64 protein-coding genes (1 of these 64 running past the window's edge) are annotated in these 55,943 nt (G+C 65.3%); 55 read left to right on the top strand and 9 right to left on the bottom strand.

What is annotated here, in order from left to right; translation table 11 throughout:
• The 9 genes from QMC81_02555 to QMC81_02595 all read left to right on the top strand — a co-directional run.
• Positions 1-549, top strand: a 549-nt coding sequence (locus QMC81_02555) for a hypothetical protein (protein ID MDI6906357.1), incomplete at its 5' end; no start/stop codon positions are given.
• Positions 550-654: 105 nt separating this feature from the next.
• Positions 655-2,595, top strand: coding sequence for a proton-conducting transporter membrane subunit (locus QMC81_02560; protein ID MDI6906358.1), 1,941 nt, complete (start codon positions 655-657; stop codon positions 2,593-2,595).
• A complete protein-coding gene (locus tag QMC81_02565; protein ID MDI6906359.1) occupies positions 2,592-3,449 on the top strand; it encodes an NADH-quinone oxidoreductase subunit H in 858 nt (285 codons plus the stop codon). Before QMC81_02560 ends, QMC81_02565 begins: the two co-directional genes overlap by 4 nt.
• 37 nt (positions 3,450-3,486) lie before the next feature.
• Entirely contained in the window at positions 3,487-3,924 is a 438-nt protein-coding gene (locus tag QMC81_02570; GenBank protein MDI6906360.1) for an NADH-quinone oxidoreductase subunit B family protein, read from the top strand.
• 3 nt (positions 3,925-3,927) lie between these two features.
• Complete coding sequence (locus QMC81_02575) at positions 3,928-4,281, top strand: NADH-quinone oxidoreductase subunit C (GenBank protein MDI6906361.1); 354 nt, start codon at positions 3,928-3,930, stop codon at positions 4,279-4,281.
• Between the two features lie 12 nt (positions 4,282-4,293).
• A complete protein-coding gene (locus QMC81_02580) occupies positions 4,294-5,370 on the top strand; it encodes a nickel-dependent hydrogenase large subunit (GenBank protein MDI6906362.1) in 1,077 nt (358 codons plus the stop codon).
• 26 nt (positions 5,371-5,396) lie between these two features.
• The gene (locus tag QMC81_02585; GenBank protein MDI6906363.1) at positions 5,397-5,744 is read left to right on the top strand and encodes a 4Fe-4S dicluster domain-containing protein; all 348 of its coding nucleotides are present in this window, start codon (positions 5,397-5,399) and stop codon (positions 5,742-5,744) included.
• A gap of 254 nt (positions 5,745-5,998) precedes the next feature.
• Positions 5,999-6,679: a Crp/Fnr family transcriptional regulator gene (locus QMC81_02590; protein MDI6906364.1), complete on the top strand. Its 681-nt coding sequence runs from the start codon at positions 5,999-6,001 to the stop codon at positions 6,677-6,679.
• A gap of 136 nt (positions 6,680-6,815) precedes the next feature.
• Positions 6,816-7,469: a Crp/Fnr family transcriptional regulator gene (locus QMC81_02595; protein ID MDI6906365.1), complete on the top strand. Its 654-nt coding sequence runs from the start codon at positions 6,816-6,818 to the stop codon at positions 7,467-7,469.
• Positions 7,470-7,524: 55 nt separating this feature from the next.
• On the opposite strand, the gene QMC81_02600 is transcribed toward QMC81_02595, so the two are convergent.
• The gene (locus QMC81_02600) at positions 7,525-9,993 is read right to left on the bottom strand and encodes a hydrogenase iron-sulfur subunit (protein ID MDI6906366.1); all 2,469 of its coding nucleotides are present in this window, start codon (positions 9,991-9,993) and stop codon (positions 7,525-7,527) included.
• Between the two features lie 214 nt (positions 9,994-10,207).
• Between QMC81_02600 and QMC81_02605 the strand changes: the two genes are divergently transcribed.
• Positions 10,208-10,864, top strand: coding sequence for a Crp/Fnr family transcriptional regulator (locus QMC81_02605; GenBank protein MDI6906367.1), 657 nt, complete (start codon positions 10,208-10,210; stop codon positions 10,862-10,864).
• Here QMC81_02605 and QMC81_02610 read toward each other — a convergent pair.
• Entirely contained in the window at positions 10,861-11,181 is a 321-nt protein-coding gene (locus QMC81_02610) for a hypothetical protein (protein ID MDI6906368.1), read from the bottom strand. The two genes, QMC81_02605 and QMC81_02610, sit on opposite strands and share 4 nt — an antisense overlap.
• Positions 11,182-11,310: 129 nt before the next feature.
• Here QMC81_02610 and QMC81_02615 point away from each other — a divergent pair, with 129 nt between their 5' ends.
• The 7 genes from QMC81_02615 (at position 11,311) to QMC81_02645 (ending at position 16,567) form a co-directional block, all read left to right on the top strand.
• Positions 11,311-11,559, top strand: coding sequence for a ribbon-helix-helix protein, CopG family (locus QMC81_02615; protein ID MDI6906369.1), 249 nt, complete (start codon positions 11,311-11,313; stop codon positions 11,557-11,559).
• On the top strand, positions 11,556-11,957 hold the full coding sequence (locus QMC81_02620) for a PIN domain-containing protein (protein MDI6906370.1): 402 nt from the start codon (positions 11,556-11,558) through the stop codon (positions 11,955-11,957). The genes QMC81_02615 and QMC81_02620 overlap by 4 nt, the downstream gene beginning before the upstream one ends.
• 152 nt (positions 11,958-12,109) lie before the next feature.
• Positions 12,110-12,316, top strand: coding sequence for a 50S ribosomal protein L31 (gene rpmE / locus QMC81_02625; GenBank protein ID MDI6906371.1), 207 nt, complete (start codon positions 12,110-12,112; stop codon positions 12,314-12,316).
• A gap of 53 nt (positions 12,317-12,369) precedes the next feature.
• The gene (locus tag QMC81_02630) at positions 12,370-13,251 is read left to right on the top strand and encodes a DUF1385 domain-containing protein (GenBank protein ID MDI6906372.1); all 882 of its coding nucleotides are present in this window, start codon (positions 12,370-12,372) and stop codon (positions 13,249-13,251) included.
• Entirely contained in the window at positions 13,251-14,324 is a 1,074-nt protein-coding gene (prfA, locus tag QMC81_02635; GenBank protein MDI6906373.1) for a peptide chain release factor 1, read from the top strand. The genes QMC81_02630 and prfA overlap by 1 nt, the downstream gene beginning before the upstream one ends.
• 108 nt (positions 14,325-14,432) lie before the next feature.
• A complete protein-coding gene (gene prmC / locus QMC81_02640; protein ID MDI6906374.1) occupies positions 14,433-15,281 on the top strand; it encodes a peptide chain release factor N(5)-glutamine methyltransferase in 849 nt (282 codons plus the stop codon).
• 2 nt (positions 15,282-15,283) lie between these two features.
• A complete protein-coding gene (locus QMC81_02645) occupies positions 15,284-16,567 on the top strand; it encodes an ArsB/NhaD family transporter (protein MDI6906375.1) in 1,284 nt (427 codons plus the stop codon).
• Positions 16,568-16,643: 76 nt separating this feature from the next.
• On the opposite strand, the gene QMC81_02650 is transcribed toward QMC81_02645, so the two are convergent.
• Positions 16,644-17,093 (bottom strand): hypothetical protein, encoded by a 450-nt coding sequence (locus QMC81_02650; GenBank protein MDI6906376.1) that lies wholly within the window; start codon positions 17,091-17,093, stop codon positions 16,644-16,646.
• A 148-nt stretch (positions 17,094-17,241) separates the two neighbouring features.
• Here QMC81_02650 and QMC81_02655 point away from each other — a divergent pair, with 148 nt between their 5' ends.
• The 28 genes from QMC81_02655 (at position 17,242) to QMC81_02790 (ending at position 44,493) form a co-directional block, all read left to right on the top strand.
• Positions 17,242-18,354 carry an L-threonylcarbamoyladenylate synthase gene (locus tag QMC81_02655; protein ID MDI6906377.1) on the top strand — a complete coding sequence of 371 codons (1,113 nt, stop codon included), beginning with the start codon at positions 17,242-17,244 and terminating at the stop codon, positions 18,352-18,354.
• Between the two features lie 59 nt (positions 18,355-18,413).
• A complete protein-coding gene (locus QMC81_02660) occupies positions 18,414-18,950 on the top strand; it encodes a manganese efflux pump MntP family protein (protein MDI6906378.1) in 537 nt (178 codons plus the stop codon).
• Between the two features lie 33 nt (positions 18,951-18,983).
• Positions 18,984-19,475 (top strand): low molecular weight protein arginine phosphatase, encoded by a 492-nt coding sequence (locus tag QMC81_02665; protein MDI6906379.1) that lies wholly within the window; start codon positions 18,984-18,986, stop codon positions 19,473-19,475.
• 55 nt (positions 19,476-19,530) lie between these two features.
• Positions 19,531-19,986 (top strand): ribose 5-phosphate isomerase B, encoded by a 456-nt coding sequence (gene rpiB, locus QMC81_02670; protein MDI6906380.1) that lies wholly within the window; start codon positions 19,531-19,533, stop codon positions 19,984-19,986.
• A gap of 9 nt (positions 19,987-19,995) precedes the next feature.
• The gene (gene glyA, locus QMC81_02675; GenBank protein MDI6906381.1) at positions 19,996-21,237 is read left to right on the top strand and encodes a serine hydroxymethyltransferase; all 1,242 of its coding nucleotides are present in this window, start codon (positions 19,996-19,998) and stop codon (positions 21,235-21,237) included.
• Positions 21,238-21,303: 66 nt separating this feature from the next.
• Positions 21,304-22,470, top strand: a complete 1,167-nt coding sequence (locus QMC81_02680; protein MDI6906382.1) for an AAA family ATPase — start codon at positions 21,304-21,306, stop codon at positions 22,468-22,470.
• The gene (locus QMC81_02685; GenBank protein MDI6906383.1) at positions 22,470-23,075 is read left to right on the top strand and encodes a DUF4276 family protein; all 606 of its coding nucleotides are present in this window, start codon (positions 22,470-22,472) and stop codon (positions 23,073-23,075) included. The genes QMC81_02680 and QMC81_02685 overlap by 1 nt, the downstream gene beginning before the upstream one ends.
• A gap of 66 nt (positions 23,076-23,141) precedes the next feature.
• The gene (gene wecB, locus QMC81_02690; protein MDI6906384.1) at positions 23,142-24,269 is read left to right on the top strand and encodes a UDP-N-acetylglucosamine 2-epimerase (non-hydrolyzing); all 1,128 of its coding nucleotides are present in this window, start codon (positions 23,142-23,144) and stop codon (positions 24,267-24,269) included.
• A 212-nt stretch (positions 24,270-24,481) separates the two neighbouring features.
• The gene (locus QMC81_02695) at positions 24,482-24,706 is read left to right on the top strand and encodes an AtpZ/AtpI family protein (protein MDI6906385.1); all 225 of its coding nucleotides are present in this window, start codon (positions 24,482-24,484) and stop codon (positions 24,704-24,706) included.
• 51 nt (positions 24,707-24,757) lie between these two features.
• Positions 24,758-25,171 (top strand): ATP synthase subunit I, encoded by a 414-nt coding sequence (locus QMC81_02700; protein MDI6906386.1) that lies wholly within the window; start codon positions 24,758-24,760, stop codon positions 25,169-25,171.
• 8 nt (positions 25,172-25,179) lie between these two features.
• A complete protein-coding gene (gene atpB, locus QMC81_02705; GenBank protein MDI6906387.1) occupies positions 25,180-25,926 on the top strand; it encodes a F0F1 ATP synthase subunit A in 747 nt (248 codons plus the stop codon).
• A 49-nt stretch (positions 25,927-25,975) separates the two neighbouring features.
• Entirely contained in the window at positions 25,976-26,212 is a 237-nt protein-coding gene (gene atpE / locus QMC81_02710) for a F0F1 ATP synthase subunit C (protein ID MDI6906388.1), read from the top strand.
• Between the two features lie 106 nt (positions 26,213-26,318).
• Positions 26,319-26,807, top strand: coding sequence for a F0F1 ATP synthase subunit B (gene atpF / locus QMC81_02715; protein MDI6906389.1), 489 nt, complete (start codon positions 26,319-26,321; stop codon positions 26,805-26,807).
• Positions 26,801-27,349, top strand: a complete 549-nt coding sequence (locus QMC81_02720; GenBank protein MDI6906390.1) for a F0F1 ATP synthase subunit delta — start codon at positions 26,801-26,803, stop codon at positions 27,347-27,349. Before atpF ends, QMC81_02720 begins: the two co-directional genes overlap by 7 nt.
• A 15-nt stretch (positions 27,350-27,364) precedes the next feature.
• Entirely contained in the window at positions 27,365-28,897 is a 1,533-nt protein-coding gene (atpA, locus tag QMC81_02725; GenBank protein ID MDI6906391.1) for a F0F1 ATP synthase subunit alpha, read from the top strand.
• 38 nt (positions 28,898-28,935) lie between these two features.
• A complete protein-coding gene (gene atpG / locus QMC81_02730) occupies positions 28,936-29,802 on the top strand; it encodes an ATP synthase F1 subunit gamma (GenBank protein MDI6906392.1) in 867 nt (288 codons plus the stop codon).
• A gap of 26 nt (positions 29,803-29,828) precedes the next feature.
• The gene (gene atpD, locus QMC81_02735) at positions 29,829-31,244 is read left to right on the top strand and encodes a F0F1 ATP synthase subunit beta (GenBank protein ID MDI6906393.1); all 1,416 of its coding nucleotides are present in this window, start codon (positions 29,829-29,831) and stop codon (positions 31,242-31,244) included.
• A gap of 93 nt (positions 31,245-31,337) precedes the next feature.
• Complete coding sequence (locus QMC81_02740) at positions 31,338-31,754, top strand: F0F1 ATP synthase subunit epsilon (GenBank protein ID MDI6906394.1); 417 nt, start codon at positions 31,338-31,340, stop codon at positions 31,752-31,754.
• A 227-nt stretch (positions 31,755-31,981) separates the two neighbouring features.
• Positions 31,982-32,680: a GntR family transcriptional regulator gene (locus QMC81_02745; protein ID MDI6906395.1), complete on the top strand. Its 699-nt coding sequence runs from the start codon at positions 31,982-31,984 to the stop codon at positions 32,678-32,680.
• Between the two features lie 64 nt (positions 32,681-32,744).
• Positions 32,745-33,515, top strand: coding sequence for a sulfite exporter TauE/SafE family protein (locus QMC81_02750; GenBank protein ID MDI6906396.1), 771 nt, complete (start codon positions 32,745-32,747; stop codon positions 33,513-33,515).
• 122 nt (positions 33,516-33,637) lie between these two features.
• On the top strand, positions 33,638-34,237 hold the full coding sequence (locus tag QMC81_02755; protein MDI6906397.1) for a copper amine oxidase N-terminal domain-containing protein: 600 nt from the start codon (positions 33,638-33,640) through the stop codon (positions 34,235-34,237).
• A gap of 213 nt (positions 34,238-34,450) precedes the next feature.
• Positions 34,451-35,425 carry a stage II sporulation protein D gene (gene spoIID, locus QMC81_02760; protein ID MDI6906398.1) on the top strand — a complete coding sequence of 325 codons (975 nt, stop codon included), beginning with the start codon at positions 34,451-34,453 and terminating at the stop codon, positions 35,423-35,425.
• Between the two features lie 164 nt (positions 35,426-35,589).
• On the top strand, positions 35,590-35,841 hold the full coding sequence (gene spoIIID / locus QMC81_02765) for a sporulation transcriptional regulator SpoIIID (GenBank protein ID MDI6906399.1): 252 nt from the start codon (positions 35,590-35,592) through the stop codon (positions 35,839-35,841).
• Positions 35,842-36,003: 162 nt separating this feature from the next.
• Positions 36,004-37,038, top strand: coding sequence for a rod shape-determining protein (locus QMC81_02770; GenBank protein ID MDI6906400.1), 1,035 nt, complete (start codon positions 36,004-36,006; stop codon positions 37,036-37,038).
• A gap of 449 nt (positions 37,039-37,487) precedes the next feature.
• Positions 37,488-38,048, top strand: coding sequence for a pyruvate kinase alpha/beta domain-containing protein (locus tag QMC81_02775; protein ID MDI6906401.1), 561 nt, complete (start codon positions 37,488-37,490; stop codon positions 38,046-38,048).
• A 238-nt stretch (positions 38,049-38,286) separates the two neighbouring features.
• Complete coding sequence (locus QMC81_02780; GenBank protein MDI6906402.1) at positions 38,287-42,528, top strand: S-layer homology domain-containing protein; 4,242 nt, start codon at positions 38,287-38,289, stop codon at positions 42,526-42,528.
• A 349-nt stretch (positions 42,529-42,877) separates the two neighbouring features.
• Positions 42,878-43,453, top strand: a complete 576-nt coding sequence (locus QMC81_02785; GenBank protein ID MDI6906403.1) for a sigma-70 family RNA polymerase sigma factor — start codon at positions 42,878-42,880, stop codon at positions 43,451-43,453.
• A 59-nt stretch (positions 43,454-43,512) separates the two neighbouring features.
• On the top strand, positions 43,513-44,493 hold the full coding sequence (locus tag QMC81_02790; GenBank protein ID MDI6906404.1) for a zf-HC2 domain-containing protein: 981 nt from the start codon (positions 43,513-43,515) through the stop codon (positions 44,491-44,493).
• Here the strand turns inward: QMC81_02790 and QMC81_02795 are convergent.
• From QMC81_02795 to QMC81_02820, 6 genes are all read right to left on the bottom strand, one after another.
• Entirely contained in the window at positions 44,471-44,884 is a 414-nt protein-coding gene (locus tag QMC81_02795) for a PIN domain-containing protein (protein MDI6906405.1), read from the bottom strand. The genes QMC81_02790 and QMC81_02795 overlap by 23 nt on opposite strands.
• The gene (locus tag QMC81_02800; GenBank protein MDI6906406.1) at positions 44,872-45,144 is read right to left on the bottom strand and encodes an AbrB/MazE/SpoVT family DNA-binding domain-containing protein; all 273 of its coding nucleotides are present in this window, start codon (positions 45,142-45,144) and stop codon (positions 44,872-44,874) included. Before QMC81_02800 ends, QMC81_02795 begins: the two co-directional genes overlap by 13 nt.
• 94 nt (positions 45,145-45,238) lie before the next feature.
• The gene (locus QMC81_02805; GenBank protein ID MDI6906407.1) at positions 45,239-45,691 is read right to left on the bottom strand and encodes a PIN domain-containing protein; all 453 of its coding nucleotides are present in this window, start codon (positions 45,689-45,691) and stop codon (positions 45,239-45,241) included.
• Positions 45,682-45,921, bottom strand: a complete 240-nt coding sequence (locus tag QMC81_02810) for an AbrB/MazE/SpoVT family DNA-binding domain-containing protein (protein ID MDI6906408.1) — start codon at positions 45,919-45,921, stop codon at positions 45,682-45,684. The genes QMC81_02805 and QMC81_02810 overlap by 10 nt, the downstream gene beginning before the upstream one ends.
• Positions 45,922-46,036: 115 nt before the next feature.
• Complete coding sequence (locus QMC81_02815; protein ID MDI6906409.1) at positions 46,037-46,627, bottom strand: peptidoglycan recognition family protein; 591 nt, start codon at positions 46,625-46,627, stop codon at positions 46,037-46,039.
• Between the two features lies 1 nt (position 46,628).
• Positions 46,629-47,069 carry a YvrJ family protein gene (locus tag QMC81_02820; GenBank protein MDI6906410.1) on the bottom strand — a complete coding sequence of 147 codons (441 nt, stop codon included), beginning with the start codon at positions 47,067-47,069 and terminating at the stop codon, positions 46,629-46,631.
• A gap of 116 nt (positions 47,070-47,185) precedes the next feature.
• Here QMC81_02820 and QMC81_02825 point away from each other — a divergent pair, with 116 nt between their 5' ends.
• From QMC81_02825 to QMC81_02870, 10 genes are all read left to right on the top strand, one after another.
• Positions 47,186-47,410, top strand: coding sequence for a hypothetical protein (locus tag QMC81_02825; GenBank protein MDI6906411.1), 225 nt, complete (start codon positions 47,186-47,188; stop codon positions 47,408-47,410).
• 479 nt (positions 47,411-47,889) lie between these two features.
• Positions 47,890-49,062, top strand: coding sequence for a DUF4338 domain-containing protein (locus tag QMC81_02830; protein ID MDI6906412.1), 1,173 nt, complete (start codon positions 47,890-47,892; stop codon positions 49,060-49,062).
• Between the two features lie 377 nt (positions 49,063-49,439).
• Positions 49,440-49,673 (top strand): hypothetical protein, encoded by a 234-nt coding sequence (locus QMC81_02835; protein ID MDI6906413.1) that lies wholly within the window; start codon positions 49,440-49,442, stop codon positions 49,671-49,673.
• 3 nt (positions 49,674-49,676) lie between these two features.
• Entirely contained in the window at positions 49,677-50,537 is an 861-nt protein-coding gene (locus QMC81_02840) for a tyrosine-type recombinase/integrase (GenBank protein ID MDI6906414.1), read from the top strand.
• A 431-nt stretch (positions 50,538-50,968) separates the two neighbouring features.
• On the top strand, positions 50,969-52,930 hold the full coding sequence (locus QMC81_02845) for a ParB/RepB/Spo0J family partition protein (GenBank protein MDI6906415.1): 1,962 nt from the start codon (positions 50,969-50,971) through the stop codon (positions 52,928-52,930).
• A gap of 13 nt (positions 52,931-52,943) precedes the next feature.
• Entirely contained in the window at positions 52,944-54,287 is a 1,344-nt protein-coding gene (locus QMC81_02850) for a hypothetical protein (protein MDI6906416.1), read from the top strand.
• Between the two features lie 48 nt (positions 54,288-54,335).
• Positions 54,336-54,851, top strand: a complete 516-nt coding sequence (locus QMC81_02855) for a hypothetical protein (GenBank protein ID MDI6906417.1) — start codon at positions 54,336-54,338, stop codon at positions 54,849-54,851.
• Between the two features lie 149 nt (positions 54,852-55,000).
• Positions 55,001-55,426, top strand: coding sequence for an exoribonuclease R (locus tag QMC81_02860; protein MDI6906418.1), 426 nt, complete (start codon positions 55,001-55,003; stop codon positions 55,424-55,426).
• Between the two features lie 3 nt (positions 55,427-55,429).
• On the top strand, positions 55,430-55,651 hold the full coding sequence (locus tag QMC81_02865; protein ID MDI6906419.1) for a type II toxin-antitoxin system HicA family toxin: 222 nt from the start codon (positions 55,430-55,432) through the stop codon (positions 55,649-55,651).
• Between the two features lie 41 nt (positions 55,652-55,692).
• Positions 55,693-55,943, top strand: partial view of a copper amine oxidase N-terminal domain-containing protein gene (locus QMC81_02870; protein ID MDI6906420.1) — the beginning only. It continues 700 nt past the right edge of the window; the window shows 251 of its 951 coding nt (coding positions 1-251); its start codon is at positions 55,693-55,695; its stop codon lies beyond the right edge, outside the window.

Here is a 55,943-nt window from a genome sequence, read left to right on the forward strand (position 1 = left end):
CTCTGGCAAACCCTCGACCCGGTGCTGGTCGTCCTCTACAGGGTTACGGGCCACCCGGTGGCCGACTTCTTCCTGGGCACCATGCTCGTCGCCTTCCTGACGGTTGTCGTGGGCGAGTTTACGGCTTCCATCGTCTACCGGTTGAACGACAGGCACCTCAAGACCCTGAACGCCCGGATGGTGCAGATGCACAACCGCTCGCTGCAGGCCCTGCGGGAAGGGGAAAAGGAGCGGTACAAGAGCGCCAACCGGGAGGCGAACGACGCCTTTGGGCGAGTGTTCTTTAACGCCGTGGCCCTTTCCGCCGCCTACCTGTGGCCCTGTTTCTTCATCCTGGGATGGATGCAGCTGCGGTTTATGGGCATCAACATTCCCGTGCCCTACACCGGCCTGGCGGCCAACTACGTGGTCGTCTTCCTGGTGTGCTACGTCCTGGGACGGATGCTTTTCAATGTCCTGCGTCCCCGGCTGCCCTACTTCAGCGGGGTGCAAAAGTTGCTGGACGAACAGAACAGGGCGGCGCAGGGACTCGATAGTTTCGTTCATTAACTCAACCCCCCTTAAGTTCCCATAGCCTTTCCCGGGCCCGCGGGCGGGACTCGATTCCGGGTCCTGCCCGGGCCGGGAGGGGAATCAAGCGCAGGAGGTGCAAAGATGGCGAGCGCCGAGACTCTGGTTTGGGCCCTGGTCCTGCTGCCCGTTGCGGCCGGGCTGATCGCCCTTCTCCCCCTGGGCGGCGCGGGGCGGAAGGCGCTGTTCGTCCCGGTGGCGCTGGTGATGGCCGGCGCTTCGGTCTACCTCACCGCCGGGGTGGCCGCGGGCGGGCCGATAGCGATAGGCTTGCCCCACTCCTGGGATACGGTCCTGACGGTCCTCGACTTTGCGCTGCTGGCCTACTTCATCTATGCCGGCCTTGCCGCCCGCCACAGCCTGGTGACCGGCCTGGCGGCGGCCGGCGCCCTCGGCCTGGCGTATTTGAAGTTCGCCCGGCTGAGCGGATATACCCCGGCCGAACCCGTTTTCTACATTGACATGCTCTCGGCCGTGATGTGCCTGGTGATCTCCATCGTGGGCTCCCTGATCGTGCTCTACGCGCTCGACTACATGCCGCGGCACGAGGAGCACCTGGGGTTGGAGAAGAGCAGGCAGCCGCAGTTCTTCCTCTTCCTGGCGGGCTTCCTGGGCGTGATGAACGGGCTCGCCTTCGCCGACAACCTGCTCTGGCTTTACTTCTTCTGGGAACTGACCACGCTCTGCTGCTTCCAGCTCATCCGGCACGACCTGACCGGCGAGGCCAAGGACAACGCCCTGCGGGCGCTGTGGATGAACCTGCTGGGCGCCGTGGCCCTTCTGGCCGGCACCGGCCTCGCCTTCCAGCAGACCGGCTCGGTGTCGGTGCAGAAGCTGATCGACATCGGGGGGGCTGGTTCGGGCATTCTTCTGGCTCTTGCCCTGCTATGCTTCACCGGATTCACCAAGGCCGCCCAGGTGCCCTTCCAGAGCTGGCTGCTGGGGGCGATGGTCGCGCCCACGCCGGTTTCCGCGCTGCTCCACTCGAGCACCATGGTCAAAGCCGGCGTGTACCTCGTTCTGCGACTGGCTCCGGCCTACTGCGGCACCACCCTCTCCGATATGATCGGCCTGTTCGGCGGCTTCGTGTTTATGGTGACCTCCATCCTGGCCGTCAGCCAGCCGGTGTCCAAGCGGGTGCTGGCTTACTCCACCATCGCCAACCTGGGGCTGATCGTCTGCTGCGCCGGGATCAACACCGACCTGGCCATCGCGGCGGGCATCGCGCTCATCGTCTTCCACGCCGTGTCCAAGGGCGCCCTGTTCATGGCCGTCGGGATGGTCGAACAGCACATCGGCAGCCGGAACATCGAGGATATGGAAGGGCTGCGCTTCCGGACGCCGGTCGTGGGAGCGGCCATGGTCGTGGGCATGCTCTCCATGCTCTTCCTGCCCTTCGGCGTGGCCTTCTCCAAGTGGGCGGCCATTGAAGCCGCGGGCCTGGAGGAAGGGTGCTTCCTGGTCATCACCGCCTTCCTGGCGGTCGGCAGCGCGGCCACCCTGCTCTTCTGGGCGAAGTGGACCGGGCGGCTGCTGACCGCCGGGGCCGGGCCGCGGGAACGCCGGGAGGACGCGCCGGGCCTGGCCTACCTGGCCGTCACCGGCCTGGTCGCGGGCGCTGTCGTGCTGAGCGTTTTTATCGCGCCCCTGATGAAGCGGCTGGTCATCCCCGCCCAGGTGGGGATGGGCTACGCCAATCCCTTTGACCTGACGGCCTGGAACCTGGTCACCGCGAACGGCTCCTTCACCCCGTGGGCCCTCTTCATCGCCTGCGCGGTCGCGGTCCTGCTCCCGGCGCTCTGGGTCAAGGACCCGGAGGCCGACGGGACGGCTCCCGGTTACCTCTGCGGCGTTAACGTCGACGGCGGCGACGAGAAGTTCTGGTCCGCCGGCGGTGCCGCGGTCCCGGTGGCCACCGGGGGCAGCTACTGGGCCTCGGCCTTCGGCGAGGAGAAGCTGACGCCGGTCTTCAACTGGGCGGCGCTGGCCGGCCTGGCGGCCGTCTTTCTGGGGGTGATCCTATGACCCTGACGACGGTACTGACCGCGCTCGGCGCCCTGGTCCTCGCGCCCCTGGCCGGCGGGCTGCTGTACGGCATCGACCGCAAGGTAACGGCGCGCCTGCAGGGCCGGATGGGGCCGCCCGTCGTCCAGCCGTTCTATGACTTCTTCAAGCTGGCGGCCAAGAAACGTATGATGACCTCCCGCGGCAGCGGCGTCTGGGCCTGGGCCTATCTCCTGCTCACCATGACGGCCTTCGCCCTCTTCTTCCTCGGGCAGGACCTGCTGGTCGTGGTGCTGGTGCTGGCCTTCGCCGGCGGCGCCCTGGCTTACGGCGCCTTCGCCGTGCGCTCGCCCTACGCGCACCTCGGCGCGCACCGCGAGCTTTTACAGATGGCGGCCTACGAGCCCATCCTGCTGCTGACCGTGGTGATGTTCGCGATGGAGACGGGGAGCTTCACGGTTTGCGGGGTCCTGGCCGCCGCGGGCCCCCTGCTCCCGGCCCTGCCCCTGACCTTCCTCGCGGTGCTCATCGCCCTGGGGATCAAAATGCGGAAGTCGCCGTTCGACATCGCCGCCTGCGAGCACGCCCACCAGGAAATCGTGCGCGGCGTCTATACCGAGTACTCCGGGAGGTACCTGGCCCTCATCGAACTGGCGCACTGGTACGAACTGGTGCTGGTGCTGGCCGTCGTCGCCCTCTTCTGGGCGCAGCCGCTGTGGGTCGGGGCCCTGATCGCCGCCGGCGTCTTCCTGCTGGAGCTGTTCGTCGACAACCTCGCCGCCCGCTTGCGCTGGTCGTGGATGGTCACCGCCGGCTGGGGGCTGGGGATCGGTTTCATCATGATCAACATGGTCCTTCTGCGCTGGCTGGCTTAGCGCTGCAGGGGGGAGAGAGAGAGGAGGTGTGTCGCCGGTGGGTTTGGTCGCCACGTCTCGGGTTAAGTCCCCGTGGATCCTCCATTACTGCACGGGCGGCTGCAACGGGTGCGATATCGAAATCCTGGCCTGCCTGACGCCCCTGTACGACGTGGAGCGTTTCGGCATCCTCAATATCGGCAACCCCAAGCACGCCGACCTGCTGGTCGTCACCGGACCCGTCAACTGGAAGAATGCCGACGTGTTGAAGAACCTGTACGAGCAGATGCCGGCCCCCAAAATGGTCATGGCCGTCGGGGCGTGCGCCTGCGGCGGCGGGGTCTTCCACAACTGCTACAACACCCTGGGCGGCGTGGACAAGGTCATCCCGGTGGATGTCTACGTCCGGGGCTGCGCCGCGCGGCCGGAGGCCGTCATCGACGGCGTCGTGGCCGCGCTGGATAAGCTGGCCGGGCTCGGCCGGGGGGAGGGGTAAGGTTTGGAAGAGGTCATTGCCTCCAAGGACCGGATACAGGACGAAGCCAGGAAACTGCTGGACCGGGGCGCCCGGCTGGCGAACCTGGTGTGCATCGACGACGGGGAGACGTTTGAGCTGATTTACGTTTTCCAGGAGGGGCTGGACCTGGTCGACGTCCGGGTACGCGTGGCCAAGGATGAGGAAGTGCCCAGCCTCTCGGGGCTGCAGCTCAGCGCCGCCCTGATCGAGAACGAGGTCAAGGAGTTCTTCGGCCTCAACATCACCGGGCTCGCCATCGACTTCCAGTGCCGCATGCTCCTCGGCGCCAAAAGCCCCCGGACGCCGATGCTGAAGCAGTTGCCGGTCGTACAGTGAGGAGGGCGCCTTATGGGACGAGTTACTTTTCCCTTCGGTCCGCAGCACCCGGTCCTGCCCGAGGCCATCCAGCTGCAGCTTACCTGCGAGGACGAGCGGGTCATCGAGGTGATGCCGGTCATCGGGTACATGCACCGGGGCATCGAAAAGGCGGCCGAGAAGAACCCTTTCGTCAACAACGTTTTCCTGTGTGAGCGGATCTGCGGCATCTGCAGCTTCATTCACGCCCACTGCTACTGCGAACTCATTGAGAATGTAATGCGCATCAAGGCGCCCCCGCGCGCCGCCTACCTGCGGGTCTTCTGGGGCGAGCTTTCCCGCATCCACAGCCATCTCCTGTGGATGGGGCTTCTGGCCGACTCCTTCGGCTTTGAGAGCCTGTTCATGCAGTGCTGGCGGGCGCGGGAGATCGTCCTCGACATCCTGGAGATGACCACCGGGCAGCGCGTCATCCAGTCCTCGTCGGTCATCGGCGGGGTGCGCCGGGACATCAACGGCGAGACGGCCTGCCGGATAAGGAAGATGCTGGAGCGGTTCGGGAAGGAGTACGACGCCTGCTTCGGCGTCTTCAAGAACGACTACACGGTCAAGCAGCGCACCGTCGGGAAAGGTGTGCTGTCCAGGGAACAGGCCTGGGCGCTGGGGGCGGTCGGTCCCACGCTGCGCGGCAGCGGTGTCGCCTATGACGCGCGGATGCTGCGCTACGGCGCCTACGGGGAACTGGGGTTCGAGCCCGTGGTGGAGACCGCCGGCGACAGCTACGCCCGCATGATGGTCCGGGCGCGGGAGATCCACCAGTCGCTGGAGTTGGCCTTCCAGGCCCTCGACAGCCTGCCCGAGTCCGAGCTGGCCGTAAAGGTGGCCGGGTTCCCGGAGGGGGAGGGCATGATCCGCGTCGAGCAGCCGCGCGGCGAGCTGTTCGAGTACGTCAGGGGCAACGGCACCGCCCGCCTCGAACGGCTGAAGGTCCGCACCCCGACCTTCGCCAACATCCCGACCCTGCTGGCGATGCTCCCGGGCTGCGAGCTGGCCGATGTGCCGGTCATCGTGATGTCCATCGACCCGTGCATCGCCTGCACGGAACGCTGACCGCTTAAAAAGGAGGGGTTGCCGGCATGCCTGTGATGAGCCCGCAGTTGATCAAGAACTTCTTTTCCGGTCCCGCTACGCGGGCCTACCCGGCCGTCAAGCGCGCGCCTTTCCCCGAGGGGCGGGGTCATATCGTTTACGACGCCGAACGCTGTGCCTACTGCGGGATCTGTGCCGGTATCTGCCCGGCCGACGCCGTCCGTATGCAGGAGGATCGGGAGAACCTGGTCATCAGGCGGACCTTTGACTCCTTCAAGTGCATCTACTGCAACAGATGCGTCGAACTCTGCCCCAACGGCGCCCTGAAAATGGAGGCGCAGCATCCGGAATCGGCCACGGCCAGGTCGGTGAGGGTGACGGCGGCCGGCAGGTAGGCCGCTCCCGGGAGCGGCGGCGGCCGGCAATCGGAGTCGCCCACTCCGTTTGGCCCAAAATTCTTACAAACAGCACAGATCGATTACAAGTGAAGGCCACCGGCAGCGGCATCAACCGCGCCCCGCGGTGGCCTGAAGCCGTTGAAGCACAATTATTTGACACATGTCAGAAAACTTGGTCCCCATTAGAAGGGGAAAGATCATGCGGGGACGAATACAATATTGATGCGGAGGCGAGGGAGGTGATCCAGGCTATGTCGGGGGACGTTTTGTCGCACGAGGAGGACGCTCTGGTCGTCAACGAACGTGAACACGAGATGCTCTGTAAAACCGGGATTAAAGTGCACTACCCCAAGGGCCAGATCATTTTCTCGGCGGATGAATACGCCGACCGGGTGTACCTGGTCGAGGAAGGGTACGTCAAGATCTACCGCCTTAACCCGGACGGGCGCGAGGTGACGGTGGGCAGCATCAGAAACCCGGGCGAGATGATGGGGCTGGCCGAGACCCTCTATCACGGCACGCGCACCTGTTTCGCCGGAGCCATCACCGATGTTACGCTTGTCATCCTCACCAAGGCGCAGTTCCTGGACGTTCTGACCACCGAACACCGCCTCGCCCTGAAGGTCGCGTCCCTGCTGGGGGCGCGGATGAGGGCCGCCGAAGCGATGGTCTACGACCTGATGTGCTGGCAGGCCCCCGGGCGTCTGGCTCTCATGCTGCTGAAGATCGGTGAGCGTTGCGGGGTGAAGACCAACGAAGGCATCCGCATCAAGCTCAAACTAACGCACAACGAGATCGCCTCCATGATCGGTTCGACGAGGCAGACCGTCACTTCTTTAATGAACACCTTCCGGGACGAGAACTGCATCGCCGTCGACGGGCGGGAAATCGTCATCAAGGACTCCAAGAAGCTGGCCGAGTGGGTGGTTTAGGCCCGGACTTATCTCAGGGTATTCTGCTTTTTATTTCGGGCCGGCCGTTGTTAGCGCCGGCCTTCAATATTTTCAGGGGCGTCGGCTTCTTGACAGTTGCCCCGGCCGATGTAAGACTGAAAAAGGGGCGGTGCTGATGACCGATCTCACCCTGAATGACTATGAGCGCCGGGTGCTCCGCGAGGCCGGGGTCAGGGTGCACTATCCCAGGGGCCAGATCATCTGGTCGGCGGAAGAGGTTGCCGACCGCGTTTACCTGGTCGAGGAGGGATATGTCAAGGTCTACCGCATTGATCCGCAGGGGCGCGAGTTGGCGGTAGAGACCATGCGCAACCCGGGCGAGCTCATGGGGGTCGCGGAGACCCTTTACGGCGGCAAACGCACCTGCTTCGCCCGTGCCGTCACGAATGTGACCCTTGTCGTCCTGACCGGGCGGGAGTTCCTCGCCGTCCTGAACACCGAGCACCGGTTCGCCTTAAAAGTCGCGTCCCTGCTCGGCTCCCGGATGCGGGAAGCGGAGGAGCAGGCCTATAGGCTGGTCTGCTGGCAGGTACCGGGCCGGCTGGCTTTGATGCTCCTTAAACTCGCCCGGGATTACGGGATAGAGACCGGGCGGGGCACCAGGATCGGCATTCAGCTGACTTACAGCGAGATAGCGTCCATGATCGGTTCCACCCGCCAGACCGTGACCTCGCTGATGAACACCTTCCGGGACGAGGGGTGCATCACCGTGGAGGGCAGGGCGATCATCATCAAGGACGCCGAGAAGCTGGCCGAGTGGGTCGTATAAGGACCCCCGGATTACCGGGGGTCCTCGTCTGCCTGCCGGCCTTTGAAGGGAATCCCTAGGATATCTGCGCCTCAGGCCGGTCCTTTTCGGCGCCGGCCTTCAGCTTCTTCAGGTGGTCGTGCATCTCCCGGACGGTGTTGATCCACTCCTTGTAACCGGCGGAGCCGATAATCCGGGAGGCGAACCGCGCCTTATCGATCTCCACCGTGGGCAGCATCTTCTCCCACATCGCCATCCTCCTGGCCGTCAGCTCGTTCCCGTGGTGATGGTGGCAGTTATGATCCGGGCAGCGGCCCACGACCACTCCGTCGGCGCCCATCGACAGGGCCATCAGGACATGGACCGGGCTGACGCTGCCTCCGCACCTGACCCGGATGATGCGCGTCCCCACCGGGTACTCCAGGCGGTTGATGCCCGCAAAGTCGGCGCCCGAGTAAGAGCACCAGTAGCAGAGGTAGCCCAGGATCTTCGGCTCCCCCGGCGGCACGTGGCGGAAGGCGACCTTGAGCTGTTCCTCCAGGTGCTTCTCGGTGTAGTTCGTAAGCTGGACGGCGCCGCTCGGGCAGGCGGCGAGACAGAGGCCGCAGGCCTGGCAGAAGGCCGGGTCGGTGCTGTAGTAGCCGTCCTCGTCCTTCTGGATCGCCCCGTGCGGGCAGACGTTCTGGCAGAAGCCGCAGCCGTTGCAGCGGTCCTTGTCGACCAGCGCGTAGTAGTCGAGCAGCTCGGTGTACCCCCTGTGGTGGTAAGGCAGGGCCCGCGCCACCGCTGAACCGGCCGCCGCCGCGCTCTCATGCACCGATGCCGGCCCGGCCGCGCCGCCCACGACGTAGACCCGGTGGACCGTCGATTCGGTGGGCCGCAGAATGCGGCAGCCCGGCGAGTCGCCGAAGGGGCCCTGGTTGACGGCCGCGAAGCCGTACTTGTCGGGCTGCATCCCGAAGAGCATCCGCAGGTGCGAAGAGTCGCGGTGCGGGTTGAAGGCGGTGGCCAGGACCACCAGGTCGGTCTCCAGCATTTCCGCCGGCCCGGGGAGGGCGGCGTTTCCCGCCGGCAGCGGCTGGCAGCGCAGGGTGACACTCTCGGCGCCGGCCTTCTTCTCGACGGCCGCCAGCCGCCCGCGGATGAAGTTGACCCCTTTCCGCTGCGCCTCGCGGTAGTATTCCTCGGGCGCCCGGTCCACGGTGCGGATGTCGGTGTAGACGACATTGATCTCGACTTCGGGCAGGGCCTTCTTGACCAGCAGGACCTGCTTCAGCGTGTACTCGCAGCAGATCTTGGAACAGTACGGCCTGGGCCCGTCGAGCGGCCGGTCCTTCCGGCCGCCGTCGGCCTCCCGCGAGCCGGCGCACAGGACAAAGGTGATCGACCGCGGTTTCTTTTGCATCCGGTCCAAGTACTGGCCGTACTGCTCGAACTCCAGGCTGCTGAGCACCTGCTCGAGCCGGCCGGCGGACTCCGGCATAGCCTTCTGCACGTCCAGCTCCTCGAAGCCGGTGGCCACCACCACGCTGCCGGCGCGGACCGTCTTTTCGCGCGGCCGGGCGTCGAGGGCGATGGCGCCCGCCGGGCAGGCCGGGACGCACCGGCCGCACCCCGTGCAGGCCCCGGCGTCGATGACGAAGGCGTCCGGGTGGGTGAAGCGGTACGGCTTGTAGATGGCCTTCCGGGTCGAGAGCCCGAAGGCGAACTCGCTGGGGAGCGTTACCGGGCAGACCGCGGCGCACCGGCCGCACTCCACGCACTTGCGGCTGTCGACGTACCGGGGCTTCTGGCGGATGGTGACCTCGAAGTTCCCGTCCACCTTCCGGATGCCGGTCACTTCGGCGGAGGTCAGGAGTTCGATGGCCGGGCCGTGCAGCGCGATGAGCTTGGTGATGTTCGGGAGGATGCAGGAGGTGGAGCAGGTGGAGGGCCAGTTGGGCGTCTGGTAGAGCCTCTCGACCCGCGCCGTCTGTCCGCCGAGGTGGGTGCTCTTTTCCACCAGGGTCACCTTCACCCCGTTGCGGGCATAGTCGAGCGCGGCCTGCATCCCGGCCGGGCCGCCGCCGATGACCAGGGCGCGGTTCTCCAACCGCAGCCGGGCGGGGCGGCGCTCCCTGTTTAGCAGCACCCGCGCGTGGGCCATGGTCAGGATGTCCATCGCCTTGCCGGTCGCCGCCTCCCTGGCGCCCGGGTGCACCCAGGCGCACTGCTCCCGGATGTTGGCGATCTCCACCGCCGCCGTGTCCAGGCCGGTCTCGGCCGCCGCCCGCTTGAAGCGCTGCTCGGGCGCCGCCAGGCTCGTCCGCGGAGAGCACCCGGCGACGATGACCCGGTTGAGGCCGTGCTCCGCGATGTCCTTCCGGAAGGCGGCCAGCCCTTCCTCGCAGAAGTGGCCGTGCCGGCGCACGAAGGCGACGTACGGGAGCGATCCCGCGTACCTGGCGAGGCGGGCAATATCGAGGGCCTCGTCGAGGGTTGATTCGCAGTCGCAGACGAAAACGCCGATGCGCAAGCCGGATTCACACACGGTTGATTCTGGCATGATTCGACAACCCTTCTTTCATATGTTCCTTTCGCCACGAACCCTTTTGCCCACCATTTTAAGGGAGCCTCGCCGCCTGCGCCGTCGCGCCTGTGAACGCCGGGGCGTCGTCTACGCGACAGTACAAGCGTGAGGAGGAAGACGGGCAACAGCGTCCGGGGGGGGGTAGAATAGGAGTTATCCGAGGCAATTGCCGGATCGGGGGGATGGTCTGATGGTTGTCCTAAGTGAGCGCGAGCGCGAGGTCCTGCGCCGGGCCGGCGTCGGGGTGCGCTACCCGAAGGGCCAGATCATTTTCAGCGCCGGGGAATACGCCGACCGTGTCTACCTCATCGAAGACGGGGCCGTCAAGATCTATCGCCTGGACCCCCGGGGGCGGGAGATAACGGTCGGCGGCATCAGGAACCCGGGCGAGATAATGGGGCTTGCGGAAACCCTTTACCGGGCGACGCGGACGTGCTCGGCCCGGGCGATCGCCCCCGTGAAGCTCGTGGTCCTCACCAAGGCCGAGTTCCTCGGTATCCTGGCCGCCGAGCATCATCTGGCCCTCAAGGTCGCATCGGTGCTCGGGGCGCGCCTGCGGGCGACCGAAGGCCTGGTCTACGCCCTGATGTGCCGGCAGGTTTCCGCCCGGCTGGCGCAGTTGCTCCTCAAGATCGGCGAGCGTTACGGGGTCCGGACCGCCCGGGGCGTCAAGATCAAGCTCCCCCTCACCTACGGCGAGATCGCGTCCATGATCGGCTCCAGCCGGCAGACCGTGACCACGCTGATGAGCGCCTTCCGGGAGGACGGCTCGATCGCGATGGAGGGAAAGGGCATCATCATCAGGGACGCCGAGAAGCTGGCGGGGTGGGTGATGAAAGAGGCCTAGTCCGGGAAGCGGCCGTTACAATGCCGGATGACATGATAGGTGGCGATCGCCCCGAGGGTGACCGGGAAGGCGTTGACGGCTGACATTCCGAGAACCGCGACCCACTGTCCCGGCCCGCCCGCGAAGCGGCCGTCGGCGTAGGCGACGAAGGTCAGCAGCGCGAAGGCCCAGAACCAGGCGTAAGGCCGCACCGCCAGGTCGCCGAAGACCGCCTTCACCCAGCCCTTCGAGAACTGCACGATCAGGTTCACCGCGGCCACCATCCCGGCGAAGGTCCGCAGGTAGTCAAGTGTCAGAAAGTCATGGAACTCCGTCACGCCCTCCACCCCTCGTTTTTGCTGTCACTGTATGCCCGCCCGGCGGCGGAGGTGACGCAGGAGCTTACAGGGGGAGTGATAAAAAGCTAAAATAATGGTTAGCATGTAAGCATAGGGAGCGTGAGGGGCATGCTGCGCACCCAGGTCCAGCTCACCGAGCAACAGTTCGCGGCCCTGAAAGCGATGGCGGCGGCCGAAGGGGTTTCCATGGCCGAGTTGATTCGCCGGGGCGTCGATCTCGTCCTGCGCTCCCCCGGTCCGGTTGACCGGGAGGTACGGGTGCGCCGGGCCGTTGCCGCCGCCGGAAGGTTCCGGTCCGGTCTCGGGGACCTGGCGGCCCGGCACGACGACTATCTCATCGAGGCCTTTGAGAAGTGAAGGTCTGGGTCGATACCTCCGCCCTTCTGGCCGTCCTGGACGGCGACGACAGGCACCATGACCGGGCGCGCACGGTGTGGGTTGAACTCCTGCAATCCGGGGCGGTACTGGTTCTGTCCAGCTACATGCTCGTAGAGACCTGCGCGCTGGTGCAGCGCCGCCTCGGCCTTGACGCCTTGCGGGTGTTGCACGAGGACATCCTGCCCTTGGTCCGGGTGATTTGGGTCGATGAAGAAGCGCACCGCCTGGGCGCGACGGCCCTGCTGACCGCGAACCGCCGGCGGCTTTCCCTGGTGGATTGCGTCAGCTTCGCCCTCATGCGCCGGGCGGGGATCAATGAGGCCTTTGCTTTCGACGTACACTTCCGTGAACAGGGCTTCCGCTACCTGGCGGACTAGCATCCATCCGCCGGGCCGGCCTCCGGCCGGTTACCGGGGGTTGAGGCGGCGGCAGCCGGCCGGGAAACATTTCTTGCCGCGGGTGGCGCGGCGTGCTATAATATTTGCGGTTTGATTCCCGGCTGCGGATAGAGAGAGCGAGGTGCTTAGGGTTGAAGAAGGATATCCATCCGAAGTACGAAAAGAAGGCGAAAATCACCTGCGTGTGCGGGGCGACTTTCGAGACCGGCTCGACCAGGAAGGAGATGAAGGTCGACATCTGCTCCCGGTGTCATCCCTTCTACACAGGTACGCAGCGCACGATCGAGACCGGCGGGCGCGCCGAAAAGTTCCGCAAGAAGTACGGCCTGAACAAGTAACGGGGGTGGATGGCAGAGCGGCAGACGGGCTCTGCCATTAATTTATAATACTTATGAAACAGAGAGAGATTACTTACGGCGGGCAGGCGGTCATCGAGGGGGTCATGATGCGCGGGCCGGCCAGTTGGGCGGTGGCCGTGCGGCTGCCGGACCGGTCGGTCGCCGTTGAGCGCCGCCCCGTGGAAACGGTCACGCGGCGCTTCCCGTTTCTAAAGTGGCCCTTCCTGCGCGGCACCGTGGTCCTCATCGAGTCCATGGTCATCGGCCTGCAGGCCTTAAGCTACTCCGCGGCGCAGGCCACGGGGGAGGAGGAGCGCCCCCTGACGCCCTGGGAGATCGGGGGGACGATGGTCGTCGCCCTGGCCCTGGCCGTCGCCCTCTTCGTACTCCTGCCGGTGGGGGTGGCCCACCTGGCCCTGCCCTACGTCCGGGGGACGGTGGGGACCAACATCCTCGAGGGCGTCGTGCGCGTCCTGGTGTTCCTGGCCTACGTCTACCTGATCGGCCTGATGCCGGACATCCGGCGCGTTTTCGCCTACCACGGGGCGGAGCACAAGACGATCAACGCCCTGGAAGCCGGGGCGCCCCTGGAAGTGCGCCACGTGCAGCGGTTCTCGACCCGCCACCCGCGCTGCGGGACCAGCTTCCTGTTGATCGTCCTGGTGGTCAGCATCGCGGTCTTTTCCTTCCTGGCCACCGAGCCGCTCTGGTGGAGGTTTGTCTCACGGCTTCTAATGCTGCCGGTCGTGGCCGGCATTTCCTACGAATTCGTCAAAGCCGGCGCCTGCCGGCTGCAGAGCCCCCTGTGGCGGTTGTTGGTGGCGCCGGGGCTCTGGCTGCAGGCGCTGACCACCAGGGAGCCGGACGACGGGATGGTCGAGGTCGCTATTGCCTCCCTGGACGCGGTCATGGAGCGTGAAGAAGGTGAACGGTAGTGTTTGCGAAGCTGGATAGCCTCGAAGCCAAGTACGAAGAACTGACGGCACAGATCGCCGACCCCGCGGTCATCCAGGACCAGGACCGCTGGCGTCAGTACGTCAAGGCCCACGCCGACCTGGAGGAGGTCGTCGGGGTTTACCGCGCCTACAAGAAACTCGTCGCCGAGACCGCCGACACCGAGGCGCTCCTGGAGGAGGAGAAGGACCCCGAGATGCGCGCCCTGGCCGAGAGCGAGCTGGAGGCGCTGCGCGCCCGCCGGGAGGAGACCGAGCAGCGCCTGCGGGTGCTGCTCCTGCCCAAGGACCCCAACGACGAGAAGAACGTCATCATGGAGATCCGGGCCGGCACCGGCGGGGAGGAGGCCGCCCTCTTCGCGGGGGACCTCCTGCGCATGTACCTGCGCTACGCCGAGCGGCAGGGCTGGAAGGCCGAGATGCTGGACGCCAACATGACCGACCTGGGCGGCGTGAAGGAAGCGGTCGTCAACATCACCGGGCGGGGGGCCTACAGCCGCCTCAAGTTCGAGAGCGGCGTGCACCGTGTGCAGCGCGTGCCGGCGACCGAGTCCGGCGGCCGCATCCACACCTCGGCGGCCACCGTCGCCGTACTGCCGGAGGCCGGGGAGGTCGACATCGAGATCAAGCCGGAGGAGATCCGGGTCGACGTCTTCTGCTCCAGCGGCCCGGGCGGCCAGTCGGTGAACACCACCCAGTCCGCGGTGCGCATCACCCACCTGCCCACGGGCATCGTCGTCTCCTGCCAGGACGAGAAGTCCCAGCATAAGAACCGGGACAAGGCGATGAAGGTCCTGCGCGCCCGCCTCCTCGACCGGGCCGTCCGGGAGCGCGAGGCCCAGATCGCCTCCACCAGGCGCAGCATGGTGGGGAGCGGCGACCGCAGCGAGCGCATCCGGACCTACAACTTTCCGCAGAACCGGGTCACCGACCACCGTCTGAACCTGACCCTCTACCGTCTTGAGACCGTGCTCGAGGGCGACCTGGACGAGCTGGTCGAGGCGCTCATCACCGCCGACCAGGCCGAGCGCCTCAAATCCATCAGCCAGTTTTAAGTAAGGGGTCAGGCCCCTTACTTAAAACGCCTGGACGTCACTGTGCATTGTAATATGGGTAACCAGTCTAAAGCCTGCCAACTTACACTTACCGCGCCCGACCCTCCGGTGGCCGAGGCCCTCGCCTGGGCGCGCGGGCTCCTGCGGGGGGCCGGGGTCGAAACGGCGGCCCTCGACGCCGAGGTCCTGCTGGCGGCGGCACTCAACGGCGACCGCGTTACGCTGTACCGCGCTCCCGAGCGCCGGCTGACCCCGGCCGAGCGGGAGCGTTTCGTTTTTCTGGTGGGGGAGCGCGCCCGGCGCCGGCCGGTGGCCTACCTGACCGGCCGCAAGGAGTTCATGGGCCTGGAGTTCCGCGTCACCCCGGACGTGCTCATCCCCCGGCCCGAGACCGAAATCCTGGTCGGGCTGGCCCTGGAGCACCTCCGCGGCCGCCCGGACCCCGTGGCCCTCGACGTCGGTACCGGCAGCGGGGCCGTCGCCGTCAGCCTGGCCGTCCTCGAGCCGCGGGCGCGGGTCTGGGCGACCGACGTTTCGCCGGCCGCCCTCGCCGTGGCGCGCGGGAACGCGGCGCGGCACGGCGTGTCCGACCGTGTGACCTTCCTGGAGGGCGACCTCCTGGACCCCGTCCCGGAGGACACCGTCCGGCGCGCCGACCTGCTGGCGGCCAACCTGCCGTACGTCCCGGCGGCGGAGATCCGCGGGCTCGCGCCGGAGGTCCGCGCCGAGCCGCGCCTGGCCCTCGACGGCGGCCCGGACGGCCTCGACCTCTACCGCCGGCTCGTGCCGCGGGCGGCGCGCCTTTTGCCCGCCGGGGCGCTGGCCCTGCTGGAGATCGCGCCTTACCAGGCGCCCGCGGCCCGGGCCCTGTTCCGCCCGGCGGACTGGTCCGCGGTACGGTGCCACCGGGACCTGGCGGGCCGGGAGCGGGTGATCGCCGCGATAAGGAGGGGATAGCCTTGGAAGGCAACCAGGCCGCCCTGGCCCTGACCGTCTTCGCCGTCACCTACGCCCTGGTCGTCTCCGAGCGCCTGCACCGCGCCGTGGCGGCCATGGGCGGGGCGGCGGTCGTCGTCTTCACCGGCCTCCTGGACCAGGACGAGGCCGTCGCCGCCATCGACTTCAACACCCTGGGCCTGCTCATCGGCATGATGGTCATCGTCACCATCACCCGGGAGACCGGCCTCTTCGAATACCTGGCCGTCCGGGCCGCCCGCGTCGCCCGGGGCGAGCCCGTGCGGATACTGGTGGGCCTCGGCCTGGTGACGGCCGTCCTCTCGGCCTTCCTGGACAACGTCACCGCCGTCTTCCTGATCGTGCCGGTCACCTTCGCCCTGACCCGCCGGCTCCAGCTCAGCGCCATCCCCTTTCTAATCACCGAGATCCTGGCCTCCAACATCGGCGGCACGGCCACCCTCATCGGCGACCCCCCGAACATCATGATCAGCGCGCCCGCGGGTCTCGGCTTCGTCGACTTCCTGGCCAACCTCGCCCCGATCGCCACCGTGGTGCTAATCGTCACGACGGCTATCCTTTACTTCCTTTTCCGTCCCCAACTGCACACCGAACCGGAACTAAAAAAGAAAATCCTGGCCATTGAGCCGCGCGATTACCTCCACGACCGCCGCCTCTTGCGGCAGTCGCTGCTGGTTCTCGGGCTTACCCTGGCCGGGTTCATCCTGCACCAATATATCCACCTGCCCGCGGCGAGCATCGCCCTGGGCGGCGCCACGGTCCTCCTGATTGTCACCCGCAAGGACCCCGAAAAGCCCTTCCGGGGCATCGAATGGCCGACCCTCTTCTTCTTCGCCGGGCTTTTCGTCATCGTCGGCGCCCTGGAGGCCACCGGCGTCATGGAACGGGCGGCCCGGGCGGCCCTCGACCTTACCGGGGGACGCCTCCTGGCGACCGGGATGGCCCTGCTGTGGGTTTCGGCGCTGGCCTCGGGCCTCGTGGACAACATCCCCTTCGTCGCCGCCATGATCCCCCTGTTGCAAGAGATGGGCCGCCTCGGCGCCGTCGTCGACCTCGATCCCTGGTGGTGGTCCCTGGCCCTGGGGGCCTGCCTGGGCGGCAACGGGACCCTGGTGGGGGCGGCGGCCAACGTCATCGTCGCCGGCCTCGCCGAGAAGAACGGCACCCCCATCGGCTTCTGGGACTTCTTCCGCTACGGCTTTCCGCTCATGCTCCTCTCGGTGGCGCTCGCCGCCGTATACCTGATAATTTTTCACCTGCGGGGCTGAGCCGGGCGGGGCCGGCAACAACAAAGGGCGGCGCCGCCGCCGCCCCCGCCGTAGGTTCCCGTCCATCGCCATGCCATTACACCTTGACCCTCTCGTCCATCCACCGCAACGTGCAGGCCAGCACCAGGCCGTAAACCGACGCCCCTACGAAATCCGAGGCCGCCGTGGCCAGGTCTATCCCAACCAGCCTATTAACCTTGAACAAAAGAATGACGCCGTACAGGCCGAACCAAACGGCGGCCCCGAAAAGCCATCCCTTCAAAAGGCAATTGCGGCTTGTCACCGCGGGGATCAGGTAGGCGAAAACGATGCCCAGGAGGCCTACGAAAAGGATTTGCGCCACCTGGGCGAAGGCCGCCTCCCAGAAGACATTGGTCCTGGAACCAAAAATAATAACCGCCGCCCAGTCCAGGAACCGCAGTTCACCCCAATTGATGTAAAACGAGATGTTCGCCACGATGTTCATCGCCACGCCGCCCGCCACCCCGGCGATGAAGCCCCTCGTCGACCTGTCCTGTATAACCATCGGCCCATCCCCCCTCCATATACCTAATACCTAAAGCTGTCCAGCGGGAACCCCGCTTATGCGTCGCCCGCGCTCAAACCGCCGATGCCGGGGAGGCAAAGTGTGGTATACTACCGGATGTGGAAAAGTATGCGGGAGGAAACCTTATTTGGAACGGCAACAGGGCTTCCGCCGGGTGTGCCCGCCCGCTGACCGGGAAACGGTCCGGGGGACTTTCTACTGGCGCGTCGATCCGCAAGACCCCGACCCCGCCGTCATCGCCGCCGCGGCCGCGGTCATCCGCCGCGGCGGGCTGGTGGCCTTCCCGACCGAGACCGTCTACGGCCTGGGCGCCGACGCCACGAACGGGGCCGCCGTGCGGCGCATCTTCGCGGCGAAGGGCCGCCCGGCGGACAACCCCCTGATCGTGCACATCTCCGCCATGGATGAGCTGCGCCCCCTGGTCCGGGATGTCCCGGACGTGGCCCGGGCCCTGGCAGGCGCCTTCTGGCCGGGTCCGCTGACCCTGGTCCTCCCGGCGGCGCCGTCGCTGCCCCGGGAGGTCACCGCCGGCCTGGACACCGTGGGGGTGCGGATGCCCGACCACCCCGTGGCCCTGGCGCTCATCCGCGCCGCCGGGGTGCCGCTCGCCGCCCCCAGCGCCAACGCCTCCGGGCGCCCCAGCCCCACCACGGCCGCCCACGTGCTGGACGACCTGGGGGGGCGGATCGACGCCGTCCTCGACGGTGGGCCGGCGCCCGTGGGGGTGGAGTCCACAGTGCTCGACCTGACGGCCACGCCGCCCGCGGTCCTGCGGCCGGGCGGGGTCACCGTCGAACAGCTGGAGGCCGTCCTGGGCCGCGCGGCCGTCGCGGACCGCAAGGGGGAGAACGGCGGACCGCCCCGCTCCCCGGGGATGAAATACCGCCACTACGCCCCGCGGACGCCCCTGGTCCTCTTCGAGGGCCCGCCGCCCGCCGTGGCGGAGGCCATACGGCGGCGGGCGGCCGAAGCCCGGGCCGCCGGGCGGCGTGCGGTCGTCCTGGCCGCCCCCGAGACGGCCGGCCTCTACGCCCCGGAGCCCGTGGTCGTCACCGGCCCCCGGGACCGGCCGGACAAGGTCGCCGCCGCCCTGTACGACGCCCTGCGCCGCGCCGACGCTGCCGGCGCCGATGTCATCCTGGCCGAGGGCCCGGCGCCCGGCGGCCTCGGAGGTACCGTCCTGGAGCGCCTGCGCCGCGCCGCGACCGAAATAGTTTTAAGTAAGGGGCCAGGCCCCTAACTTAAAAATCTTTTAAGTAAAGTGCCTGACCCCTTACTTAAAGCTGGAGGCGGCCTTTCATGGAACTGGTGACCCTGTTGCTTCTGGCCGTGGCCCTGGGGACCGACGCCTTTTCGCTGTGCATCGGGCTGGCGCTGGCCGGTATCGACCGCCGCCAGGCCGTCACCCTGGTGCTGGTGGTGCTGGTCTTCCACATCGTGATGCCCATCGCCGGCTGGTGGGTCGGCGGCCTCGTGAGCGGCTTCGCCGGGCGGGCGGCGGCCTACATCGGCGCCGCCATCCTGGTCTACCTGGGAGTCCGCATGGTCTGGGGAACCCTGCGCCGCTCCCGTTCCGAGATCGTCGTGGTCAACGGGCTGTTCAGCATTATCGTTCTGGCCGCCAGCGTCAGCATGGACGCCCTGAGCGTCGGTTTCACCCTGGGCGCGGTGGGACAGGCCCTGCTCCTGACCGCCTTAACGATCGGCCTGGTCGCCGGCGCCATGACCGCGGCCGGCCTCTTCCTGGGCCGCTCCATCTACCGTTGGGTCGGCAACCGGGCGCAGCTCGTGGGCGGCCTGATCCTTTTCGGCGTGGGCGTGAAATTAGTAGTGTGAAATTAAGTGGAAATTTGGTCCCGAGGTGATCCGATGGCCAAGAAAATCCTCTTCGTCTGCAGCGGGAACACCTGCCGCTCGCCGATGGCCGAGGGCCTGGCGCGCCACCTGCTGCCGCGCCCCGGCGAGTGGGCCGCGGGGGAGGAAGAGATCCTCGTCTTCTCGGCCGGCGTCCATGCCCTGCCGGGCGACCCGGCGACCGAGAACGCCGTCGAGGCTCTGGCCGAAGACGGCATCGACCTGCGCCGCCACCGCGCGGCCCTGCTGACCCGCGAGATGATCCACGAGGCCGACCTGGTGCTGACCATGACCGCCGGCCACCGCCGCCTGGTGCGGGAGATGGCCCCGGACCAGGCGGGGAAGGTCTTTACCCTGGCCGAGTACGCCGGCGTCGGGGGCGACCTGCCCGACCCCTTCGGACAGCCCCCGGCGGTCTACCGCCGCTACGCCGGTGAACTGCGGCACATGGTCCGCCTGGCCCTGGAGCGCTTCCGCCGTGAAAACGCCGGGGCCGGAAGGAAATAATACGACCGGTGTCGAAAACCTGCCGGGTTACGGGAGCTGAAGGGAGGTCCCCGTGTTGCGCATCGCCGTCGCCAGTGACCACGGCGGCTTCCGGCTGAAACAGGAGGTCATCAACTACCTCGGCCTTGCCGGCTACGAATTCAAAGACCTCGGCACCTACAGCGCCGAGTCCGTCGACTACCCCGACTTCGCCCGGGCCGTGGCCGAGGCCGTCCGGTCGGGCGAGTTCGACCGGGGAATCATCCTCTGCGGGACCGGCATCGGCGTCTGCATCGCCGCCAACAAGGTCCCCGGCATCCGCGCCGCCCTCTGCCACGACACCTTCTCCGCCCGGGCGGCCCGGGAGCACAACGACGCCAACGTCCTGACCCTCGGCGAGCGGGTCATCGGCCCCGGTCTGGCCCGCGACATCGTCGCCGCCTGGCTGACCTCCGAGTTCCAGGGCGGCCGCCACGCCCGGCGGGTGGCCAAGATCACCGCCATCGAAGAAAAATACTCCAAGGGGGAATAAGAGTTGAATATGATGCGCCCGCTGGCCGAGGTCGACCCGGAGATCGCCCGCGCCATCGCCCTGGAGACCGAGCGGCAGCGTTCCAAGCTGGAGCTGATCGCCTCCGAGAACTTCGTCAGCCGCGCCGTGCTCGAGGCGCAGGGCTCGGTCCTTACCAACAAATACGCCGAGGGCTACCCCGGCAAGCGCTATTACGGGGGCTGCGAGTTCGTCGACATCGCCGAGCGGCTGGCCATCGACCGCGCGAAGCAGCTCTTCGGCGCCGACCACGCCAACGTCCAGCCCCACTCCGGCGCGCAGGCCAACATGGCCGCCTACTTCACCGTCCTGGAGCCCGGGGACACCATCATGGGCATGAGCCTCGCCCACGGCGGGCACCTGACCCACGGCGCGAAGGTCAACTTCTCCGGGCGCTTCTTCCGCATCGTCTCCTACGGCGTCAACGCCGAGACCGGGCGCATCGACTACGACGAGGTGCGGCGCCTGGCCGAGGAGCACCGGCCGAAGCTGATCGTCACCGGCGCCAGCGCCTACCCGCGGGCCATCGACTTCGCGCGCTTCCGGCAGATCGCCGACAGCGTCGGCGCCAGGCTGATGGTCGACATGGCCCACATCGCCGGCCTGTGCGCCGTGGGCCTGCACCAGAACCCCGTCCCCTACTCCGAGATCGTAACCACCACCACCCACAAGACGCTGCGCGGCCCGCGCGGCGGGATGATCCTCTGCCGCGGGGAGTACGCGGCGGGCATCAACAAGAGCGTCTTCCCGGGCGTGCAGGGCGGCCCGCTGATGCACGTCATCGCTGCCAAGGCCGTGGCCCTGGGCGAGGCCCTGCAGCCGTCGTTCAAGGAATACCAGGCCCAGATCGTCAAGAACGCCGCCGCCCTGGCCGACGCTCTCCTGCAGCACGGCTTCGACCTCGTGTCCGGCGGGACCGACAACCACCTGATGCTCGTCGACCTGCGCCCCAAGGGCCTGACCGGCAAGGAGGCCGAGGAGCGCCTCGACGCCGTCGGGGTGACGGTCAACAAGAACGCCATCCCGTACGACCCGCAGCCCCCGCGCGTCACCAGCGGCATCCGCATCGGCACCCCGGCCGTCACCACCCGCGGGATGAAGGAGGACGACATGCGGGTCATCGCCGACATCATCGCCCTGGCGCTGGAGGACATCCACGACGGGGCCCGGGCCGAGCGCGCCCGCAGGATGGTGGCCGACCTCTGCAACGCCTATCCGTTGTATGTGGTATAGACTATATCTAGGCCGTGGCGGAAAAAATGCAAAGGGAGAAAGATTGTGTGAGGGAGGTGACTCCTAGTGGCTCGTATTGAGGAATTGCGTATCAAAAACTATCGTGTGCTTCGTAATATAGTGATCAAAGATCTCCATCCGTTGACCGTAGTCCTGGGTCCGAACGGGTGTGGCAAGTCTACCCTTTTCGATGTTTTCGGCTTTCTTTCTGACTGTCTGCAAACTAACGTTCGTAAGGCCTTAGAGGCCCGTGGTAAATTGGTAGAAGTACGTTCGCGAGGTGCCGCCGGCCCCATTGAGATCGAAGTTGTCTATCGTGAAGGCCGTAAAGAACCCAAGATTACTTACCATCTTTCTATCGAAGAGGTAGATGGTAAACCGATCGTGGCCAGGGAATTCTTGAAGTGGAGACGTGGAAGAAGGGGTCAGCCGTTCTATTTCCTTAACTTTGAATATGGTAAAGGGTACATCATCAGCGGGGAGCGGCCCGAGGCGGAAGACCGCCGCATTGAAGCGGCAACCGACAGCCCTGATATCTTGGCCATCAAGGGATTTGGTCAGCTAGCTGATAATCCGCGGGTCGCCAGTTTCCGCCGGTTTATTGAAGGGTGGTTCTTATCCTATTTTGTTCCCGACCAGGCGCGCCAGGTGCCTCAATCGGGGCCAATGGAGCATTTGTCTCGGACAGGCGACAACCTTCCTAACGTCATACAACACCTTTCTGAGCAGTATCCGGGGGTCCTGCAACACATACTTGGTCGGGTAGCGGAAAGGATCCCCGCCTTGGAGACAGTTACGGCCGAGACGACCATTGATGGGCGGGTAGCCTTGCGGTTCAAGGACGGGCCTTTTCAGGATCCGTTTCTGGCTCGTTACGTCTCCGACGGGACCATTAAGATGTTTGCATACTTGGTTCTATTGAACGACCCGGATCCTCCTCCGCTCCTGTGCATTGAGGAGCCGGAAAACGGACTCCATCCCAGGCTTTTGACCACTTTAGCCGAGGAGTTCCGCAAGCACTCCAATCAAACACAGACATTTGTTTCTTCCCACTCACCTTTCTTTATTGATGCTGTTCGCCCGGAGGAATTGTGGGTCATGAGCCGTAACCAAGACGGCTATGCAGTCATTGAAAGGGCGGATAGAGTTCGTGGTGTAACCGAATTCATAGCCGAGGGCGCCACCCTGGGAAGTTTGTGGTACGAGGGTTTTTTGCAAGGGGGTAACCCCTGATGCACTTCGAGGTTTTGGTGGAGGAGTTGTCCGCCAAATGCGTCTTGGACACGCTGTTGCCCAAGATTATTGGTGAGGATCACGGATTTTCGGTCCACAGTTTCAGAGGGAAACAAGACTTGCTGTCGAAGCTGCCCAGTCGCCTCAAGGGGTATTCCCGTTGGCTACCTCCGGACTACAGAATTGTTATCTTGGTCGACCGGGATAATGACGACTGCCGAGAGCTTAAGCAAAGAATCGTCGACGTGGTGCGTGAAACAGGTCTTGAGACCCGGTCGCTGGTTCGGATTGCTTTGGAGGAATTGGAGGCGTGGTTTTTTGGTGACGTCCCGGCCTTGCGTACAGTATACCCTCGTATTTCGCTTCATCTTGAACGCCGAACGGGGTTCCGTGATCCTGATGCCATCCAGGGTGGGACGTGGGAGGCCTTGGATAGGATTCTAAAGCAGGCGGGGTATGCTGAGGGGCTGGCATCAAAAACCGAAGCTGCCAAGAACGTGTCACGCCATATGGATCCGGGCAGCAACAGATCCTACAGTTTTCAGGTGTTTTGTAGGGGAATTCACACACTTCTTGCCGGCCGCGATAATGTCGGTGGCCGATAACCCCCCTTTCTCGCCTCCTTCGGTTCGTGACTCCGTACATGCTAAGAACGCCTTACTAAAGGTACGGTGGATGTGAAAAAGATACTCGTCGTCTTCGGCACCCGGCCCGAGGCCATCAAGATGGCCCCGGTGGTCCTGGCTCTCAAGCAAGCGCCCCACTTCGACTGCCGGGTCGCCGTCACCGCCCAGCACCGTGAGATGCTCGACCAGGTCCTCGACCTCTTCGGCATCGTCCCCGACCACGACCTGGACATCATGCGCGACCGGCAGAGCCTCTTCGACATCACGACCCGCGCCCTGGACGGGCTGCGGCGCGTCCTGGAGCTGGAGAACCCCGACATGGTCCTGGTGCACGGGGACACCACGACCACCTTCTGCGGCGCCCTGGCCGCCTTCTACCGGCAGATCCCCGTCGGCCATGTCGAGGCCGGGCTGCGCACCCGGAACAAGTTCTCCCCCTTCCCGGAGGAGATCAACCGTCACCTGACCGGGGTGCTGGCCGACCTGCACTTCGCCCCCACCCCCCGCGCGCGGGAGAACCTGCGCCGCGAGGGGGTGGACGAATCCGCCATCCTGGTCACCGGGAACACCGTCATCGACGCCCTGCTGGCCACCGTGGCCCGCCTCGGGCCCGACCCCGAGCCGGCCCCGCCCGGCCGTACCCTGCTCGTCACCACCCACCGGCGCGAGAACCTGGGCGCGCCCCTGCGCGCAGTCTACCGCGCCCTGGCCGCCCTGGTCCGGCGCTACCCCGACGTACGGGTCGTCTTCCCCGTCCACCGCAACCCAGCCGTCCGCGAGGCGGTACAGGCCGAACTCGGAGGATTGCCCCGGGTCACCCTCACCGAGCCCATGGCCTACCTCGACTTCGTACGCGAACTCCGCCGCTGCCACATAGTCCTCACCGACTCCGGCGGCCTGCAGGAGGAGGCGCCGTCCCTGGGCAAGCCGGTGCTGGTCCTGCGGGGCACGACCGAGCGCCCCGAGGCCGTCGAGGCCGGGACGGTGCGGCTGGTGGGCACGGCCTACGACGCCGTCTACGGCGCGGCGGCCGAGCTGCTCGAGGACGATGCCGCCTACCGGCGCATGGCCGAGGCCGTCAACCCTTACGGGGACGGACGGGCCGCGGGACGCATCGTGGCGGCGCTGGAGAAATTTTTGTCGGTTCAAGGCGGTACCAGGCTAAATCCGTGACCAACTTCACAAAGAGGAGCATGCCAAAAATTTTTCTCCCGGAGAGGCGTCAAAAACTTTTCCGCCTGGAAGGAATAATCCCGAGGCTGTAGAAACTCTATCCTTGAAAACAAAGGTAATAGTCGAACGGCGGCAGGCCGGCCTGATGTTACCAGGCCTGACTGTAAGGTTATGGCTGATTAAGTTACGGCGGGCGCAAGGGGAGGGAGCCGGTGAACGGGAAGGGCAACGGCTTCTCGAAGGGGATGAAGGCCTTCGCGCTCGGTTCCACGATCGCCGTCCAGTTCGCCGCCAGTGTCTTCCTGGGCCTGTGGGGCGGGCGCTGGCTGGATGAACGGTTCGGCACCGCGCCGTGGCTGATGGTCTTGGGGCTCCTGGCGGGACTGGGTGCCGGGACGCTGGGCGTCTACCGCACGGTGTCGCGCATCTTCAAATAGGGGCCGGTTGAGTTGAGCTGAGTCCTGAATAGTCTGTGGGAGTGCAGGTTGTTGTCGGACATCGCCCTTGAATTCGACATCCACATCCAAAAGGCCCTCCGCTGGTCGGCCTGCGTGCTGGCGGCGGTCCTCGTGCTTCTTCTCGGCGGGGTGCGGCACCCCGTCTTCCTGGGCTTCACCGTGGGCGTCGCCGTCAGCGTGGTCAACGGGTACCTGCTCGCGTTGCGCGTCAAGGGGCTGACCGACTTCGCCCTCCTGACGCGGGGCCGCGCCGAGGGCGTCGACAAAGTCCGCACCGTCTTCCGCGCCGGCCTGGTGGTCGTGCGCTGGGTGATCCTCTTTGCCGTGCTTTTCCTCGGCCTGAAGACAGGGTGGTTTGACCTGCTGGGCTTGCTGGCGGGACTCTTCGTCCTGCCGGCCTTCTCGCTCGGCAGTGCATTTCGACTCGCTAAAGAAAGGAGGTGAATAGGGCGGTGGCGGCGGAAGGTTTCAGCATCGAACACATAGAGCATCAGATCGACATCTGGGGGATCGAGCCGACCTGGCATCTTGGACAGCTGGCCGGCTACCCCATCGACCTCAACGGGAAGACCATCGTCTTCACCTGGGTCGCCATGGGATTGGTATTGTTGCTGGGTTGGGTCTGCGCCCGAGGGACGAGCCTTCGCAAACCGTCGAAGATGGCCTCGCTTATGGAAATGATCCTGGAGTTCCTGCGCGGGCTGATGAACGACAACATGTCGTGGCAGAAGGGCGCTGCGGTATTCCCCATCATCATCACCTACTTCCTGTTCATCAGCGCGATGAACATTCTGGGACTGGTGCCTACGGCCATGGCCCCCACTTCGGATGTGAACACGACCTTCGGCCTGGCCCTGATTACCTTTGTCCTGATCTACGTCTGGGGCATCCGGTACAAGGGACTCGGCTACTTTAAGCATTATCTCCAACCATTCCCGTTCTTCCTACCCATTACCATCCTGGAGGACTTGGCCAAACCCGTTACCCTGGCCTTCCGACTTTTCGGCAACATGAAGGGTAAAGAGATCATGGTACTGGCCCTGCTGGGCCTGATCACCGGCGTGGCCGAGGTAGCCGGCGGCTTCACGGCCTCCGTGGTCTGGCTTGGATTCGGACTCTTCGTGTCCTTCATCCAGGCCTTCATCTTTACCATGTTATCTATTGCCTACATCGGCATGGCGGTAGCGGATGACCACTAAGGACAAAAACTTAATATCAGGTAATTATCATTGAGGAGGGAACTACATAATGGATCTCGCTGCTGGTGCTGCTCTTGGTATGGGTATCGCTGCTGGTGTCGGAGCTATGGGCGCTGCTATCGGTGACGGTATCGTGACCGGTAAGCTCCTCGAGGGCGTAGCCCGTCAGCCGGAAGCCCGCGGCTCCCTGATGACCCTGATGTTCATCTCCGTCGGTCTGATCGAGTCCCTGCCGATTATCGCCATCGTTATCGCCTTCATCCTGATGGGCAAGCTTGGCGGCTGATGCACAAACCGGGTAGCAGGTTTTAGGTTCGACGCCAGACCGAAACCTGCTACGTGTTTCCTTTCAGAATCCGTCGTAATCGTGAAGGAAGGGGGCAGGTTGCCAGGTGCTGGAATTTAACGCGACACTATTAGCACAGATCTTCCACTTCTTCCTTCTGCTGGTGTTGTTGCGCTTAGTGGCCTACAAGCCGTTGCTCAAGGTGCTCGAGGACCGGCAAAAGTTCGTCGCCGATAACATTGCGCAGGCCGAACAGCAGCGGCTGGACGCCGAGAAGGTCAAGGCCGACCTGGAGGCCGAGCTGCGCAAGGCCCGCGAGCAGGCGCAGGAGATGATCGAGCGGGCGGCCAAGGCGGGCGAGGAGCAGGCGCAGGCCATCATCGAGGCGGCCAAGAACGAGGCGGTCCGCCTGAAGGAAAGCGCGATGCAGGACATCCAGCGGGAGAAGGATAAAGCGGTCGCCGAACTACGCGACCAGGCGGCTTCCCTGGCGGTGCTTGTGGCGGCCAAGGTGGTGAAGAAGGGCCTGGACGTCGATGCGCAGAGCGCCCTGGTGCAGGACGCCATTAAAGAGGTGAGCAGCCTGCCATGTTAAAAGGGGCTGTGGCGCAACGTTACGCGCAGGCGCTTTTCGACATCGCCGGCGAGCAGAACCTGATCGACAGGCTGGAGAACGACCTCAGGGGGGTGCTCGGGGCCCTGGATGGTTCGCGCGACCTGGCGCGTGTTCTCTATCACCCCCAGGTGCCGACCGACGTCAAGAAGAGCGTCCTCAAAGAAATCTTCGCCGATCAGGTTTCTCCGGTGATACTCAACTTTCTCGGGGTCGTCCTTGACGCCCGCCGGGAGTTCTTCCTGAAGGCCATCGCCGAGGAGTACTTCCGGATGGCGAACCAGACCCGCAACATCGCGGAGGTCACCGTCACTTCGGCGGTACCGATCTCGATCGTGCAAAAAGTCAACCTTATGGACGCCCTGGCGAAGATGACGGGTAAGGAAATCCGTGTGCATTACCAGGAGGATCCCGAGATCCTGGGCGGCCTGGTCATCCGCATCGGCGACCGGATCATCGACGCCAGCGTGAAGCGCCAGCTCGAGCGGATCCGGGAGCAGATCCGCGAAACTCAAGTAGGATAGGGGTGACACAGGGTAATGAATCTTCGACCGGAAGAGATAAGCTCCATTATTCGCCAGCAGATTGAAAAATATGAGGTCCAGGTCGAGGTCACCGACGTCGGTACCGTCATTCAGATCGGTGACGGCGTGGCCCGGGTGTACGGTCTGGAAGAGTGCATGTACTCCGAGCTGCTGGAGTTCCCGGGCGGGGTCCTCGGGATGGCCCTCAACCTGGAAGAGGATAACATCGGTTGCGTTATCCTCGGTCCCTACACCCACATCAAGGAAGGCGACATGGTCAAGCGCACCGGCCGTATCGCCTCCGTGCCCGTGGGCGACGCCCTCATCGGCCGCGTCGTGAACCCGGTCGGCCAGCCGCTGGACGGCAAGGGTCCGATCAACTCCGACAAGTTCCGCCCGATCGAGAAGATCGCCCCCGGCGTCATCTACCGCAGCCCGGTTGATACGCCGCTGCAGACCGGTATCAAGGCCATCGACGGCATGATCCCGATCGGCCGCGGCCAGCGCGAGCTGATCCTCGGCGACCGCCAGACCGGCAAGACGGCCATCGCCGTCGACACCATCATCAACCAGAAGGGCCAGGACTGCATCTGCATCTACGTCGCCGTCGGCCAGAAACAGTCCACGGTCGCCAACGTCGTACAGAAACTGCGTGACTACGGCGCGATGGACTACACCATCGTCGTGGTGGCCGGCGCGTCCGACCCGTCCCCGCTGCTCTACATCGCTCCCTTCGCCGGCGCGTCGATGGGCGAGGAGTTCATGGAGCAGGGCAAGGACGTCCTGATCGTCTACGACGACCTCTCCAAGCAGGCCGCCGCCTACCGCGAGCTGGCCCTGTTGCTCCGCCGCCCGCCGGGCCGCGAGGCCTACCCGGGCGACGTCTTCAACCTGCACTCCCGCCTGCTGGAGCGTGCGGCCAAGCTGCACCCGAACTACGGCGGCGGCTCCATGACCGCGCTGCCGGTCATCGAGACCCAGCAGGGCGACGTGTCGGCCTACATCCCGACCAACGTCATCTCCATCACCGACGGCCAGATCTACCTGGAGCCGGACCTCTTCTACGCCGGCGTCCGCCCGGCCGTCAACGTCGGCCTCTCAGTCTCCCGCGTCGGCGGCAAGGCGCAGCGCAAGGCGATGCGCCAGGTGGCCGGCCAGCTCAAACTTGACCTGGCGCAGTACCGTGAACTGGCGGCCTTCGCCCAGTTCGGCTCCGACCTGGACAAGGCCACCCGCGCCCGTCTGACCCGCGGCGAGCGCCTGGTCGAGCTGCTGAAGCAGGACCAGTACGTGCCGATGCCGCTGGAAGAGATGGTCATGTCCCTCTACTGCGGCGTCCGCGGCTACCTGGACGACATCCCGGTGGACAAGGTGCGCGAGTTCGAGGCCGAGTTCCTGAAGTTCATGCGCACCCAGAAGCCGGAAGTCGGCGCGGCCATCAAGGAGAAGAAGGAGATCACGAGCGACGTCGAGCCGCAACTGAAAAGCGCCCTGGAGGAGTTCAAGAAGAACTTCGCGTTGCAGCACGGTATTCAACTGGCGTCTTAGGACGCCGGGCGGATCTCCGGGGAAAGTGAGGTGTAAGGATGCCGTCACTACGCGATTACCGGCGTCGCATTAAGAGCGTTCAGAGTACGCAGAAGATCTGCAAGGCGATGAAGGCCGTGGCCACGGCCAAGATGTCCAAGGCCCAGACCGCCGTCCTGGCCGCGCGTCCCTACGCCCGGCAGATGCACGAGGTCCTGGGGCGGGTGGCCTCGGTGGCCGGGAACGTCAAGCACCCGCTGCTGGAAAAGCGCGAACCGAAGAAGGTCGCCTTCATCATCGTCACCGCAGACCGCGGCCTGTGCGGCGGCTTCAACAGCGCCATTCTCCGCACGGCCGTTAAAGAAATCGATAAGTGGCCGGAGGCCTCCCTGATCGCCGTGGGCCGCAAGGCGCGGAACTTCTTCCGCTTCCGCGGGGTGAAGATGGACCACCAGTTCGTCGGGCTCGGCGAGAACATCACCGTCGGGCAGGCGCGCGACATCGCCCGGGTGGCTATGAACGGTTACGTTGAGGGCGAGTACGACGCCGTCTACCTGATCTTCTCGAAGTTCGTGAACGTCATGGTCCAGCAGCCCACCGTGACCAAGCTCCTGCCGGTGGAACCGCCGGAGGGCGCCGGGCCGAAGGAAGAGGTACACGGCCCCCAGGCCCTGTACATCTTTGAGCCCTCGGCCGAGGAGGTACTGGCCGACCTGCTGCCTCGTTACGTGGAGAACACCATCTTCCACGGCCTGCTGGAGTCCAAGGCCGGCGAGCAGAGCGCCCGCATGACCGCCATGGACAGCGCGACCAAGAACGCGGGCGAAATGATCGACCGCCTCACGCTCCAGATGAACCGGCTGCGCCAGGAAGGCATCACCAAGGAGCTTCTCGACATCGTCGGCGGCGCGGCCGCGCTCGAATAACGCACGGAGGAGGTTCGGGGAAGCCAATGAATGTTGGTGAAGTCGTACAAATCATCGGCGTCGTCGTGGACATCAAGTTCCCTCCGGGACAGGTGCCCCCGATCTACAACGCCATCAAGATCACCAGCGAGAAAGAGGACGTCTTCGGCAAGAAGATCGACCTCACGCTGGAGGTAGCGCAGCACCTCGGCAACAATGTCGCCCGCTGCATCGCCATGTCCACCACCGACGGCCTGCAGCGCGGCATGAAAGCCGTCGACACCGGCGCCCCGATTTCGGTGCCGGTGGGCCGCGCGGTCCTCGGCCGCCTGCTGGACGTGCTCGGGAACCCCATCGACGGCCTCGGGGAGATCAAGAGCGAGAAGAAGTACCCCATCCACCGCCCGGCTCCGCCCCTGGTCGACCAATCCACCCAGGTCGAGCAGCTTGAGACCGGCCTGAAGGTCGTCGACCTGCTGGTGCCCTTCATGAAGGGCGGCAAGATCGGCATGTTCGGCGGCGCCGGCGTGGGCAAGACCGTTATCGTTATGGAACTGATCAACAACATCGCCAAGCAGCACGGCGGCATCTCCGCCTTCTGCGGCGTCGGCGAGCGTACCCGCGAGGGCAACGAACTCCTGCTGGAGATGACCGAGTCCGGCGTTCTGGACAAGACCATGATGGTCTTCGGCCAGATGAACGAGCCGCCGGGCTGCCGCCTGCGCATCGCCCTCACGGGGCTGTGCCTGGCCGAGTACTTCCGCGATGAAGAGGGCGCCGACGTGCTCGTCTTCATCGACAACATCTTCCGCTTCGCCCAGGCCGGTTCCGAGGTTTCGGCTCTGCTGGGCCGGATGCCGTCGGCCGTGGGCTACCAGCCCACCCTGGCCACCGAGATGGGCCAGCTCCAGGAGCGCATCACCTCCACGGTGAAGGGCTCCATCACCTCGGTCCAGGCCGTCTACGTGCCCGCCGACGACCTGACCGACCCGGCCCCGGCGAACACCTTCGCCCACCTGGACGGCACCGTCGTTCTGTCCCGGGCGCTCACCGAGCTGGGCATCTACCCGGCCGTGGACCCGCTGGACTCCGTGTCCCGCATCCTGGACCCGAACGTCGTCGGCCCCGAGCACTACCAGGTGGCCCGCGGCGTGCAGAAGGTGCTGCAGCGCTACAAGGAGCTGCAGGACATCATCGCCATCCTCGGCATGGAGGAACTGTCCGAGGAAGACAAGCTGGTCGTGGCGCGCGCCCGCAAGCTGCAGCGCTTCCTGTCGCAGCCGTTCACCGTGGCCGAGGCCTTCACCGGCCGGCCCGGCCGTTACGTCTCCCTGAAGGATACCGTCCGGGGCTTCAAGGAAATCCTTGAAGGTAAGCACGACGGCCTGCCCGAGGACGCCTTCTACATGGTCGGCACGATCGAGGAAGCGGTGGAGAAGGGCAAGCAGATCCTCTCCGCCTAGGCTAGGTGCCGTTTTAAGTAAGGGGTCAGGCCCTTTACTTAAAAATGATGCGCCCCCCGCGGGGAAACGGAAACGAGGGGAGTGCCTGATAACATGGCAGAAAAAACACAAAAGCTGACAGTGGTCACCCCGGCGCGGATCGTCTACACCGACGACGTGCGGATGGTGCACGCCGTCGGCACCGACGGTGACCTGGGTGTCCTGCCCGAGCACGCCCCGCTGATCACCAGCCTTAAGATCAGTATCCTCCGTGTACAGAAGGAAGGCAAGTGGACGAAGCTGGCGGTGAGCGGCGGCTTCATGGAGGTCAAGGACTCGAACGCGGTTATCCTGGCCAACGCCGCTGAGCTGGCCGAGGAGATCGACGTCGCCCGCGCGCAGCGGGCCAAGGAGCGGGCCGAGCAGCGGCTCGCCTCCAAGAGCCCCGAGATCGACATCGCGCGCGCCGAGGCCGCCCTGGCCCGGGCCCTGGCCCGGCTCAAAGCGGCCCAGCCCGACTCCATGCACTAGGGGTGCACTAGGGGTCAGGCCCCCAACTTATATCTTGACTCAAAAAAGGGTGCAAATCCCGTACAGGGCTAGGGGCGGACCTCCGTGTCCGCCCTGTTTCTTTTTTTAAGTAAGGGGTCAGGCCCCTTACTTAAAAAAGTACAACCTAACTCTTGCCGGCATTGCCCCAATCTTCTATAATACTTCCAACCGGATGGTATACCGTATACCAAAGAGGTGAAGGTAGAATGCCCCACACGGTGTCCCTGAGACCCATTGAAACCGAACTGGAATCGCACATCCGTGACAAGGTTCACAGGAAGCTGCGCGAGGCCATCCTGAAAGGCGAACTCCAGGCGGGCGAACGCCTGATAGAACGCAGGCTGGCGGAACAGCTCGGCGTCAGCCGGACCCCCGTCCGCGAGGCCCTGCGCCTCCTGGAGCAGGAAGGCCTGGTATCCCATCTGCCTCGCGTTGGCGCGTTGGTGACCCAGGTAAACGACATGGAGGTCTACGAGGTATACCGCATCCGCGAGGTCCTGGAGGGCCTCGCCGCCCGCATGGCCGCCGAGAAGATCGAAGCTGAGCAACTGGCCCGCTTGTTCGAACTCCTGCGTTCCACCGAGGAGACGGCCTCCCACGGCGACCTGGACGCTATGGAAAGGGCCCACCGCGAGTTCAACGACACCATCTACCGGGCGGCCGGGAGCCCGCGCCTGTATGCCATGATCAACTCCCTGGTGGACTGCATCGCCCGCTACGCCAGGGCGGGGTGGCACTTCCAGCCGGGACGCGTCGCCGAGGCCACGCGGGAGCACCGCCGGCTGGCGGATGCCATCCGTCTCCGCGACGGCGACCTGGCCGAGCGGGTAGCCCGGGAGCACATCAACAACTCCCGGCACGCCTACTTCAAAAGGATGGCGGACCGTCCGGAAGAAGCGTATTGATTCCCGCCGCATAAACAGAACCTGAACGCCCAAAACGCGATACTTCGGAGAGGAGAGTCTAACAGTGTCGCCAACGGATGTCGCCCTCATCCTGGTCACGGGCATTGTCTGCGGGTTTGTCAACATCGTCGGGGGCGGGGGCTCCCTGATCTCGATGCCCGTGCTGATTTTCCTGGGCCTGCCCTCGGCCGTGGCCAACGGCACCAACCGCGTGGCCCTGATGGTCCAGAGCCTGGTGGCCATCGGGTACTTCCGCCGGAAAGGCTTCTTCTACCCCAAGCTGAGCGTCATGCTCGGCATTCCCGCCGTCCTGGGCTCCATCGCCGGGGCAAGGTTCGCCATCTCCCTTTCCGACGAGATGTTCAACAAGGTCCTGGCCATCGTCATGTTGACGGTGATGGTCCTCATCATCTGGCGCCCCGAGAAGAGATTCCTGCAGCAGGAGCGCGAGGACTTCAGCCGCCTGCGCCTCGCCGCCGCGGCCCTGGTCTTCTTCGGCGTCGGTTTCTACGGGGGGTTCATCCAGGCCGGCGTGGGGTTCATCATCATCGCCGCCCTGGCCCTCATCACCGGCTTGTCGCTGGTCAAGATCAACAGCCTGAAGGTCCTGATCACCCTCATCTACATGACCTCATCGCTCCTGGTCTTCGTCCTCAGCGGCAAGGTCGACTGGCTGCTGGGCTTCGCCCTGGCCGCGGGCAACGCCGTGGGCGCCTACCTGGGCAGCGCCTTCTCCGTGCACAAGGGCGACAGATGGATCCGCGCGTTCCTCGTCGTCTCCGTGGTCCTGATGTCCGCCAGGCTGCTCAACGTCCACAAACTGCTGGGCCTGTAGCCGCTGAAAGCCCCGTTTCTCTCCTGTTGAAAAAAACCGTCCCCCAAAGGCCCACCCAAAATGTGGCTTCTCCTCCGAATAAGTCGTATAAAAGAACTCTCGTCAAGTAAGGAGGAGATAGCATGAATCGATTGTGGGTAGCGGCAATGGCAACGGCGTTTGTCCTTGTTTCCGCTTTTCCCGCGCTGGCAATCCAGGGCGAGTCGCCCGCCGGAAAAGGCAACGGAGTCATGCTGCAAGACCAGCAGCGCCTGCAGTTGCAGGATCAGACCTGCCTGAGCGGCGACGCCGCGCAGGCGCAGACCAGGACGATGCTGCAGACTGAGCAGCGGGCCACGCAGGGCAAGGGCGCCGGGTGCCGGCTGGTGGTCAACAACCGTGAGTGCGTCTTCGGTGATGTGCAGCCCCTCGTGAAGTCCGGCCGCGTACTGGTCCCGGTGCGGGCGGTCACCGAAGCCCTCGGGGCCACGGTGCAGTGGAACCAGCAGACCCGGACGGCGACCATCTCCACGGGTGACAAAATGCTGACGCTGAGGCTTGAAGAGAGGATCGCCCTGGTCAACGGCAAGGAGATCACCCTTGACGTTCCCGCGAAGTCGGAGCGGGGGCGGGTGGTTGTTCCCCTCCGCTTCATCGCCCAGGCCCTCGGGTATAACGTCGGTTACGATATTGCTACAGGAACGGTCACGGTGGAATCGCCCCAACCCACAGAAGTTAATTAACGGTCAGTCACCGAATTGACTAAACCTGCCACAGCCGACCGGTAACTCCCATACCCCATCCGGCCCCGTGCATCGGGGCTTTCTTCTTTAACCCCCTCATCTTTTAAGTAAAGGGCCCGACCCCCGTTTAGCCCATGGAAGCCATGGGAAAAATATGCATAGAAGCCAACCGCTTCGCATAGCCATGGGACAACGGTGAGGGAGGGGTGACGTGTGCGCCGGCTTATCCTGGGACTGATCATCATTCTGGGGGTGCTCTGGCTGGCCTACCCGGACGGCCAGCGGCAGGCCTACCAGGACCTCGCCCGGGACGTCCGGCCGGAACCGAAGCCCCACGTCGCCGACAAGGTCCGCGTCTACCTGCACGGGGAAGACCGCGTGGTCACCCTCTCCATGGAGGAGTACCTTGCCGGCGTGGTGGCCGCCGAGATGCCGGCCGACTTCCCGCCCGAGGCCCTCAAGGCGCAGGCCGTCTGCGCCCGCACCTACATCGTCAAGCGCCTGGCAGGCGGCGGCGCCGTCAACAACCCTCACCCCGGGTCCGACATCTGCGACGACCCGCGCCACGGCCAGGCCTGGCTCTCCCGCGACCAGCTCAAGGCCCGCTGGGGAATGCTGGAGTACTACCGCCACTACTACAAGATCCGTAAGGCCGTGGATGAGACCCGGGGCGTGGTCATCACCTACCAGGGGCAACTCATCGACCCCGTCTACCACTCGTCCTGCGGCGGCCGTACCGAGAGCGCCGAGGACGTCTGGCAGGTCGACGCCCCCTATCTCCGGAGCGTCGAGTGCCCCTACGACCGCGACCCGCACCCCAACGAGCGCAAGACCTACACCCTGGCCGAAGTGGACGCCGCCCTCGGCACCGACCTGCGCGTCTTGCCGGCCGCCGGCGGGCGCCCCCCGGTCCACGTCCTGGAGACCACCTCCACCGGCCGGCCCAAGGTGCTCGCCGTCGGCAGCGAGCGCGTCTCGGCCACCGCTGTCCGCGACCGCCTCGACCTGCGCTCAACCAACTTCAAGATCGAGTACGCCGACGGCGAGCTGACCTTCGTCACCCGCGGCTACGGCCACGGCGTGGGCCTGTGCCAGTACGGGGCGGCCGGCCTGGCCGAGCACGGCCGCGACTACCGCACCATCCTGCGCCACTACTACCGGGGCATAGAACTCGCCAAACTCCCCTAAGTTTTAAGTAAGGGGCCTGGCCCCTTACTTAAAAGCGGTGCCGCAGGTAACGCCAGGGGGCAAAAAACTGCCACATGCGGTGCCTTTTTCTATTTGTGGGCCAAGCATCAGCCCTCCCGCCCGCGCATATAAATCAGCAAATGCCTGGACCGGGAGGTAGGGGGATGCAGGAGTACATTCAGAAACGGGTACTCGACGTCTGCAACTATATCCTGGAAACCAACGCCACGGTCCGCCAGGCCGCGGTCGTTTTCAAAGTCAGCAAGAGTACGGTCCACAAGGATATGACCGAGCGGCTCCCCTCACTCAACAAAAAGCTCGCCCAGAAGATCCGCATGGTCCTCGAATTCAACAAGGCCGAGCGCCACCTCCGCGGCGGCGAGGCCACCCGCCGTAAATATAAAGAAAACGGGTAAAATCCTGGCGGCTGTAGAGGAATACCCCCGAATCGTGTAGAATATACCTGGTTGATAAAACTCTGCCTGGCTAGAGGCAGGCGTGACCGCGCCGGTCCCACGGGGCACCCCTCCCTCCCGGGACAAGCCCTCGGCCTGTAAGCGGAAGACGGAGGGTTAACCGTGTTCAACTGGGCCCCCGACATCGGCATCGACCTCGGTACCGCGACGGTGCTCGTCTACGTCAAGGGCAAGGGCATCGTCCTGCGGGAGCCCTCGGTGGTGGCCATCAACAAGGACTCCGGACAGATCATCGCCGTCGGCCAGGAGGCCCGGCGGATGCTCGGCCGCACCCCGGGCAACATTGTCGCCACCCGCCCCCTGCGCGACGGCGTCATCGCTGATTTCGACGTCACCGAAAGGATGCTCCGCTACTTCATCAATAAAGCCGGCTGCCGCCGTATGTTCCTCCGCCCGCGGGTCATGATCTGCATCCCGGCGGAGGTCACCGGCGTCGAAGAGCGCGCCGTGCGCCAGGCCGCCCTGCAGGCCGGCGCCCGACAGGCGCACGTCATCGAGGAGCCCATGGCCGCCGCCCTCGGGGCCGGGGTGGACGTCTCCCAGGCCAGCGGGTCCATGATCGTCGACATCGGCGGCGGCACCACCGATGTCGCCGTCATCTCCCTCGGCGGTATCGTCGCCGCGACTTCGATTAAGGTCGGCGGGGACAAGTTCGACGAGGCCATCGTCCGCTACGCCCGCCGGGAGTTCAGCCTCATGATCGGCGAGCGTTCGGCCGAGGAGCTCAAGATCGATGTCGGTACCGCCTACCCGTCCCGCACCGAGGATCGCCGGATGCCGGTCCGGGGCCGCGACGTCGTCAGCGGGCTGCCGAAGGCGGTTGAGGTCAGCTCCCGCCAGATCTGGGAGGCCATCCAGGAGCCCCTGCTGGCCGTCGTGGCCGCCGTCAAGGAGGTCCTGGAGAAGACCCCGCCGGAACTGGCCGCCGACCTGGTCCACAAGGGGATCATCATGACCGGCGGCGGTTCCCTGCTCAACGGACTCGACAACCTAATCAGCGAGGAGACAGGCCTGCCGGCCATGCTCGCCGACGACCCCGTCTCCTGCGTCGCCCTGGGCACCGGCCGCGCCCTGTCAATGATCGGCGTCCTGCCCGGCTCCCCCAAGCAGCCGAACATCTTCCGCCGCGTGGTCTAAAGATATAGGCTTCCTTAGAAAGGCAGGGGCCGACCTCCGCGTCGGCCCGTGATCCATAGCCCTACGCCAACGAAGGCTCCCCTTAGTATCATAGGGGCGGCCTCTGCGTCCGCCCGTAATCCGTATAAGTTTTAGGTATCGTGATACAGGGTGGGTAATCCGATGCAAGAAGCAGCCGGTAAGGCAATCGAGGATTATCGTCGACGGCGCTTCCTTGAGGAAGCGAACAGGGCCTACGCCGCCTTGCGAGAAGCCCCGGAAGCTTGGGATGCCGAGCTTCGGGAACGACGTGCCTGGGACAACGCCCTCGGTGACGGGTTGGATGAGCGGTGTACAGACCCGGGCACAGGCGGAGCTGTGCCCCTGCGATAACGAGAAGGCCGAATATAGAATCGTAGGGGCGGACCTCTGGTCCGCCCGTACTTTGTATCCTAGATTTGTAGTCCGAGGTGATTCTTTTGTACTTCCCCGCCAGAGGTCCCGCCAACACCGCCCAGACCCTGGAACTCGCCGTCCGGCGGGCGCGCGAACTGAACATCCCGCGCCTCGTGGTCGCCTCCTGCTCGGGCCGGACCGCTCTCGCCCTGGCCGACCTGGCCGGCGGCCTGGAGGTCGTCTGCGTCACCCACCAGGCGGGCTTCGCCAAGCCCGGCGAGGACGAAATGGGCGAGGCCGCCCGCCGCGCCCTTACCGAACGAGGCGTCAAGCTCCTGACCACTACCCACCTCATGGCCGGCCTCGACCGCGCCCTGCGCTTCAAGTTCGGCGGCGTCTACCCGGCCGAGATCATCGCCACCACCCTGCGCATGTTCGGCCAGGGGCTGAAGGTCTGCGTCGAGATCTGCGGCATGGCCTGCGACGCCGGGCTCGTCCCGCCCGGCGAGGACGTCGTCGCCGTCGGCGGCTCAGGCAGCGGCGCCGACACCGCGGCCGTCATCAGCCCGGCCCACTCCCAGCACTTCTTCGACACCCGCGTGCGGGAGATAGTCTGCAAGCCCCGCGACTTCTAGCTATACCGGCCGGCGTCCGTAAAAAGGCCCCGTCCCTTCACCCGGGACGGAGGCTTTCCCACCCTGCGGTCCTGCTCGACATTGAAGGCAACGCCTGCCACCTATTACACTTATTAGTTGTCCAACGTTTTTCCGCCACGTGATAAAATGGGGGCGAATACCTAAATTTGTCTGCTGCGCCCCTAACTTAAATGTCACATTTGCGTCCCCCGGCGGGTTTTACGATTAGGGTGGAAGAATGCGTCAGAACAGGAAGCTCATCCTCGCCCTCGGCGTAACAATACTGCTTCTCGCCGCCGCAAGCCTCGGCGGCCGCCTCTACCTGTCCTCCCGGCCGGACGCCCTGCCGGGCTCCCTCCGCGCCGCCCTCGGCCTGCCCGCCCCCGCGGACCAGGCCCGGGGCGGCGCTGGCAGCGCCGAAGACCTCCGCCTCTACCGCGTCCCCGCCCCGGCGGCCGCCGCCCGCGCCGCCCTAAGCAAAAAACTGGCCGCCCTCGGGGCCCGGCTCGGCGACCCCCTCGGCGACGGCACCTGTCTCGTCCGCGTCCCGGCGGCGCGGGAGCGGGACGCCGCGCGCCTCCTCGGCGCTGCGCTCGTCCCCCATGCCCCCGAGGACCGCCTCGACCCGTCACTGCGTTCAGCCGCCGCCCGGGAACCGGCGCCCGGCGCCCCGCAAAGCGGATCGCCGCCCCGCGACCCTTCGGCTCCGGCGTCCGGCGCCCGGCGTCCGGCGCCCTTATCCGTCAACGTCGTCGCCTTTGCCCCCGAGGACCGCCCCGCCCTGGCGCAGGCCGTCAAAGAGGCCGGCGGCGCCGTCCTCGCCGGCCTGGACGACGACGACGGGCGCATCCTGCGCGCGGAACTCCCGGCCGCCCGCCTGCGCGACATCGCGGCCTCGCCGCACGTCGTCTACATCGAGCCCTACGCCCCGGCCGCCCTGCTCAACGACCGCGCCGCCGACGTCGTCGGCGCCGCGCCCCTGGCCGTCGCCGGGTTCGCCGGCCGCCTCGGCCTGACCGGCGCCGGAGAGACCGTAGGCGTCGCCGACAGCGGCCTCGACCGCGGCTCCATGTCCGACCTGCCGCCCGACTTCGTCAATCCCCCGGGCGTGCGCCCGAAAGTCATCATGCTCCGCTCCCTGACCGGCGGCCATCCCGCCGACCGCGACGGCCACGGCACCCACGTCGCCGGCACCATCGCCGGCAACGGCGCCGCCTCCGGCGGGCGCTTCCGCGGCCTGGCCCCCGGCGCCGGCCTGTACGTGCAGGCCATCGCCGACCGCCAGGGGCAGCCGCAGCCGCCGCCGGACCTGGTGAGCCTCTTCCGCCCGGCCTACGAGGGCGGCGTCCGCGTCCACGTCAACGGCTGGGGCGCCGGCAAAAGCTACTATAACAGCAGCGCGTCCCAGGTCGACCGCTTCGTCTTCTGGTACCCCGACTTCCTGCCGGTCTTCGGCGCCGGCAACGAAGGCCCCGGGAGCGGCACCCTGACCGGCGAGGCCAACGCCAAGAACGCCCTGGTCGTCGGCGCCTCGTCCAACCCGCGCCCGCTCCTCAGTCCGGAGACCGCCGGCGCCTCCCGGGTGGCGTCCTTCTCCAGCCGCGGCCCGGCCGCCGACGGGCGCATACGGCCGGACCTCGTCGTCCCGGGCGCCGGCATCATCTCCAACCGCTCCCGTTTGGCGCCGGCCGAAGGCGGCGGGGACCCCGCCTACGTCGCCCGGCAGGGCACCAGCATGGCCGCCGCCGTGGCCGGCGGCGCCGCCGCCCTGCTCCGCGAGGAACTGAGGAAGGGCTTCGGCCTGAAGTCCCCCTCGGCCGCCCTGGTCAAGGCCGTCCTTGTCAACGGCGCCCGCCCCCTGACCGGCGACACCGCCGCCGAGGGCTTCGGCCGGCTCGACCTGGCCTCCGCCGTGCTGGCCCTGGAGGAGCGTTCCTTCCTCTTTGAAGAACCCCGCCGCGGTATCGGCGAGGGCGGTGAGCTGACCTACACCTACGAGGTGGAGAGCCCCGGCCAGCCGCTCTGCGTCACCCTGGCCTGGACCGATCCCCCGGCGGCGCCCGGGGCGGCGCGCGCCCTGGTCAACGACCTGGATCTCATCGTCACCGGCCCGGGGGGGAGAACCTGGCGCGGCAACGACACCGAAAACCGCGGCCGCCGGGACGACGTCAACAACGTCGAGCGTGTGCGGATCGAACGCCCCGCGCCCGGCACCTACAAGATCACCGTCCGCGGGGCGCGCGTCACCGAGCCCGCCGTCTACGCCCCCGCGGCGGCCCAGGACTTCGCCCTGGTCTACGGCCAATTGCCGTCCCGCGGCGTCCTCTCCGCCCGCGCGGCGAATGGACGGGCCCTGCTCAGTGACGGCACGCCCCTCAGCCTGGCCGGCGCGCCGCCGGCCGTGGCCGCCGACGGTCGCCTGCTCTCCGGTTCCCGCGGCCTTCCCGCCGGGGCCGACGTCTACTACCTGGGCTCCGCCGAAAACCCCCGCGCCGTGCGCGCCGCCTACCGCACCTGGCGGGAGAACGGCGTCCGCCGCCTGGGCGGCGGCGAAGACGGCGGCGTCATCCTGGCCTCCCTCCGCGCCGAGCTGCGCGAGGGCGGCCGGCGCATCGACCCCGGGGCGGGCCCGCCCCTCGTCAACGGCGCGCCGGCCGCGCCGGCGCGGCTCCTCGACGGGGCCGAGGTCACCGCGGTGATCAACCCGTCCGCCCAGACCCTCTGGGAGGTCTCGGCCTCCTACCGCACCGCCGAGGGCATCCTGGCCGCCCATACCGGCCCGGGCGGCGAACTCCGGCTCCTCGACGGGCAGCGCTACCCCCTGGCCGCCGACGCCGACCTGGCCTTCGTCGACCGCATCGTCAACGGGAGCTGGGCCGACCTCCCCTTCGGCGCCACCGCGACGGACGACCTCGACGCGCTGCTGCCGGGCATGGCCGTCAGCCTGGTCATCGCCCCCTCCACCGGGAAGGTGGAGCGGGTGGTCGTCAGCCGCCACCTGGCCCTCGGCGCCCTGCGCGCGGTCTCCCCCGGCGACGGCGCCCTGACCCTGGAGACCGGCGCCGCCTTCCGCCTTTTCCCCGGCGCGCCGGTGCGGCGGGACGGGCAGGCGGCCGGCCTGGCGGACCTGGCTCCGGGCGACCGCGTGCAGGGCGTGCTCCTGCCCGGCGACGACGCCGTCCTCGCCCTGGAGGCCTTCTCCCGCGTCCTCTACGGACAGGTCCTGTACGTCAGCGAGGGCCGGGGCACCCTTTACCTCAACGATGTCCACGGCGGCTTCCACCGCTTCGACCTCACGCCCCGGACCGCCGTCTTCCGCTGGGGCTTCGCCGCCGGTGCCGGCGCCCTCTCGTCCGGGCAATGGGTGCGCCTCACCCTCGACCCCCGGACCTCGGAGGTGGAGCGCATCGACGTCGCCGAGACCGCCGGGGAGGGGGAGGGCCGCGTCGCCGCCTACGACGGGGAGACCCTGCGCCTCGAGCTGGAAGACGGCCGGACCGTGCAGCTCTCCCCGCGCTCCCGCGTCACCAAGGACGGCTATCCGGTCCTACCGCGGGACCTCCAGCCCGCGGAGGAGGTCCGCTTTACCGAACTCGTCGGCCTGCCGTCCACCGGCCCGGTGGCGGCCGCCGTCGCCGCGCGCAGCCTGCCCGGCACCGCCCCGCCGAAGCTCTCCGCCCGCGGCCTGCCGATGCTCGACTACCTGTTCCTCGACGGCCGTACCGACGCCGACCGTGTCTACCTCTACCGTGAGGACGGCAGCCGGCAGACGCTGCAGGTCAAGGACGGGCGCTTCATCGCCCCCGTCAGCCGGCTGGCCGGAGAGAACGCCCTGCGCCTCGTCGCCGTCGACGGCCGCACCGGCGGCGTGGCCGCGGTGACGGTACCATTCCCCCTGAGCATCAGCGAGCCCGCGCGCGACGCCGGCGACGTTGCCGCCTCCTGGGCCGCCGACGCCATCCGCGAGGCCCGCTCGCGCGGCCTGATGGCCGGCTACCCCGACGGCCGCTTCCGCCCGGACGCGGCCGTCAACCGTGCCGAGTTAACGGCCGTCCTGGCGCGCCTGCTGGGCCTGCATCCCGATCCGGACGCCGTCCCGTCCTTCGCCGACGCCGACCGCATCCCGGCCTGGGTTCGCCCCGCCGTGGCCGAGACCGTGGAGCGCGGCGTGGTCAGCGGCTTCCCCGACGGCACCTTCCGCGCCTCCGCGCCGGTCACCCGCGCCGAGGCCGCCGCCCTGCTGGTCGCCGCCCTGGACGACATGGCGCTGCTCCCGGCCGAGACCGGTGACCCGTTGCCCGCGCCGCCGTACCGCGACTGGGACGCCGTCCCGGAATGGGCGCGCCCGGCGGTGGCCCGCGCCTACGCCGCCGGCATCCTCACCGGCCGCGAAGGCGGCGTCTTCATGCCCGCCGCCCGCCTGACCCGCGCCGAGGTCGCCGTCATCCTCGGCCGCATCAACGTCCCGTTAGAATCATAGGGGGCGTTAAGTAAGGGGTCAGGCCCTTTACTTAAAAAACCGGCCTTGACAACATTGAGCCCCCGGCGACCCTCCGTTCATCCATCGAGGACTTTTTTTGCCCGTCTGGATGCGGCCATCCCAAAAATCACCTTTGCAACATCCTCCGACATACGCTAGATTATTAACTGAGTTAACCTTTCACGGCTAAAAATGGTCGACCCCCGCGGCCCGGGGAAACCCTCCGGGCGTTTCGCGCGTCATTATAGAGAGAAGTTCTCAAATTTCACTCCCGGGGCCGGAACATTTAACCAGGCATTCGTGTCTAAAGGGTAAACCGGCAGCCGGAGAAGTGGAGGCCCACCCTCCCTTGGACAGAGTCAGGCTGCTCGTGCAAAAATCGCAGGACGGGGACACCGGCGCCTTCGAGGAACTGGTGACTCTCTACCAGGACCGGGTCTACGCCCTGAGCTACCGGCTCACCGGCAACGGCGCCGACGCCCAGGACCTGGCGCAGGAGACGTTTGTCAAGGCCTATACGGGCCTCAAGGGTTTCCGCAACCAGGCCGACTTCGGTACCTGGCTGCACCGCATCACCGTCAACCTCTGGATCAACGCCCGTCGCCGGGAGCGGCCGTCCGTCTCGCTGGACGCGCCGGTCCAGACCGCGGACGGCGAGGTACAGCGCGTGGTGGCGGCGACCGCCGAGGAAGACCCGGCGGAACTGGCCGAGCGGGCCGAGTTCCGGCAGGCCGTACAGGCCGCCCTGCGGGACCTGTCCCGCGAACACCGGGCGGTCCTGGTGTTGCGCGAGATGCAGGGCTACAACTACGACGAGATCGCGCGGGTGATGGACTGCTCCCTGGGCACCGTGAAATCGCGTTTGAACCGGGCCCGCCAGGCCCTGAAAGACAAACTGGCACATATGCTGACAACAAAAACTTAATCCAGAAGCACATTCACGGGGACCGGCGAAACGGCCTCCGGAAGCCGGAGTGGTTACCGATGAGAGACTGCGCGAAGGTCGCACAACTTTTCTCCCCCTACCTAGACGGGGAACTGGCCGCAAACGAGGCCGCCCGGGTGCGCGAGCACTGCGCGGCCTGCGCCTCCTGCCGCGCCGCGCTGGCCGAGTGGGATGCCGCCGCGCTGGCCCTGCGTGACACCGGGCCCGCCCCGGTGGCGCCCGCCGGGTTCGCCTCCGGGGTCATGGCCCGCATCGCCGCCGAAAAGCCGGCGCGCCGCGCCTGGTGGCCGGTTGGCTGGACCAAGGGCCTGGCCGCGGCCGCCGCGGCCGCCATGATCTTCGCCGGTTCCTGGGGCCTGTGGGGCGGCCAGCTTGGATCCCGCGTCCCGGTGGCCCATAACGACCCGGGCCGGAACGGCCCGGCGGTCCCGCACGTCGTCAGCCCCGACAACCCGGCCCCGGATAACCCGGATGTCACCGCGCCGGGACCGGGCCCCGCGCCGGACAGCAGCACCCCCGGCGCGACGGGTGACGCCGACACCGTAAAGCCGAATGGGCGAACCAGCTCACCCGGTGACAACGCCCAACCCCGTGATACGGCGGCCGTCTTCACAAGCAAGCCGCGGGCCGTCACCACCACCCTGCTGAAGGTGCGCGTCGCCGACCCCGCCGCCGCCCGGGAAGAGGCCCTCGCCCTGGCGAAGGAGGCCGGCGCCGCCTGCCGCGACAGCGCGGACGTCCTGGAGATCACCGCCCCGGCCGCCAAAGCCCCGGCCCTCGCCGACCGCCTGGCCGCGCTGGGCAGCGCCGAGGTGCGCGAGACCGACAGGCGGGACATCACCGCCGACTTCACCGCCGCCCTGGAGCGCTACCAGGCCCTTGAAGCCCAACTCGCGGGGACGGAAGACCCCGAGCAGCGGGCCCAGATCGAGGCCACCATGGCCTCCCTGGAAAAGCAACTCAAAGACTGGGACGTTAAGTCCAGCCTCCACGTCATCACCCTCTGGCTGGCGGAGTAAGTAGAAGCTTAATTCCGAACTGCTTAAAGTGGCGGTCGAAGGAGAAGGCGTATTCCAGTTGCATGCGTTCCATTACCGCAAAAGTTGTTGCATCGGTATACGAGAATTCTTTATCCGTAAAGGTGAGGATGATCGCCCGGGCACGGTCTTCATCGACAGCGGAAACCCGTTCGACCGGCCAACGCAGGCTTTGGAGCCAGGAGCGGGCCAGGTCGGCGCCCAAACGGGCGAGGATAAGCGCATGTGTTTCAGCGACAATATAATTTGTCAGTAAAACGCCTTCCTTTTTCTTGGCCAGGCGCTGCAATATGCGGACCGCCTGCCGGTGGTTATTGTCGGACCGGTCCAGGAGCGCAAAGACCGCACTCGTATCGACCATTACGGCCGCCAACGATTGATTTCCTCCTCCGCCAGGTAGCGGTCGTGGTTCTCAGCGACGTTTCCCAACCCGCTTTCACCAATGCCGATAAGCTTCCATATGGGGTCGTTCTCGTCCAACGGACGAACCGGCTCCAGCTTCTGCAGGCGGATGGCGTTTCCTTCCACCGTTACTACCAGCTTATCTCCGTCTTTGAGGTTCAGTTGCCGGCGAATACTGACGGGGAGGGTCATCTGGCCCTTCGACGTCAGGCGCACGATTCCGTAACTCATAATTCCTCTCCTTACTCCAGGTAAGAATTCCTTACCACGAGTATAACCACTCGGGTGCCTTCCGTCAATCTGCAAAACCAGGCTGGGTTTGGCCTTATAAACAGCCCCCGAGATAAATGTAGGGTATCCCCAGGTCCTTTTTGGCAAATGCCGAGTCATTGCCGACCATGGCGCACCCGTGAACGGCGGCGGTGGCGATGAGGATGGCGTCGGGTACTCTCAGATTGGTGGCGGCGCGGACCTCAGCCGCCCTGGCGGCGATCTCCCGGGTCACATCCAGCACTTCCAGGTTGGGAAAGTAATCGAGAAACAGGTCAATCTTCCCCCGGAGTTCAAGATTCTTATCCCTGATCGGCTTGACCAGCAACTCCGTAATCGTGATCACCGAGAGATAACCCTTCATCTCACCGGCCTCAACCAGGCCGAAAAGCTTTTCCATCGCCTTCCCGAAAAAGGCCGTGCCTTCCAGCAAATAGATGACCACATTGGTATCGGCCAGCACCTTCCGATGACTCCCAACGGCGTTCAGGAAGCTGTCTAATCCCACGTTTCCCGTTCCTTTCGCACATACTCGTCGATTTCCCCGGGGGTACGGCCGTAGGCGCCTCTTGCCGAGCCTTTGAGAAAACCGGCGAAGTCCTTCGGGAGCCGGGTGAAGGTAATCTGGTCACCCTTTCTTTCGATAACCAACCGGTCACCGGCCTGCAGGCCCAGTTCACGGCATAATTTCGCGGGAAGGGTAAGCTGACGCTTGCTGGACAACTTTACGATAGCCATATTGCTTTACCTCCCACATATAGTCTTTACTTTATTGTAGGTTTCCTTACTAACCCCGTCAATAAAAATCGGCCCTCCATAGAATAACCCCGTCCCTTTCACGGGACGGGGTCTCTTAATCCCGCCGCACCCACGCCTCGTACCCCAGCGACTCCAGCTCCGCCGCCACCGCGGCCGCCGCCTCGGGCCGCTCGTAGGCCCCGACCTGCACCCGGTAGACCACCGCCGTCCGCTCCGCGCCGGCCTCCTCCCGACCACCGTCGTCCGACGCCTGACGCCCGACGCCAGACGACTGACGACCGTCCAGTTCCCGCCGCAGCGCCGCCATATCGGTGTGCCGCCCCGGGCAGGCCGTGGCCGCGCCGGGCACCTCCCCGTGCCCCAGGACGTTCGTCACCGGGACGCGGTGCTCGGCCGCCAGACGGCGCACCAGCCCTACCAGCGACTCCCACTGCGCCGGCGTCGGCGGGTGGTTCTCCATATTGCCGATAAGGCAGATACCCAGGGCCTTCCGGTTCATATTGCCGGCCACGCAGTGCGCGCCGCGCATCGTCGGGGGCCGCCCGTTGACCACCCGGCCGTCCCGCTCGATCAGGTAGTGGTAGCCCACGTCGCGCCAGCCCAGGCTTTTGTGGTAGGCGCGGATCCGCGCGGCATTGGCCTCCTCGGCCCCCGAGTGGTGGACCAGGATGTGCGTCCACGGCACCCTACACCACCTCCCGCGCCCCGCCGCACAGGGCTGCCTCGTGGAAGGCGCGGGGGCGCAGTTCCGCCTGCGCCCGCAGTACACCGGCGGCCGGACCGTCGTTCGCCCCTGTTTCCGCCTCCGGACCGCCGGCATACAGAACCGGCCCCGGCCCCGGCGCCTCGTCATCATCCCGACCCCCGGCGCCCGACGCCTGACGACCGTCCAGCACCAGCGGCCACCCCGCCGTCCCGGCCGCCGGGACACTTCCCGTCCCCCCGCCGGGCGGCTCCTCCGGCCGGCACCCGCACTGCCGCTCGATCACCGCCGTCAGCACCGCCACCGAGCGGTCCAGGCTGCGGATCAGCGGCTCCAGCCGCACCAGCAGGTAGCCCGCCACGACCATCGGAAAGCCGATGCGGACGTATCTTCTATAGGCGGAGATGCCTGTCTTTTCTGACAAGCACCAAACCTCCTCATAACCGAATTCCAACTACAGTAGGCTTCACAGTAATTTACCGCGTGATAAAAACACGCGGTTTTCTCTTGTCTTATGTCTTATAAGGAGTGAGTGAAAAAATGAAGAAGAAAGCGATGGCCAGAGACGGTGCAATAGCGTGTGACATTGAAAAGATGGCGGCCTCAATACCCATTGAGGTTAGGGCTCTTGAAAAGGGGTCCGGCGTGTTTTACCGTGGAAGACTGGTTCTGACGGCCAAAAAGAAGGCCTGGGCCGATCAGTACGCGGAAGCCAACAAGATGTCTCTCGGCAGAGTATTCAGCAGTTCTCCTGAAGAGGTTTGAAAAAGGATGGCGACTAAGATGGATGAACTGGAAGTTCTGCGCCGCTTCGAAGTGCCGCGCAAGATTCTGGAGATGGCGAAGATGTTTCCGGGTGTGGTTGATAGGGCAACTCGAATTGCTCGCGTGGTGGGCCTAAAGTACCCGGACAACACCGTCTTTGAAATGGCCGTAATCGAAGAGGCGGCTAAGGCTGGGCACATACCAAAGTGCTATCGCTATGAACTCCGTTGGGATGAGGCCGGCTTGGCAGGCGACTGTAAGGACTGGGGCCTGCCGATGCTGAATCCCGGTGAGTCCTGGAGTCATACTCGGTGCCCAGTCATGCTGTGCTGTGTGCATTGTGCTCAGAGGTGTCCTCGCTTCTTCGAGGCCTGCACGAAGCGATGCCTGGTGTACCAACGGTGGGCTGATCGAAGAGCCAAAAGTGCTTTTGATGGGCCAGCCACGTTTAGGCCGGTCAAATGCCACAGGAGGGTGCCATGACTACCGAAGTACTAAAGGAGCTGATCATCCACTCGCTTGAGCATCAGGGCTTCATTATCGACGGTCACCGTATCCTCCTGCCGCCCCAGCTCGATAAGCAGGGGATACGCAGACTTCACGCTGCAGCGGTGGCCCACCGCGTGGACCGTGCTCGCCGAGCGTTGAAGCGCCACGAGGACCACCTGCTCCAGCGGATTGCAGCCGGGGCAGATGTCGTACCGGAGCGCATTTCCCCTCGCCTGGTAGAAGTGCAGGCAGGGACGGATGACGAACTCCTCTTCCGGTATGCATCGCTCCACTGGAGCATCCCGGTTTCGTCGGGGTACGGGCGGCGGCTCCGTTTCCTTGTTGTCGACGAGCAGAATGACAAGTTGATCGGACTTATTGGCCTGGGTGACCCAGTCTTCGCCTTGGGCGCGCGGGACAGGTGGATCGGCTGGGATGCCGAGGCGCGAAAAGAGCGCCTGCACCACGTGATGGATGCCTTTGTCCTCGGCGCTGTTCCGCCGTACTCGTTTCTGCTTTGCGGCAAACTGGTGGCCATGCTGGTGGCCAGCAATGAGATCAAAAAGGCTTTCATGCGCAAGTACTCCAAGAAGCGCTTATCGTTCATTCGGGGCCGACCCCTGGACGCGCGGCTCGTTCTCGTGACGACCACCTCGGCCCTGGGCCGGTCGTCCCTTTACAACCGGGTGACCTATGATGGCCGCTTGCTCTACCACAGCGTAGGCTTTACCCGCGGCTCCGGGGAATTCCACTTCTCCAACGGTCTGTATAGGGCCATCTCCGACTACGCCATGCAGTTCTGTCAGCCCACGGCCAAGAACGAAAAGTGGGGGAACGGCTTCCGAAACCGCCGCGAGATTGTCAAGAAATGCCTGGTGGACCTCGGCCTATCCCAAGACTTACTCTACCACGGCATCCGCCGCGAGGTTTTCGTCGTTCCCCTGGCCCACAACGCGCGGGAGTTCCTCCAGGGGAAGCACTCCAAGGTCCGCTGGCTCGATCAGTCTGTGGAGGACCTTTTCCGCTCGTTCCGCAAACGCTGGCTCCTGCTCCGGGCCGAACGCAACCAGCGCTATCGAGACTTCAACCCGGAGTCCTGGCGCCTCTGGGGACGGAAGGCGGGAGAGGTCCTGCAGAGCAGCGGGAGAGGAGAGGATTTGTGATGGCGAGTAAGGAGCGAGCAGGAGTGAGGCGGCATGAGATGCTGTTGGTACAAGAAGAGTTAGGTTGTAAACGTGACGGAGTGTTGTGTAGGTAGGCTCATGTTCGCGCGTTTCATAAGCTGAGGCCGTGGTGCGTGATTAGACGGTATAAGGATGATATTGACAGTAATGGACAGTGCTTGCGGTATGAGCGGGGATTTCGGTTGCGGTATGTCCGGTGCAGGGGAACCGACGGGTAGTATACAAAATGCTCCTTTTGTGTACGCCTTACCGCAAGAACGGCGCAAAAGGCCGGGCAAAGCAGGATGCTAAGCCCGGTTTTTTAGTTCGCAAAAGGTGAAGGGAGATTGCGAAAAGGAGGGAAAGGAGTCTTGGGAATGTGGTGGATGATCGCGGAGTGGCAGCAGGCGGACTTCGTGGACTGCAACGGGTGTAACCGAGTGACCAGGGTTTTGGTGCCGCTGACGGGTAGCCGGGATGAGGCCGAGATGCGAGCGGAGTTGGAGCGGCGACGGGCCGCCGGCCGTCCGGTGGTGCTTCTCACGCCGGAGCAGATGGGGGACGCCGATGCAGATGTTTTCTCGCTGCCGCGCCTCGAAGAAGGGATGTGATCGGTGTTCGCCGCGAAGGATGTGACCCGTTTTGCAGACTACCTGCTGGGCCGGGGGCTTTCCCTGGGCACGGTAGACATCTACGTGGGGCACGTGCGCCGGTTCCTGTCCTGGGTTGAGGGGACCTACGGTGATTGCGACCTGACTGTGGTCACGCCCTTGGACGTGGCCGACTATCGGCGCCACCTGCAGGACCGGAACAGGAAGCCATCCACGGTAAACAACGCCCTCGACGCCATCGGGGCTTTTTTTTCCTGGGCCAGGGACACGGGCTTGGTCCAGGCCGACCCGACGGAAGGTGTGCGGCGGGCGCCCGAGGAAAGGAGTGCACCCAGGTGGCTGACCCGCCGGGAGGTAGGGGCCGTAGTGCGGGCGGCGCAGAAGTACGGGAGCAAGAGGGATCAGGCCCTGGTTACGCTTCTCCTGCACACCGGCCTGCGGGTGTCAGAGGCCGTGGCCCTGCGCGTGGAGGACGTAACGATCAGGGAGAGGAGCGGTCACGTCGTGGTCCGACGCGGCAAGGGCGATAAGTACCGGGAGGTCCCGCTGAACGCTACGGTGCGGCGCGTCCTGGCCGAATACGTGGCGGGGCTGGGTGGCGAATGGCTCTTCCCCGGAAGGGGCGGCCACATGACCAGGAGGGCAGCGGAGAAGATGCTGACCAGGCTGGGCCGGCTGGCGGGCCTGGAGGTGACGCCCCACCGGCTACGGCACACCTTCTGCAAGATGCTGGTGGACGCAGGGGAAAGCCTCGACCGCGTGGCGGCCCTGGCCGGGCACGGGAACCTGAATACCACGGCCAGGTACACCAGGCCGGGGATTGAGGACCTGGAGCGGGCAGTCGAGAAGCTGGCGTGGGAGTGACGCGGCGGCGGGATATAGCTGAGATGCCAGTCGGCGCGGCCCACGGAATAAGTGATATAACTGGGGGGTTGTAGATGGGTGGGCGTGGGCACGTAGCGGTTACGCTGCCGTTTGAGACATGTGGTGTCGGTGATGGTTATGCCTGCCCCGGTCCGGTTTTTTCAAGCAGTGGGGTGGCGTACGCAGGACCCGCGCCGGCCGTATACTTGACGGGAAGACGTGGAGCCAAATGCCTTTTGGCGGTCCTTGGACAGACCATTACCAAGCCCATCTATGACACCGGACCGGGCTTTTGCCCGGTCCGTCTTGTATTTTGACAGGAAGCCGCCACACGGGGGAGCGGTGGCGGTGGCGGAAGCAGCTCCCCGCCCGGGCAGGGTAACAGCCCGGGCTTCTTTTTTGGAACAACCTGCCCCAGGGAGGTGCCTGACATGACCGGACTGGCTGAACCCAGGAGCGTTCGCTTTGAAGAATTGAGTGTTGACGTGATATCCCCTAATCCGAACAACCCCCGGCGCAAGTTTGACGAAGACGCCCTCGCCGAACTGGCGGCGACCATCCGCCAGGTGGGGCTGATCCAGCCGGTGGTTGTCACCCCCGATGATACCGGCCGGTACCGACTGGTGGCGGGTGAGCGGCGATGGCGCGCTGCCCGGCTGGCTGGATGGACCACCATCCCGGCAATCGTCCGGATGTTTTCGAGCGAAGAAGAAGCCCAGGCCGCCCTCATCGAAAACTTGCAGCGCCGGGACCTGGATCCTTTGGAGGAGGCACAGGCCTTCAAGAAGCTCATTCAGGATCACGGATGGACGCAGGATCGGTTGGGGGAAAAACTGGGGTTTTCCCAAGCACATATCGCGAACCGTATCCGTCTGCTGGATCTGCCGGACGACGTGCGGGAGCACATCTCCACCGGGCGGCTTACGGCGGCCCACGGCCGTGCCTTGTTGTTTATCAAGGCGGCGCCAAAGTTTGTCCGGGAGATGGCCGACGAAGCGATACGGCAGAGTTGGTCCGTGCGTCAACTGGATGAATGGATAAGAGGCGCGCTCTACTTCGGACGCCGGCGTTTCTCCCGGCAGCTCTTCAAGGACGGGTGGGGTGGGGATCAGGGGGCAGAGTTCGACACGAGCGCATGCCGTGGCTGCGATGCCATGGTGGAGGCCAGCTACCACGATGATAAAAAAAGGCCCTACTGCATTAGGCCGAGTTGCTGGGAGAAGAAACAGGCCGAAGCCAAGAAGCAACAGCGGCTGGAACAATCGGAAAAGGCGAAGAGCGTCGCGGCCGGGGGCGGGATGAAGCATATCCGCGATCTGCCCACGGATAGCTACCGCCGCTTGAATCCGCCGCCGGCCGACGTGGAACTGAACAAATGCCGGGAGTGCGAAAAGCGACTTACCGTTCTTGACTACGGAGATGAGGCTGTTGATGTCTGCCTGGACCCCGGCTGCATCGAGGAACAGCAGGCTGCGGCGGCCCGGAACAGGGCGGCGGCTACCCGGGCGAAGACCGAGAAAGAGGTGCAAACGCTGTCTGACGCGGCGGCCGCGATCGGCGGGGATATGACGGAGTGCAACGACCTGATAGCTGCGGCGCGAACGGTCTGGGATACCGTAGAGCGGCCCACGTGGTTCGACCTCGCTACGCCGCTTCTTGAGAAGGAAAGCTTGTTACCCATTGATCTTCTGCTTCGTTACTTTGCCACTAAGAACGATGTCTGTAAGGACGCCACGAACATGCCCCCGCAGCTCGGCAACGTGCGGATTCTCATCCCGGACCAGGGCATAGAGTTTCGCGGATCCGAGGAGACAATGGGAAGTCAGAAGTACCCCGCATTGACAGTTGCCGAGGGCGAGGGGGCTCTCACTCTTCAGCACGATCACGGGTCGGTCAAGGACGTTGTGCCGACGATGCCGGTGTTTTATAAGGTGCAGGTCCGGCAAAGCGGGGGCCAGCGCTACCTGCGCCAACTGGTGGCCATCAAGACGGCGTCGCGGACCATCTTTGTGGTCGGGCACGCCGGCACGACGATGAGGAAAGAAATCTGGGCGCGCTGGCAACGCCTCATCGAGGCGCTGCCGCCAGCGGAGGCGGGACCATCTCCGGAGCTATCGGCCACGCCGGGTGAGGCGGCCGTGGAAGCGAGGGCTTACAAGCTGCCCGACGGCCAGGTGGTGTTCGTCCACGCGGGCCTGGGCGAATCGGGGTACGGCACCTTCTTCCGGTCCCTCAGGGGCGGGTTGCGCCGCGTGAAGTCACCCCAAATGCCGATGGTCCCTTCGCGCGAGGTTGCTCAGCAGAACCTCGACGCCTGGGCGATGGAGCACAACCTGCCGCCGGCGGAGGCACCGGCGGATGTTATTTCACGCGAAATGACCCGCGCGCAGTAAGGGGGGTGGCTGAGTGCGCTTACTGATCGTCTCATCGTCACCCGAGGTTCTGAGCAACTACCTGCGCAGCGCAGGGCACGAGACGAAGGACTGCATCTCGACCGACCTGGCGGCGCGGATGGCCGAGGGCTGGGCGGACGTGATCCTTTTCAATGCTGATGCTGTGCAGGTCCAGTCCGTCAGCCATATGGACGCCTTGAAGACCTTGGTGCCGCTGGCCCGCGTGGTCTTGCTCGCGGACAAGACCAGCGAGCTGGTACCTTACGCCGCGGCCCTGGGGGTGCGGGACTTCGTGTTCATGCCCGCGGCGCCGGCGGAGGTCCTGCATCGTGTGGAGAACCCGGCCCGGGCCGAAGAGGCTGCGGACGCCCTGCGGGGCCTTGCACTGCCACGGGTCGAGCCGGAGGCGCCGGACAGGAGGGAACGGAAGCCTGGGATCGCTGCGACACCCACCGAGCAGAAACCATCGAGGATTGCGGCGCACACCGAAGGCGTTTTCGGCAACCTATTCCGGAAGCGGCGCGGCAATGAAAGATCTGCCCAGCCGGTTGTCGAGGCGCCACCGGACATCGGATCGAGGGAACTGCCAGAGGACGGTGACGATGAACCCTGTACTGAGTCACAATTCCATTCTGTCCTTACGGTCTGGAACCCTTCGGGGGTATGCAAAACATGCACGGCGCTGAACCTGGCCGCGGCCGCGGCGCGGGGCGGATACGATGTCGCCCTGGTGAACCTGGACCTGGTGTGTCCCGAACTGGACATCTGGTTCGGGATTCAACAGACTACCGTGGAACGCCGGAAAGGAAACCTTACGCACGGCGTCGGGTTGATGACCTTCGGCGAGGCCCTGCCGGTAGAGGTAGTGCCGAAGATGCTTCAGGAGTACGGTTGGGGGATCAAGTACCTGCCCGCCGGCAACAAGCTGGGCAACATCGGCACACCGGATTTCGAGTTGGGCACCATCGAGAGAGCTATTGAGGCGGTTGCCGGCCGGGATGCTTCGCGGCCTGCCCTGACCATCCTCAACGCCGCCGCATGTTTTGAGTTGCCCTGTTCCTACGGCGCGCTCAAGGCCGCCGATGTGATCCTGATCCCCACCACTGATGCTCCCCAGGAAGCGGAGGTGGTAACACAGCAGATTTCGGAGCTTCGGCGGGTAGGGGTTGACAGTAAGATCATCGAGGTCCTGTGGACCCTGGGTAACGGGAAGAGAGAACCGGTCTGGCCGGGAATCGAGCGGATCGTTGTGCCAAGGGACGATGCCGGTTACCTGGCCGCCGCGGCACAGAGAAACCCATATGCCGCAACGGAGGACGGCCGGAGCCTATGGGAGAAGGTCCTTACGGGGATATAGAAAGTGGGTGATTCCGGGACTATGTCGCGCACGTCAAGCGGTCGGGATTTGGACTACATCCACCTGCAGTTGGCGGACACAACAATGCGCCTGCTTCGGGGGAAGGTAGTAACCACCTTTGGACGGCTTACCCATCGCTTGGCCGTTGTCGTATCAGAAGAGTTGGCTGTCCAAACGGTCAATTTGCTCAGGCGGGAACTGACCCGTGCGGCGCGTCTGTTGCAAGTGCCCTTGTTTGAAACCGTAGAGCGCGGCGGTTTCGCTTTTCTGGAGTCGGAAGGGCGGGGCTGTGCGTCCATTGACGAACTGATAGAGGAAATGGAGGCGATGATGGAAACCACCGGATGCGCACCGTGTGTACCGTATCCTTTTCAAGGCAGCATTGCTTTATATCATCCCGAAGCGTGGCGGGACATGCGCTCTGCCGTAGGCGCCTTGCGTTGGCTGAGGCGCTCGCGTGTTCTGGGCGTCGCCTCGGTAGTTGTAATCGTGTTGAATCAAGCAGTCCCGCTGGTAATGAACAATCTGGAACAAGGTTTAGCACGGGAAACGGTTTTCATTTAATCGTTTTGCAAAGGGGGTGATGCCTGCCGGTGTGAACTTGTCCCTCGGCTGCCGATCCTCGTCTCGCATAAACCCCAAGGACCCAGCATAGCATAAATATGTATGTACATCTTGTACACATTGTGCTATGCTGGGAGGTGAAGGGGGTTATGAGCATGCTGATGGAGATGACTTTCAGCTCCGCGCGCAAGTCTTTTACTGAGCTTTTCGATGGGGTGTGGCATCGTTTCCTTCCGGCCCTGGTCAGGCGGCGTCAGACCGAAGAGGTCCTGCTGGTACGCCGGGACCTGCAGCAGGATATCCTGAAAGCCTACACATTGAAGCCCGAAGTCTTGCGGGAAGAGGACGGCTCCATTACTATGGCCCTTGATGTGCTCGACATAGCCGTCAACGCGCCCACCTTTGGGGAAGCCGTTGACCGGTTGGTGGAGGAGCTTAAGATCTACGCGGAGGACTACTTTAACCGCTCACAGTTGTACCTTAACGCGCCGAACAGGCGGGGCCATTTCCCCTTCGTCCTGCGCGTCTGGCTCTGCGATGACGACAAGCAGATTCGGTCCCTGCTGGAGCTGTAGCACATGCCGCCAACCTTCGGGCAATTGAAGAAATTCTGCGAAAAGAACGGTTGGTACCTGATCCGCAACACCGACCATTGGTACTATGAGAAGGTACTGTCCAACGGGATCGTTCTCCGGACCAGGGTCAGCCATTCGGTGGGCAAAGAAATTCCCGGTCACTTATGGCGGAAGATCCTTAAACAATTGCAGGTTACCGAAGATGAGTTCTACAGAAATCTCTAATCGGATTCTCTTTTCGGATTCTCTTTAGGAGGTGCAAAGTCGTGCGTAAATGGTTTACCAGCATTCTGGCCCTGGTCTTCATCCTGGCCCCGGCCCTGCCGGCGCTGGCCGGGCCGCCGAGCCATAGCGCGGTGTTTGTGCTCAACGAGAAGACCTACACGGTGGATGGTCAGATGAAGACGATGGACGCCGTGACCTTCGCGGAGAACGGTCGTACTTACGTCCCGGTGCGCTACCTGGCCCTGGCCTGCGGCGTCCCGCAAGACAAGATCGGCTACGCAAACGGGCAGGT

This window comes from Thermoanaerobacterales bacterium (genome assembly GCA_030019475.1).
Taxonomy (GTDB): domain Bacteria; phylum Bacillota; class Desulfotomaculia; order Desulfotomaculales; family JASEER01; genus JASEER01.

Excerpts from the sequence above, each read along its gene's own strand:
- QMC81_02830 (MDI6906412.1), top strand. The coding sequence starts at position 47,890 with ATGACTACCGAAGTACTAAAGGAGCTGATCATCCACTCGCTTGAGCAT.
- QMC81_02650 (MDI6906376.1), bottom strand. The coding sequence starts at position 17,093 with ATGGTTATACAGGACAGGTCGACGAGGGGCTTCATCGCCGGGGTGGCG.
- QMC81_02685 (MDI6906383.1), top strand. The coding sequence starts at position 22,470 with ATGCACTTCGAGGTTTTGGTGGAGGAGTTGTCCGCCAAATGCGTCTTG.
- atpG (MDI6906392.1), top strand. The coding sequence starts at position 28,936 with ATGCCGTCACTACGCGATTACCGGCGTCGCATTAAGAGCGTTCAGAGT.
- QMC81_02860 (MDI6906418.1), top strand. The coding sequence starts at position 55,001 with ATGAGCATGCTGATGGAGATGACTTTCAGCTCCGCGCGCAAGTCTTTT.
- atpA (MDI6906391.1), top strand. The coding sequence starts at position 27,365 with ATGAATCTTCGACCGGAAGAGATAAGCTCCATTATTCGCCAGCAGATT.
- QMC81_02790 (MDI6906404.1), top strand. The coding sequence starts at position 43,513 with ATGAGAGACTGCGCGAAGGTCGCACAACTTTTCTCCCCCTACCTAGAC.
- QMC81_02615 (MDI6906369.1), top strand. The coding sequence starts at position 11,311 with ATGCTGCGCACCCAGGTCCAGCTCACCGAGCAACAGTTCGCGGCCCTG.
- spoIIID (MDI6906399.1), top strand. The coding sequence starts at position 35,590 with ATGCAGGAGTACATTCAGAAACGGGTACTCGACGTCTGCAACTATATC.
- QMC81_02560 (MDI6906358.1), top strand. The coding sequence starts at position 655 with ATGGCGAGCGCCGAGACTCTGGTTTGGGCCCTGGTCCTGCTGCCCGTT.
- atpE (MDI6906388.1), top strand. The coding sequence starts at position 25,976 with ATGGATCTCGCTGCTGGTGCTGCTCTTGGTATGGGTATCGCTGCTGGT.
- QMC81_02590 (MDI6906364.1), top strand. The coding sequence starts at position 5,999 with ATGTCGGGGGACGTTTTGTCGCACGAGGAGGACGCTCTGGTCGTCAAC.
- QMC81_02565 (MDI6906359.1), top strand. The coding sequence starts at position 2,592 with ATGACCCTGACGACGGTACTGACCGCGCTCGGCGCCCTGGTCCTCGCG.
- atpD (MDI6906393.1), top strand. The coding sequence starts at position 29,829 with ATGAATGTTGGTGAAGTCGTACAAATCATCGGCGTCGTCGTGGACATC.
- QMC81_02755 (MDI6906397.1), top strand. The coding sequence starts at position 33,638 with ATGAATCGATTGTGGGTAGCGGCAATGGCAACGGCGTTTGTCCTTGTT.
- QMC81_02600 (MDI6906366.1), bottom strand. The coding sequence starts at position 9,993 with ATGCCAGAATCAACCGTGTGTGAATCCGGCTTGCGCATCGGCGTTTTC.
- QMC81_02810 (MDI6906408.1), bottom strand. The coding sequence starts at position 45,921 with ATGGCTATCGTAAAGTTGTCCAGCAAGCGTCAGCTTACCCTTCCCGCG.
- QMC81_02800 (MDI6906406.1), bottom strand. The coding sequence starts at position 45,144 with ATGAGTTACGGAATCGTGCGCCTGACGTCGAAGGGCCAGATGACCCTC.
- QMC81_02665 (MDI6906379.1), top strand. The coding sequence starts at position 18,984 with ATGGCCAAGAAAATCCTCTTCGTCTGCAGCGGGAACACCTGCCGCTCG.
- glyA (MDI6906381.1), top strand. The coding sequence starts at position 19,996 with ATGATGCGCCCGCTGGCCGAGGTCGACCCGGAGATCGCCCGCGCCATC.
- QMC81_02660 (MDI6906378.1), top strand. The coding sequence starts at position 18,414 with ATGGAACTGGTGACCCTGTTGCTTCTGGCCGTGGCCCTGGGGACCGAC.
- QMC81_02845 (MDI6906415.1), top strand. The coding sequence starts at position 50,969 with ATGACCGGACTGGCTGAACCCAGGAGCGTTCGCTTTGAAGAATTGAGT.
- QMC81_02585 (MDI6906363.1), top strand. The coding sequence starts at position 5,397 with ATGCCTGTGATGAGCCCGCAGTTGATCAAGAACTTCTTTTCCGGTCCC.
- QMC81_02630 (MDI6906372.1), top strand. The coding sequence starts at position 12,370 with ATGAAACAGAGAGAGATTACTTACGGCGGGCAGGCGGTCATCGAGGGG.
- QMC81_02605 (MDI6906367.1), top strand. The coding sequence starts at position 10,208 with ATGGTTGTCCTAAGTGAGCGCGAGCGCGAGGTCCTGCGCCGGGCCGGC.
- QMC81_02580 (MDI6906362.1), top strand. The coding sequence starts at position 4,294 with ATGGGACGAGTTACTTTTCCCTTCGGTCCGCAGCACCCGGTCCTGCCC.
- QMC81_02595 (MDI6906365.1), top strand. The coding sequence starts at position 6,816 with ATGACCGATCTCACCCTGAATGACTATGAGCGCCGGGTGCTCCGCGAG.
- QMC81_02745 (MDI6906395.1), top strand. The coding sequence starts at position 31,982 with ATGCCCCACACGGTGTCCCTGAGACCCATTGAAACCGAACTGGAATCG.
- QMC81_02740 (MDI6906394.1), top strand. The coding sequence starts at position 31,338 with ATGGCAGAAAAAACACAAAAGCTGACAGTGGTCACCCCGGCGCGGATC.
- QMC81_02865 (MDI6906419.1), top strand. The coding sequence starts at position 55,430 with ATGCCGCCAACCTTCGGGCAATTGAAGAAATTCTGCGAAAAGAACGGT.
- QMC81_02780 (MDI6906402.1), top strand. The coding sequence starts at position 38,287 with ATGCGTCAGAACAGGAAGCTCATCCTCGCCCTCGGCGTAACAATACTG.
- QMC81_02720 (MDI6906390.1), top strand. The coding sequence starts at position 26,801 with ATGTTAAAAGGGGCTGTGGCGCAACGTTACGCGCAGGCGCTTTTCGAC.
- QMC81_02825 (MDI6906411.1), top strand. The coding sequence starts at position 47,186 with ATGAAGAAGAAAGCGATGGCCAGAGACGGTGCAATAGCGTGTGACATT.
- QMC81_02835 (MDI6906413.1), top strand. The coding sequence starts at position 49,440 with ATGTGGTGGATGATCGCGGAGTGGCAGCAGGCGGACTTCGTGGACTGC.